Origin of the sequence: Serinicoccus hydrothermalis (genome assembly GCF_001685415.1) — a bacterium.
Taxonomy (GTDB): Bacteria; Actinomycetota; Actinomycetes; order Actinomycetales; family Dermatophilaceae; genus Ornithinicoccus; species Ornithinicoccus hydrothermalis.
On sequence record NZ_CP014989.1, the window covers coordinates 735,811 to 791,724 of the forward strand.

The 55,914-nt window shown below is 72.6% G+C and carries 55 protein-coding genes and 1 pseudogene (2 of these 56 cut by a window edge); 20 read left to right on the plus strand and 36 right to left on the minus strand.

All coding sequences use genetic code 11. The annotated features are described in order from the left end of the window. From SGUI_RS03535 to SGUI_RS03545, 3 genes are all read right to left on the minus strand, one after another. Positions 1-762 carry the 5' portion of a zinc-dependent alcohol dehydrogenase gene (locus SGUI_RS03535; RefSeq protein WP_066636362.1) on the minus strand. The gene continues 420 nt to the left of window position 1, outside the view, so the window shows 762 of its 1,182 coding nt (coding positions 1-762); its start codon is at positions 760-762; the stop codon falls past the left edge of the window. An 86-nt stretch (positions 763-848) separates the two neighbouring features. Next, entirely contained in the window at positions 849-3,482 is a 2,634-nt protein-coding gene (locus SGUI_RS03540; protein ID WP_237141443.1) for a DEAD/DEAH box helicase, read from the minus strand. Further along, positions 3,464-3,850 carry a TY-Chap domain-containing protein gene (locus tag SGUI_RS03545; RefSeq protein WP_066636364.1) on the minus strand — a complete coding sequence of 129 codons (387 nt, stop codon included), beginning with the start codon at positions 3,848-3,850 and terminating at the stop codon, positions 3,464-3,466. Before SGUI_RS03545 ends, SGUI_RS03540 begins: the two co-directional genes overlap by 19 nt. Before the next feature lie 84 nt (positions 3,851-3,934). Between SGUI_RS03545 and SGUI_RS03550 the strand changes: the two genes are divergently transcribed. The 6 genes from SGUI_RS03550 to SGUI_RS03575 are packed head-to-tail and all read left to right on the plus strand — an operon-like array spanning position 3,935 to position 7,899. Continuing rightward, complete coding sequence (locus SGUI_RS03550) at positions 3,935-4,201, plus strand: hypothetical protein (RefSeq protein WP_066636366.1); 267 nt, start codon at positions 3,935-3,937, stop codon at positions 4,199-4,201. After that, complete coding sequence (locus tag SGUI_RS03555; RefSeq protein WP_066636373.1) at positions 4,201-5,559, plus strand: hypothetical protein; 1,359 nt, start codon at positions 4,201-4,203, stop codon at positions 5,557-5,559. The genes SGUI_RS03550 and SGUI_RS03555 overlap by 1 nt, the downstream gene beginning before the upstream one ends. A 4-nt stretch (positions 5,560-5,563) precedes the next feature. Next, positions 5,564-5,932 carry a hypothetical protein gene (locus SGUI_RS03560; RefSeq protein WP_066636375.1) on the plus strand — a complete coding sequence of 123 codons (369 nt, stop codon included), beginning with the start codon at positions 5,564-5,566 and terminating at the stop codon, positions 5,930-5,932. A 5-nt stretch (positions 5,933-5,937) separates the two neighbouring features. Then, a complete protein-coding gene (locus SGUI_RS03565; RefSeq protein WP_157621723.1) occupies positions 5,938-6,387 on the plus strand; it encodes a hypothetical protein in 450 nt (149 codons plus the stop codon). After that, positions 6,384-7,067, plus strand: a complete 684-nt coding sequence (locus tag SGUI_RS03570) for a hypothetical protein (RefSeq protein WP_066636380.1) — start codon at positions 6,384-6,386, stop codon at positions 7,065-7,067. Before SGUI_RS03565 ends, SGUI_RS03570 begins: the two co-directional genes overlap by 4 nt. After that, positions 7,054-7,899: a TrmH family RNA methyltransferase gene (locus tag SGUI_RS03575; RefSeq protein WP_066636383.1), complete on the plus strand. Its 846-nt coding sequence runs from the start codon at positions 7,054-7,056 to the stop codon at positions 7,897-7,899. The genes SGUI_RS03570 and SGUI_RS03575 overlap by 14 nt, the downstream gene beginning before the upstream one ends. A gap of 3 nt (positions 7,900-7,902) precedes the next feature. Here SGUI_RS03575 and SGUI_RS03580 read toward each other — a convergent pair whose 3' ends face one another. The 5 genes from SGUI_RS03580 to SGUI_RS03600 form a co-directional block, all read right to left on the minus strand. Then, on the minus strand, positions 7,903-9,306 hold the full coding sequence (locus SGUI_RS03580; RefSeq protein ID WP_066636386.1) for a short-chain fatty acid transporter: 1,404 nt from the start codon (positions 9,304-9,306) through the stop codon (positions 7,903-7,905). A gap of 68 nt (positions 9,307-9,374) precedes the next feature. Then, on the minus strand, positions 9,375-10,472 hold the full coding sequence (locus tag SGUI_RS03585; RefSeq protein ID WP_066636388.1) for a phosphotransferase family protein: 1,098 nt from the start codon (positions 10,470-10,472) through the stop codon (positions 9,375-9,377). Next, entirely contained in the window at positions 10,469-11,740 is a 1,272-nt protein-coding gene (locus SGUI_RS03590) for an acyl-CoA dehydrogenase family protein (protein WP_066636391.1), read from the minus strand. Before SGUI_RS03590 ends, SGUI_RS03585 begins: the two co-directional genes overlap by 4 nt. Continuing rightward, complete coding sequence (locus tag SGUI_RS03595; RefSeq protein WP_066636393.1) at positions 11,737-12,501, minus strand: SDR family oxidoreductase; 765 nt, start codon at positions 12,499-12,501, stop codon at positions 11,737-11,739. Before SGUI_RS03595 ends, SGUI_RS03590 begins: the two co-directional genes overlap by 4 nt. After that, positions 12,498-14,177: a class I adenylate-forming enzyme family protein gene (locus SGUI_RS03600; protein WP_066636395.1), complete on the minus strand. Its 1,680-nt coding sequence runs from the start codon at positions 14,175-14,177 to the stop codon at positions 12,498-12,500. Before SGUI_RS03600 ends, SGUI_RS03595 begins: the two co-directional genes overlap by 4 nt. A 123-nt stretch (positions 14,178-14,300) precedes the next feature. Between SGUI_RS03600 and SGUI_RS03605 the strand changes: the two genes are divergently transcribed. Then, on the plus strand, positions 14,301-14,918 hold the full coding sequence (locus SGUI_RS03605; protein WP_066636397.1) for a TetR/AcrR family transcriptional regulator: 618 nt from the start codon (positions 14,301-14,303) through the stop codon (positions 14,916-14,918). Positions 14,919-15,079: 161 nt separating this feature from the next. Here the strand turns inward: SGUI_RS03605 and SGUI_RS03610 are convergent, their stop codons facing one another. Genes SGUI_RS03610 through SGUI_RS17310 form a run of 4 tightly spaced genes read right to left on the minus strand, consistent with a single transcriptional unit; the run spans position 15,080 to position 17,555 of the window. Beyond that, positions 15,080-16,348 (minus strand): HNH endonuclease signature motif containing protein, encoded by a 1,269-nt coding sequence (locus tag SGUI_RS03610; RefSeq protein ID WP_066636400.1) that lies wholly within the window; start codon positions 16,346-16,348, stop codon positions 15,080-15,082. 56 nt (positions 16,349-16,404) lie between these two features. Beyond that, entirely contained in the window at positions 16,405-16,998 is a 594-nt protein-coding gene (locus tag SGUI_RS03615) for an SHOCT domain-containing protein (RefSeq protein WP_066636403.1), read from the minus strand. Positions 16,999-17,026: 28 nt separating this feature from the next. Next, positions 17,027-17,368, minus strand: coding sequence for a DUF2200 domain-containing protein (locus SGUI_RS03620; RefSeq protein WP_066636406.1), 342 nt, complete (start codon positions 17,366-17,368; stop codon positions 17,027-17,029). 13 nt (positions 17,369-17,381) lie between these two features. Further along, positions 17,382-17,555, minus strand: coding sequence for a hypothetical protein (locus SGUI_RS17310; RefSeq protein ID WP_157621724.1), 174 nt, complete (start codon positions 17,553-17,555; stop codon positions 17,382-17,384). Positions 17,556-17,641: 86 nt separating this feature from the next. On the opposite strand from SGUI_RS17310, the gene SGUI_RS03625 reads away from it, so the two are divergent. Beyond that, positions 17,642-18,838: a Fic family protein gene (locus SGUI_RS03625; protein ID WP_066636409.1), complete on the plus strand. Its 1,197-nt coding sequence runs from the start codon at positions 17,642-17,644 to the stop codon at positions 18,836-18,838. A gap of 47 nt (positions 18,839-18,885) precedes the next feature. Further along, the gene (locus SGUI_RS03630) at positions 18,886-19,644 is read left to right on the plus strand and encodes a DUF429 domain-containing protein (protein WP_066636413.1); all 759 of its coding nucleotides are present in this window, start codon (positions 18,886-18,888) and stop codon (positions 19,642-19,644) included. 28 nt (positions 19,645-19,672) lie between these two features. On the opposite strand, the gene SGUI_RS03635 is transcribed toward SGUI_RS03630, so the two are convergent. Next, positions 19,673-20,224, minus strand: coding sequence for a hypothetical protein (locus SGUI_RS03635; protein ID WP_066636415.1), 552 nt, complete (start codon positions 20,222-20,224; stop codon positions 19,673-19,675). Between the two features lie 270 nt (positions 20,225-20,494). Here SGUI_RS03635 and SGUI_RS03640 point away from each other — a divergent pair, with 270 nt between their 5' ends. The 5 genes from SGUI_RS03640 (at position 20,495) to SGUI_RS03660 (ending at position 24,206) form a co-directional block, all read left to right on the plus strand. Then, positions 20,495-20,752, plus strand: coding sequence for a hypothetical protein (locus SGUI_RS03640; protein ID WP_157621725.1), 258 nt, complete (start codon positions 20,495-20,497; stop codon positions 20,750-20,752). Beyond that, positions 20,749-21,135, plus strand: a complete 387-nt coding sequence (locus SGUI_RS03645; RefSeq protein WP_066636428.1) for a type II toxin-antitoxin system VapC family toxin — start codon at positions 20,749-20,751, stop codon at positions 21,133-21,135. Before SGUI_RS03640 ends, SGUI_RS03645 begins: the two co-directional genes overlap by 4 nt. Before the next feature lie 19 nt (positions 21,136-21,154). Next, positions 21,155-22,102 (plus strand): Lsr2 family DNA-binding protein, encoded by a 948-nt coding sequence (locus tag SGUI_RS03650; protein WP_066636431.1) that lies wholly within the window; start codon positions 21,155-21,157, stop codon positions 22,100-22,102. A gap of 115 nt (positions 22,103-22,217) precedes the next feature. Further along, positions 22,218-23,606, plus strand: coding sequence for an AI-2E family transporter (locus tag SGUI_RS03655; protein WP_066636432.1), 1,389 nt, complete (start codon positions 22,218-22,220; stop codon positions 23,604-23,606). Between the two features lie 78 nt (positions 23,607-23,684). Then, the gene (locus SGUI_RS03660) at positions 23,685-24,206 is read left to right on the plus strand and encodes a DUF421 domain-containing protein (RefSeq protein WP_066636434.1); all 522 of its coding nucleotides are present in this window, start codon (positions 23,685-23,687) and stop codon (positions 24,204-24,206) included. On the opposite strand, the gene SGUI_RS03665 is transcribed toward SGUI_RS03660, so the two are convergent. Continuing rightward, the gene (locus tag SGUI_RS03665; protein WP_066636437.1) at positions 24,203-25,369 is read right to left on the minus strand and encodes a M14 family zinc carboxypeptidase; all 1,167 of its coding nucleotides are present in this window, start codon (positions 25,367-25,369) and stop codon (positions 24,203-24,205) included. The genes SGUI_RS03660 and SGUI_RS03665 overlap by 4 nt on opposite strands. 255 nt (positions 25,370-25,624) lie before the next feature. Continuing rightward, positions 25,625-25,921: pseudogene (locus tag SGUI_RS03670) on the minus strand (thiamine pyrophosphate-binding protein); the annotation flags it as partial. Between the two features lie 163 nt (positions 25,922-26,084). Here SGUI_RS03670 and SGUI_RS03675 point away from each other — a divergent pair. Then, positions 26,085-28,946, plus strand: coding sequence for an FAD-binding and (Fe-S)-binding domain-containing protein (locus SGUI_RS03675; protein ID WP_066636442.1), 2,862 nt, complete (start codon positions 26,085-26,087; stop codon positions 28,944-28,946). Between the two features lie 15 nt (positions 28,947-28,961). On the opposite strand, the gene SGUI_RS03680 is transcribed toward SGUI_RS03675, so the two are convergent. From SGUI_RS03680 to SGUI_RS03710, 7 genes are all read right to left on the minus strand, one after another. Then, complete coding sequence (locus SGUI_RS03680; protein WP_066636444.1) at positions 28,962-30,614, minus strand: thiamine pyrophosphate-binding protein; 1,653 nt, start codon at positions 30,612-30,614, stop codon at positions 28,962-28,964. A 142-nt stretch (positions 30,615-30,756) separates the two neighbouring features. After that, entirely contained in the window at positions 30,757-31,557 is an 801-nt protein-coding gene (locus tag SGUI_RS03685) for an HpcH/HpaI aldolase family protein (protein WP_066636446.1), read from the minus strand. Next, a complete protein-coding gene (locus SGUI_RS03690) occupies positions 31,542-32,327 on the minus strand; it encodes a 2-keto-4-pentenoate hydratase (RefSeq protein WP_066636448.1) in 786 nt (261 codons plus the stop codon). Before SGUI_RS03690 ends, SGUI_RS03685 begins: the two co-directional genes overlap by 16 nt. 16 nt (positions 32,328-32,343) lie before the next feature. Continuing rightward, positions 32,344-33,534: a 3,4-dihydroxyphenylacetate 2,3-dioxygenase gene (gene hpaD, locus SGUI_RS03695; protein WP_066636454.1), complete on the minus strand. Its 1,191-nt coding sequence runs from the start codon at positions 33,532-33,534 to the stop codon at positions 32,344-32,346. Beyond that, on the minus strand, positions 33,531-35,054 hold the full coding sequence (gene hpaE, locus SGUI_RS03700; protein WP_066636460.1) for a 5-carboxymethyl-2-hydroxymuconate semialdehyde dehydrogenase: 1,524 nt from the start codon (positions 35,052-35,054) through the stop codon (positions 33,531-33,533). The genes hpaD and hpaE overlap by 4 nt, the downstream gene beginning before the upstream one ends. Before the next feature lie 3 nt (positions 35,055-35,057). Then, entirely contained in the window at positions 35,058-35,780 is a 723-nt protein-coding gene (locus SGUI_RS03705) for a GntR family transcriptional regulator (RefSeq protein ID WP_237141444.1), read from the minus strand. After that, the gene (locus tag SGUI_RS03710; RefSeq protein WP_066636463.1) at positions 35,762-37,261 is read right to left on the minus strand and encodes a fumarylacetoacetate hydrolase family protein; all 1,500 of its coding nucleotides are present in this window, start codon (positions 37,259-37,261) and stop codon (positions 35,762-35,764) included. The genes SGUI_RS03705 and SGUI_RS03710 overlap by 19 nt, the downstream gene beginning before the upstream one ends. A 97-nt stretch (positions 37,262-37,358) precedes the next feature. Between SGUI_RS03710 and SGUI_RS03715 the strand changes: the two genes are divergently transcribed. After that, positions 37,359-39,260, plus strand: a complete 1,902-nt coding sequence (locus tag SGUI_RS03715; RefSeq protein ID WP_066636468.1) for an FAD-binding monooxygenase — start codon at positions 37,359-37,361, stop codon at positions 39,258-39,260. Between the two features lie 19 nt (positions 39,261-39,279). On the opposite strand, the gene SGUI_RS03720 is transcribed toward SGUI_RS03715, so the two are convergent. Further along, complete coding sequence (locus tag SGUI_RS03720; RefSeq protein WP_066636476.1) at positions 39,280-39,861, minus strand: TetR/AcrR family transcriptional regulator; 582 nt, start codon at positions 39,859-39,861, stop codon at positions 39,280-39,282. A gap of 26 nt (positions 39,862-39,887) precedes the next feature. Between SGUI_RS03720 and SGUI_RS03725 the strand changes: the two genes are divergently transcribed. Together SGUI_RS03725 and SGUI_RS18215 are read left to right on the plus strand one after the other, a co-directional pair. After that, positions 39,888-40,826 carry an MFS transporter gene (locus SGUI_RS03725; RefSeq protein ID WP_083190473.1) on the plus strand — a complete coding sequence of 313 codons (939 nt, stop codon included), beginning with the start codon at positions 39,888-39,890 and terminating at the stop codon, positions 40,824-40,826. Beyond that, complete coding sequence (locus SGUI_RS18215) at positions 40,817-40,948, plus strand: hypothetical protein (RefSeq protein WP_257784408.1); 132 nt, start codon at positions 40,817-40,819, stop codon at positions 40,946-40,948. Before SGUI_RS03725 ends, SGUI_RS18215 begins: the two co-directional genes overlap by 10 nt. A 28-nt stretch (positions 40,949-40,976) precedes the next feature. On the opposite strand, the gene SGUI_RS03730 is transcribed toward SGUI_RS18215, so the two are convergent. The 7 genes from SGUI_RS03730 to SGUI_RS03760 are packed head-to-tail and all read right to left on the minus strand — an operon-like array spanning position 40,977 to position 48,228. After that, positions 40,977-42,143, minus strand: a complete 1,167-nt coding sequence (locus SGUI_RS03730) for a mandelate racemase/muconate lactonizing enzyme family protein (RefSeq protein ID WP_066636486.1) — start codon at positions 42,141-42,143, stop codon at positions 40,977-40,979. Further along, positions 42,140-43,231 carry a tartrate dehydrogenase gene (locus SGUI_RS03735; RefSeq protein ID WP_083190474.1) on the minus strand — a complete coding sequence of 364 codons (1,092 nt, stop codon included), beginning with the start codon at positions 43,229-43,231 and terminating at the stop codon, positions 42,140-42,142. Before SGUI_RS03735 ends, SGUI_RS03730 begins: the two co-directional genes overlap by 4 nt. Beyond that, entirely contained in the window at positions 43,232-43,672 is a 441-nt protein-coding gene (locus tag SGUI_RS03740; RefSeq protein WP_066636488.1) for a tripartite tricarboxylate transporter TctB family protein, read from the minus strand. Next, on the minus strand, positions 43,669-45,204 hold the full coding sequence (locus SGUI_RS03745) for a tripartite tricarboxylate transporter permease (RefSeq protein ID WP_066636490.1): 1,536 nt from the start codon (positions 45,202-45,204) through the stop codon (positions 43,669-43,671). The genes SGUI_RS03740 and SGUI_RS03745 overlap by 4 nt, the downstream gene beginning before the upstream one ends. Next, positions 45,197-46,171, minus strand: a complete 975-nt coding sequence (locus tag SGUI_RS03750; protein ID WP_066636493.1) for a tripartite tricarboxylate transporter substrate binding protein — start codon at positions 46,169-46,171, stop codon at positions 45,197-45,199. Before SGUI_RS03750 ends, SGUI_RS03745 begins: the two co-directional genes overlap by 8 nt. 29 nt (positions 46,172-46,200) lie before the next feature. Further along, positions 46,201-47,274: a tartrate dehydrogenase gene (locus SGUI_RS03755; RefSeq protein ID WP_418314015.1), complete on the minus strand. Its 1,074-nt coding sequence runs from the start codon at positions 47,272-47,274 to the stop codon at positions 46,201-46,203. Positions 47,275-47,313: 39 nt separating this feature from the next. Further along, entirely contained in the window at positions 47,314-48,228 is a 915-nt protein-coding gene (locus SGUI_RS03760; protein ID WP_066636497.1) for a LysR family transcriptional regulator, read from the minus strand. Positions 48,229-48,385: 157 nt separating this feature from the next. Here SGUI_RS03760 and SGUI_RS03765 point away from each other — a divergent pair, with 157 nt between their 5' ends. Next, positions 48,386-50,392 (plus strand): DUF305 domain-containing protein, encoded by a 2,007-nt coding sequence (locus SGUI_RS03765; protein WP_066636501.1) that lies wholly within the window; start codon positions 48,386-48,388, stop codon positions 50,390-50,392. An 86-nt stretch (positions 50,393-50,478) separates the two neighbouring features. Here SGUI_RS03765 and SGUI_RS03770 read toward each other — a convergent pair whose 3' ends face one another. The 4 genes from SGUI_RS03770 to SGUI_RS03785 are packed head-to-tail and all read right to left on the minus strand — an operon-like array spanning position 50,479 to position 53,158. Continuing rightward, complete coding sequence (locus tag SGUI_RS03770; RefSeq protein ID WP_066642698.1) at positions 50,479-50,802, minus strand: 2-polyprenylphenol hydroxylase; 324 nt, start codon at positions 50,800-50,802, stop codon at positions 50,479-50,481. 10 nt (positions 50,803-50,812) lie between these two features. Continuing rightward, positions 50,813-52,099, minus strand: a complete 1,287-nt coding sequence (locus tag SGUI_RS03775) for a saccharopine dehydrogenase family protein (protein WP_066636503.1) — start codon at positions 52,097-52,099, stop codon at positions 50,813-50,815. Next, a complete protein-coding gene (locus tag SGUI_RS03780) occupies positions 52,096-52,437 on the minus strand; it encodes a hypothetical protein (RefSeq protein ID WP_066636505.1) in 342 nt (113 codons plus the stop codon). Before SGUI_RS03780 ends, SGUI_RS03775 begins: the two co-directional genes overlap by 4 nt. Before the next feature lie 46 nt (positions 52,438-52,483). Then, the gene (locus SGUI_RS03785; RefSeq protein WP_066636508.1) at positions 52,484-53,158 is read right to left on the minus strand and encodes a haloacid dehalogenase type II; all 675 of its coding nucleotides are present in this window, start codon (positions 53,156-53,158) and stop codon (positions 52,484-52,486) included. Between the two features lie 95 nt (positions 53,159-53,253). On the opposite strand from SGUI_RS03785, the gene SGUI_RS03790 reads away from it, so the two are divergent. Beyond that, positions 53,254-53,988 carry a flavodoxin family protein gene (locus SGUI_RS03790; RefSeq protein ID WP_066636511.1) on the plus strand — a complete coding sequence of 245 codons (735 nt, stop codon included), beginning with the start codon at positions 53,254-53,256 and terminating at the stop codon, positions 53,986-53,988. Between the two features lie 27 nt (positions 53,989-54,015). Here the strand turns inward: SGUI_RS03790 and SGUI_RS03795 are convergent, their stop codons facing one another. Beyond that, positions 54,016-55,746: a thiamine pyrophosphate-dependent enzyme gene (locus tag SGUI_RS03795; RefSeq protein ID WP_066636513.1), complete on the minus strand. Its 1,731-nt coding sequence runs from the start codon at positions 55,744-55,746 to the stop codon at positions 54,016-54,018. Then, positions 55,743-55,914 carry the 3' end of an FMN-binding glutamate synthase family protein gene (locus SGUI_RS03800; protein WP_083190476.1) on the minus strand. It continues 1,448 nt past the right edge of the window, so 172 of the gene's 1,620 nt are visible here — the last part of the coding sequence; the start codon falls outside the window, past its right edge — the gene reads right to left on this strand; the stop codon is at positions 55,743-55,745. The genes SGUI_RS03795 and SGUI_RS03800 overlap by 4 nt, the downstream gene beginning before the upstream one ends.

Genomic DNA, 55,914 nt, shown 5'->3' on the forward strand with positions numbered 1-55,914 from the left:
GACCGCATCGAGGACGCCGTCGGCGCCCCGCCCGTCGGTCAGGTCACGGATCGCGTCGCCGACGTTCTTCGTCGAGTCCAGGTCCACGACCTCGGCGCCCCACTCGGCCGCCAGCGCGTTGCGCTCCGGGATCCGGTCGACGCCGATGACCCGCAGGCCACGGTGCCGGGCCGCGCGGACGGCCAGCTGCCCGACCGGGCCCAGACCCATGACGGCGAGGGTGCCGCCCTCCTCGACGTCGGCATACTCGATGCCCTGCCACGCCGTGGGCAGGATGTCGGTGAGGTAGAGCACGCGCTCGTCGGCCAGGGCGGGGTCGACCCGCACCGGCAGGAAGTCGGCGTGCGGCACCCGCACCAGCTCGGCCTGCCCGCCGGGCACCGATCCGTAGAGGTCGGTGTAGCCGAAGAGGCTGGCGCCCGTGCCCTGGTCGACGTTCTGCGTGGTCTCGCACTGGGCGAAGAGGCCGCGCTCGCACATCCAGCACTTCCCGCAGCTGACGTTGAACGGGACGATGACCTTGTCGCCGACCTCCAGCGTGTCGACGGCGCTGCCCACCTGCTCGACGACGCCCATGAACTCGTGCCCGAGGATGTCGCCGGGGTGGAGGTAGGCCGCCAGCACGTTGTAGAGGTGCAGGTCGGAGCCGCAGATCGCGGTCGAGGTGACGCGCACGATCGCGTCGGTCGGGTCCTGCAGGACGGGGTCGGGGACTGACCGGACGGAGACGTCCTGGAGTCCTTGCCATGTGAGTGCTCGCATCCCTCCACGCTAAGAGCGCGCCGAGGCGCTCGCGCGGTGAGCCGACCCGGGGGTGCACAGCCGCGTCCTGGACGGCGACCCGACGCTCAGCCCGGCGCGTCGGTCCCCTCCGGGAAGAGCCGCGCCCGCTCGGCGGCGATGACCTCCCGAGCCAGGTCGGCCTCGCTGAGGTCGTGCGCCTCGGGCGCGCTCTTCGCGGTCTCGCTCACCCGCGCGAAGGCGTCGAACGCCCGGCTCTTGGCCCCCAGCAGCTCGACCAGCCGCTCGTCCACGCTGTCCTCGGTGAGCAGCCGGTGCACCTGCACCGAGTGCAGCTGGCCCATACGCCGGGCGCGCGCGATCGCCTGCCACTCCGTGGTCGGCTTGAGCTGCGGCTCGCAGATCACCACGACCGACGCGGCCTGGATGTTGAGCCCCACCCCGACGGCCTGGATCTGCGCGACGAGCACGGCACCGCCCGGCGCCGCAGAGAAGTCGTCGACCACCTGCTGCCGCTCGGCCGGCGGCACCGACCCGGTCAGCGGCCCGAAGACCAGCCCTGGCAGCGACTCGGCGACCCGCGCCAGCACGTCACGGAAGTAGGAGAAGACGAGCACCCGACGACCGTTGGCCTCCGCCTCCGCCACGAACTCGAGCAGGTGCGCGAGCTTGGCCGACGCCATACCCGACTCGAACGCGGCGCGTCGCATGGCCATGAAGTTCCCCGACCCCACCGCCTCGAGGTATGCCTGCTCGTCCGCCGCGGACAGCTCCAGCCACTCCTCCACCTCGACCAGCTCGGGCAGCTCGACGAGCACGTCCTCGGTGTTGCGGCGCAGGTAGACCGGCGCCACCCGGCGGCGGAACTCCAGCGGTGAGTCGCCCATCCCCTCCAGCAGCTCCGGCTGCAGGTAGCCGATGAGCGTGGTGAAGTCGCCGAGCGAGTTCTCCAGCGGCGTCCCGGTGAGCAGCAGCACCTGCTGGGTGCGGCGCACCAGCGCGCCCACCCGCCGCGAGCGCAGCGCCCGCGGGTTCTTCACGTAGTGCGCCTCGTCCACCACCAGGCCGTCGAGCTCGAAGCCCTCCAGGCCCTCGGCCAGCGCGCCGAGGGTGCCGTAGCTCGTCACCGCCACGCCACCCTCCCGCCGCCACCGCGCCAGCTCCTCCTCCCGCGCGGCGCCGTGCAGCCGGCGCGGCGTCAGGTCGGTCTTGCCGGCGATCTCGCGCACCCAGTTGCTCACCACCGCCGCGGGCGCGACGACGAGGAACCAGCGCCCGCCCTCCGCTGCACGGTGCGCCAGGACCGCGAGCGCCTCGATCGTCTTGCCCAGCCCCATCTCGTCGCCGATGACGACCTTGCGCTGCACGAGCGCGAAGCGGGCGGCGAAGCTCTGGTAGCCACGCAGCGACACCCGCAGCAGGCTGTCGTCGAGGTCCTGCGCCCGCGTCGCCTCGACCACGTCGTCGGGGACGTCGCCGTAGGTGCCGGTCTCCTCCACCAGGCCGAGCTCGGAGAGCAGGGCGAAGTAGAGCGCCGGCCGGTCGGTGAAGTCCTCCCACGGGTCGGCGGCAGCGACGCCGTCGACCGCGGCACGCAGCTCGCGCGCGTGCTCCAGGACCGGCTCGACGATGCCGAGGAGCTCGACGACCGGCGCGTCCCCGACGACGGCGAGGTGCGTCGCGTCCGGCCCCAGCCGCTCGGCGAGCGGCTGCAGCGAGAGCGCGTGGCCGACCACGTCGTCCGCCCTCGCCGCCTGCCGCAGCACCTCCCAGGTATGCAGTCTCACCAGCAGCTCGGTGGCCTGCGGCGTGCGGTCGTCCGGGTCGAGCCGCAGCGTCGTGCTCTCGTGCGCCAGGGCGCGCAGGGTGTGCGCGGCGCCGAGCATCCGCTGCGCCGTCACCGGCCCCACCCCCGGCACCGCGGCCAGATCGGCGTGCTCGACGACCTGCTGCACCGTCCGCACCCCGGCCTCCTCGAGCGCGCCCACCCGGAGCCGCTCCGCAGTCGCCTCGCGCAGCCGGTCGACCGGCATCTGCGCCAGGAGCGCGGCCACCTGGCTGTCCTTGGCGGCCTCGCCGGCCGCCTCCGCACGGTCCCGCGCCTGCGCCGCGCTGCTGATGACACCGGCCAGCGGCGGCACCAGCTCCGCCAGGCCCGCGACGGCCCGCGCGGGCAGCACCTCGCGGTGCGACCCCTCCAGGTCGAGCGCGTCGGTCAGCCCGACGCCCGCGTGCAGCGCCGAGGTGACCGGCAGCGGCAGGACCGGCTCGCGGGTCCGGGCGTCCAGGCGGTCGAGCCAGGACCGCATACCTCCACCCCAGCCGCGCCGCTGCTCCAGCAGCCAGGTGGCTGCCCGCTCGGCCTCCTCCCGGCGACGCCCGAAGAGCACCAGCCGCCGCAGACCGAGCAGCCTCTCGGCCAGGTCGCCGCGCGCCGGCAACTCGGTGTCGAGCCGGTGCAGCAGGCTCTCCCCCGCCGGGTCGACCTCCGGCGCCGAGGCCCAGGCACCGAGGTGACCCAGGAGCACGTCGTCCCCCCGGCTCAGTGGCAGGACTCGCCAGGTGCCCGCACCCAGCGCCCGCACGATGGCCGAGCGGGCCCGCAGCGAGGAGGCCGCCCGGTCGGCGTCCGCCCGGAGCGCAGCACGGTGGCTGCGGACGCGACCGGCGACGGCGGCCAGGTCGCGCCCGGCCTCGATCGCCTCCCGCAGCGGTTCTCCCCTCAGCGGACCCGCTGCCACGTCCACCCTTCGTCCGGTATGCCCGTGCCCAGGGCCTGCAGCGCCGCGACCAGCATGTGGGCGCTCGCCGCGGCGTCCTCCACCCGACCCCAGAAGACGTGGTTCTCGCTGGTCGCGCCGCGCGGCTGCCGGGCGGGGTCGGACCACCCGGCGCGCTGCAGGGCAGCGGTCTGCTCCGGTGAGAGGTCGGCATACGCGGCGGAGACGCACTCGCAGAGTAGGTCGTCACCGAGCCGGGAGACCTGGACGTAGCGCCCGATGGCACCCGGCGGGTCGGGCTCGGCCAGCAGCAGGCTCTCGTGGTCGCCGAGCGCTCCGATCTCGGCGGTCAGCTCCTCGCGCGTGCGGGTCCAGGCGATGTCGTCCATCGCCTCAGCGTGGCACGACTTGGGAGCCGCACGCGGTCCGCCTATCCTGTGAGGTCGACCGAGAGCGAGAGCACGAGGAGAGGGATGTCTGGCTTCGTCGGGGGAGATCCGCAGGAGATGACGGAGGGTTCGCGCGCCCTGCACCGCACGGGCGGGCGGATCGAGGACGCCGGTGGCGCGCTGCGCGACATCAGCGGCTCCAGCGCGGGCCACGAGGGGTTGTCCACGGCGATCCGCCGCCTCGGTGCGGCCGTGGGGACCGCGGTCGAGGACACCGGGACCCAGACCAAGATCGCCGCGGCGCTGGCGGACTCCGCGGCCCAGGACATCGACGCGGCCGGAGGCAGCTGATGGTCGCCGGCTTCAGCTATCCCGACGGTGACCCGGGCGGCCTGGACGGGGTCGCCCGCAGTTTGGGCACCCTCTCCGGCGACCTGACCACGGAGAAGGGCAACGTCAGCTCCGGCGTCGCGACGACGCTGCGGACCTGGGAGGCCACCCGCTCCGGCGACTTCGAGGACGCCGGGCGCGGCATCACGGGCACGCTCGACGGCGCCTCCGGGGTGGTCGACGCGGCCCAGGAACAGGTCAGCGGCTTCGCGCGTCGGCTGCGCAACGCCCGCGAGGACATCGACGAGCTCGAACGGCAGGCGCAGCGCCAGCTGGACCGGATGGACGGCCTCGACTCCGAGGACGACGACTACGACGATACCCGGACCAGCGTGGACACCGAGGTGGCGCGGCTGCGTCGCCAGGCGCAGGAGATCCGCGACGAGGTGGAGCGCGACGCCACCTCGACCGCGGGCGCCCTCGACGCGGGCACCGAGATCCTCGTCCCTGAGGCCGGCACGCTGAGCCCCGACCAGGTCGCCCGCCGGGTCCACGGCTCGACCGGCGTCTCGGGCACGAGCACGCCGCTGGCCGCCGGCACGCTCTCCACCGAGGACGCCTGGGAGGCGCTGTCCGGTGTGTCCGAGCCGGCGGCCTCGCTCGGCGACCAGGCGCTGGAGTCCTGGCTGGGCTTCCGCCCACCCGTCGGCGACGGCTCGGTCTCGATGACGCTCTTCGCGCTCGGACAGGTGCAGTTCGGCACGTCCACGGTGGCGAGCTGGATGGCGGACCAGCGCTACTCCCACTTCCGACCTATCGACGCCGCCGGGCGCACCGTCTCCCCCAGCATGGGCTTCTGGCAGCGCCTCCGGCACGGCGCCGGGCGCTTCCCCACGGCTCGCGGACTGTCCCCCTGGCAGCGGGCGCGCGGTTTCGACCCGCGCGGGCACTTCAGCGCCCGTCCCTGGCACGGCGGTCAGGCCTCCCGCTGGAGCACCGCCGGCAAGTGGTTGGGCCGTGGCGGCACCGTGCTTACCGCGGCGACCTCGGCGTGGAACGAGTGGAACGAGAGCGCCAACTACCCCACCGACGAGCGCGTCGGCCGCACCGTGACGGTGTCCGCCACCACGACCGGAGGTGCGCTGCTGGGTGCCAAGGGCGGCGCCTGGCTCGGCGGTGCCATCGGCACCGCGATCTGCCCCGGGGTGGGCACCGTCATCGGCGCGGGCGTCGGCGCCCTGGTCGGCGGCTTCGTCGGCTCCCAGGCGGGTGCCTGGCTGGGCGACCAGCTCAAGGACGTCGGCGGGGACATCGCCGACGGGGTCGGGGACGCCCTGGACGCCGCGGGGGACTTCGTCGACGACATCACCCCGTGGTGACCCGGTGGACCCCTCGCCGCTGACGGTCTCCGCCCTCGTGCTGGGGCTCCTCCTGCTCGCGCTCGCCGTCTGGGAGCGCGCCGGCCGCGGCGCCCAGGCACGGGCGTGGCTGCGGGCGCCGCGGGAGAGCGGCATACGCAGGGCGATGTTCGTCTTTCCCGGGATCGGCGTGCTGAGCCTGCTCGTGGGGCTGTCGCCGTGGATGGAGGGGACGCCGCTGCTCGGGCTGCTGGCGCTCGTGCTGGCCCCGCTCGGGCTGTGGCTGGTCTTCGGGTGGGGCGCGCTGGCCCTGCCCTACCCCCGGTGGTCGGTGCCGGGCTGGGCACGCGAGACGATCGGGGCACGCTTCGGCAAGGAGAGGTGGACACGGTGAAGGTCATGCACGAGCCCTCGGGCACCAGCTTCGAGGCACCAGACGGGTGGCAGGTCCAGGAGACGGGGCACGACGCGGTCCTCACCGTGGTCGAGCCCAAGCACGGCGAGGACGTCGTGCGCGCCAACCTGGTGCTCACCGTCCTCGACACCGGCGGCCGGTCCTTCCGGGACTGGCAGAACGGCACCGAGGGGCTGTTGCCGGGTGAGCTGCGCGACTACCTCCTCGTCGACCTGCACGCCGTCGAGGTCGACGGCCGGCCGGGCGGGACGCGGCTGGCGCACCACGTCGACGAGCGCGGGCGCGCCCTGGTGATGGAGCAGCGCTTCGCCGAGGCCGGCGGCACCGGCTACACCCTCACCGCGACCGTGGACAGCCTGCGCTACCCGCTCATCGCCGACGACATGTCCGCCTGCTGCGCGAGCCTGCGCCTGCCCGAGGCGGTGGAGCGGTGAGCGTCGAGGTCAGGGACGGGGGGCTGCTCGTGGACACCGCTACCTGGGCCGGCTGGGCCGACGGCGGTGAGGTCCCCCAGGAGGCGCGCGAGCTCATCGAGCAGGTGCCGGGCGGGGAGCAGGGCCTGGATGCCGCACGGGCTCCCCTCGTCGTGGTGCAGATCCAGACCGCGACGCCGGGCGGCGTCTTCACCCACGAGGCGTGGGTCGGGGCCGAGGCGGTCGCCGTGCTCGTCGACCTGGAGGGCACCGACCGCCGGCGCGTGGTCGTGCTCCCGCCGGACCACCTCGGGGCCGCCCTGGCGCGGGTCGTCGGGATCGCGCCGCGCGCGCACGCCCAGGCCGACCGTGAGCCGCGTGAGGTCAGCGCGGAGGCGCTGGAGGCGTGGTTCGACCCGCAGGCGTCGGCCGAGGAGCGGGCCGCCGCCGACCTGGGCGCCGACCGGTCCTGGCGCCTCGTGGCCGCGGCCGTCGGCTCGACGCAGGCCCCGCTCATGCTCGCGGCGCTCGACGGCCGCACCAGCGGGGTCTGGGTGGTCGAGGCGAGCGAGGAGGCGTTGCGCCTGGTCCCCACGACGCCGACGCAGGTATGGCGTGGGCTAACCGGTCTGCTCCCCTCCCTCGTGCCGCAGGCCGACCCGGGCGGCCCAGGCGACACGCCACCTGATGCCGAGGCCTGACGGGCGCGGGGCGCGGCGGATCACGACGCGCAACGCCGCCTTCCAGCAGTGGTCGGCGCTGCTGACCAACCGCACCAAGCGGCACCGCAGCGGGGACTTCCTCGTGCACGGCGTGCGGCCGATCAGCCAGGCGCTCGCCCACGGCTGGTCGGTGCGGGCGCTGCTGCGTCCCGTCGGTGGCCGCCCGTCCTCGTGGGCCGAGCAGGTGTGGGCCGAGGCCGGCGGCGAGCGGCACGAGCTGGCGCCGGAGCTGCTCGCCGAGCTCGCCCAGCGCGACGACGGGACGCCCGAGCTGGTCGCCGTCGTGGGCATACCGCCGGACGACCTCGACCGGGTGCTCGGCGACGGCGCCGGCACCGGGCAGGCGCCGCTGGTGACGGTCTTCGACCGGCCCGGGCAGCCCGGCAACATCGGCACCCTGCAGCGCTCGATCGACGCCTTCGGCGGCACCGGGCTGGTCGTCACCGGCCACGCCGCCGACCCCTACGACCCCAAGGCCGTGCGCGCCTCGACCGGCTCGTGCTTCGCCGTGCCGACGGTCCGGGCGGCCGGACCGGGTCCGGTGCTCGACTGGGTCGCGGACCAGCGCGAGCGCGGGGTGCCGCTGCAGGTGTGGGGCACCGACGAGGACGGGCGGACCGACCTCGCGGCGGTGCCCTGGGAGCAGCCGGTCGTGCTGGTCATCGGCAACGAGACCCGGGGCCTCGCGCAGGGGTGGCGCGAGGCGTGCGACGGGATGATCGGCATACCGATGGTGGGGTCGGCGAGCTCGCTCAACGCCGCGGTCGCCGCCTCGGTCGTGCTGCACGCCGCGCTGCGCGCCCGGGCGTGAGGCTCAGCCGGCGCCCACGATGAGCAGGGTGGCGGCGAAGACGATGCCGGAGAGGACCAGCGTCACCAGGGTGTAGCCGAGGATGTCGCGCACCCGCAGCCCGGCCACCGCGAGCAGCGGCACCGCCCAGAACGGCTGGATCATGTTGGTCCACTGGTCGCCATAGGCGACGGCCATGATGACCACCGACTGGTCCACGCCCAGGCTGTCCGCCGCGGTCGCGAAGAGCGGCGCGGTGAGCGCGAATTGGCCGCCGCCGGAGGGGACGAACATGTTGAGCAGGCCGGCGGCGAGGAAGGTGAAGAAGCCCAGCGTCTGCGCCGAGGAGACCTGCACGAACCACTCGCTGATGATGATCGACAGCCCCGTGGCGCTCATCATGCCGATGATCCCGGCGTAGAGCGGGTACTGCAGCAGCACCTCGCCGACCGTCGAGCCGCCCGCCCGGATGAGCGCCGCGAGCTCGCGCGCGTTGCCGACGAGCAGCAGGATCAGCGCGAGGAAGGTCCAGTTGACGATGTCGAGGTTGAGGACGAAGCCGTTGCGCAGGAAGAAGATGACGAGGTAGGCCGAGAGCAGCACCCCGGCCAGCACCGTCACCCCACGGAAGCCGTCGATGCGGTCGGCGGGCACCGGGGTGGCCGTCTCGGCGGCGGTGTCCGCGCCCTTGGCCGGGTTGCCGCGCTTCGGCGACCTCGCGGCCTTCGTGCCCCCGGAGCCGGAGTCGCCGAAGACCTCGTCCGGGGCGAGCACGATCTCGTCGTGCTGGCGCGGGGCGAGCAGCATCATCGCGCCGACGACCACGACCAGGGTGACGACGACGGCGATGATGTTCCACGAGGAGAACGTGGTCCGGGTGACCTCGACCAGGCCGCCGGGCAGATCGGTGTAGGCGCCGCCCTCGGTGGCGGCGTTGAGCGGCCCGGAGCCGGAGTAGCCCATGTGCCAGACGACGAAGCCGGAGTAGCCCGAGGCCACGAGCAGCGGGTAGTGCAGCTTGGTCCCGCGGTCGCGGAAGACGCGGGCGACCTCGACGGCCATGACCCCGGCGACGATGAGGCCGAGGCCGAAGCTGATGAGCGAGGCGATCCCGCCCATGAGCGCGACGAAGCCGTAGGCCTGCCGCGGCCCGCGCGGGAGGGAGGCGACCCGGACGAGCAGGCGGTGCACCGGCGGCACGTTGGCCAGCGTGTAGCCCAGCAGGAGCACGAGGGCGACCTGGGTCATGAACGCCAGCAGCCCGGTCAGCCCGTCGCCCCACGCGAGGATGACGTCGGCCAGGCCGGTGTCGGTCATCGTCAGCGCCATCGTGCCGACCACGAGGGTCAGCAGGATCGCGAGGGCGAACGAGCCGGGCAGCCAGCGTTCGACGAAGCGGGCCAGCGGGCGGGAGAGGGTCGAGAGCATCGTTGCTCCTCCGTGTGTGTTCTGGTGGTGCGGGTGGTGGTGGGTGGACGGGTCGGGGTGGCTGCGCCTCAGAGCTGGCGCGAGTGCTCCTGGGCCTGGCGCAGCAGCTCGGGGACGCCCTCCTCGAGCATCGGGGCGAAGCGCTGGTCGCCGGGACGCTCCCCCCGCAGCCAGCGGGTGCGGATCGCCTCGCAGAAGACCGCGGCCTTCCACAGCGCCAGCGCGCGGTACCACGGCAGGTGGGAGATGTCGGCGCCGGTGGCGGCGGCATACCGCTGAGCCAGCTCGTCGCGGTCCCACCACCCCTCCTGCACGGTCACCGGGCTGTGGTCCATGACGGTGGCGGGCCAGGCGCCGTGCCGGTCGCTCCAGGTCGCGGTGAGGTAGCCGAGGTCGGCGAGCGGGTCGCCGAGGGTGGCCATCTCCCAGTCGAGGATCGCTACGACCCGGCCCGGGTGGGTCGGGTCGAGCATGAGGTTGCCCAGCCGGAAGTCGCCGTGCACGACCGCGTGCGCGCTGCGCGTCGGGCGGTGCTCGTCGAGCCACGTGGCGAGCGGGTCGAACCCGGGCAGCTCGCGGGTCGACACCTGGGGCCAGAGGTCGGTGAACCGTCGCACCTGCCGCTCGAGGTAGCCCTCGGGCCGGCCGAGCGCGGCCACGTCCTCGGCGGACACGTCGACGGTATGCAGGGAGACCAGCGTGTCGACGACGCCGGCCGACGCGGCGGCCCGCGCGGCGGGGTCGTCGGCGAGCGCGCCGGGCTGGGTGTCGGTGACGACCTCGGCGTCGAGGTGCTCCATGACGTAGAAGGGGACGCCGAGGACGTCGGTGCCCTCCTCCACGGCGAGGATCCGCGGCACCCGTACGTCGTGCGCGCCGAGCACCTGCTGGATGCGGGCCTCGCGCACCATGTCGTGGGTCGAGGGGGGCAGCGGCGGTCGGGGGCCGCGACGCAGGACGAGCCGGCGCTCACCGCGGCGCAGCAGGAAGGTGACGTTGGACTGGCCGTCGCCGATGCGCTCCCAGGAGAGCGGCCCCTCCCCCAGCCCGCGGACGTCGAGCCACGCGGTGACCGGGTCGAGGACCAGCAGCGGCGGGTGCTCCAGCTCTTGCGCCTCCTCGGGCGTGACGACGACGTCGGACCCGTCCGGCGTGCTCGTGCTCACGCGCGCCCACCGCCGTGCTCGGCACCGTCGTCGGTCCCGTCGACGAGGTCCAGCCGCGGTGTGCCCGCCTCGACCTCGCGCCGGCGGTCCGAGCTCGCCCGGCGCGCGATGGCCCACCGGTGGGTCTCGCTGGAGCCGTCGTAGATGCGGAACGGGCGGACCTCGAGGAGGTACTGCACCAGCGGCAGCTCCTCGGAGACGCCATCGCCGCCGCACAGCTGGATGCTGCGGTCGATGACGCGCTGGATGGCCTCGGCGCAGTGCACCTTGGCGACCGACGACATCCGCGAGCCGGCGCGCGGGTCGGACTCGAGCAGCCGGGCGGTGCGGTCGATGATCGCGTCCGAGGTCTCCAGGTCGATGACCGAGTCGGCGACAAGGCCTTGCGCGAGCCCGAGGTCGCGCATCGGCTGCCCGAAGAGCTCGCGGTGCTCGAGCCGGTCCAGGGCGACGTCCAGGGCGCGGCGGGCCAGGCCGAGCCAGCGCATGCAGTGGGTGAGGCGCGCCGGGCCGAGCCGCACCTGGGCATACCGGAAGCCCTCCCCCACCTCGCCGAGCACGGCCGAGGTCGGGACCCGCAGCCCCTCGAGGTGGACGTAGGGGTGGCCGCCGGCGATCGCGCGCTCGGTCGTGCGGATCTGCCGGCCGACGCGCCAGCCGGGGGCGTCGGTGCGGGTGAGGAACATCGTCGCGCCCTCGGGTCGCTCCTGCCCGTCGGGCAGCCGGACGGCGGGGGTGCGCGCCATGACGATCGCGATGTCGGCGTCGTTGGCGCCGCTGATGAACCGCTTGCGCCCCTCGATCACCCAGGTGTCGCCGTCGAGGTATGCCGTCGTCGACAGGGCCGAGGGGTCGGACCCGGCGCCCGGGTGCGGCTCGGTCATCGCGAAGCAGGAGCGGGCCTCGCCGCGGACGAGCGGGGCGAGGAACTCCTGCTGCTGCTCGGGGGTGGCGATGAGGGAGAGCATGTGCATGTTGCCCTCGTCCGGCGCCATGCAGTGCAGGACCGCCGGCCCGATGGGCGAGTAGCCGGCCTCCTGCAGCACCGGCGACCAAGCCGGCAGCGGCAGGCCGAGCCCGCCGAAGTCGGCGCTGGAGACCGGCGCCCACACGCCCGCCTCCTTCGCCAGGGAACGCAGCCGGCTCAGCTCCTGCGGCGCGAGGGCCTCGCCCGTGGGCGGCTCGGCGGGCACGACGACCTCGCGGACGAAGTCGCGCGTGCGCGCCACCACGTCAGCGAGCTCGGGGGTCAGGGCGTCGGGCCTCATGCGCTGCCCCCGGCCACCAGGAGACCGCCGTCGAGGTCGAGCACCTGACCCGTGATCCACGCGGACTGGTCGGTGACGAGGAAGGCGACGGCCTGCGCGACGTCGTCCGGCTCCCCCAGGCGCCCGAGCGGGTAGTCGGCGGCGACCTCCTCCTCGCGGCCCTCGTAGAGCGCCTTGGAGAACTGGGTCTTGATCACCGCGGGGGCCACGGCGTTGACCCGGACCTCCGGCCCGAGCTCGACCGCCAGGGTGCGGGTGAGCTGGTTGACCGCCGCCTTGGAGATGCCGTAGAGGCCGATCCCCTCGCTCGGGACGGCGCCGCTGACGGAGGAGACGTTGACCACGCGCCCCCCGTGGGAGCGGAAGCCGAGGCCCTCGTGGGCGAGGACGAGCTGGACCCAGGCGAGTGTGGAGACGACGTTGACCTCGAAGGTCTTGCGGGCGACGCCGAGGTCGAGCTCGACGAGCGGGCCGTAGGCGGGGTTGATGCCCGCGTTGTTGACGAGGATGTCGAGGCGCCCGTGCTGCTGCGCGATGGTGTCCAGCACCTGCTCGCGGTGCTCGGGGTCGTCGGCCTTGCCGGCGATGCCGCTCGCCCGTTCGCCGATGCCGGCGGCGGCCTCGTCCAGCGCCTCCTGGCCGCGGGCGGTGAGGACGACGCTGGCGCCCAGGTCGTGCAGCTGCTGGGCGACGGCCAGGCCGATCCCCCGGCTGCCGCCGGTCACCAGGGCCACCTGGCCGTCGAGCTCGAGGGTGGTCATGGGGTCTCCTTGGCGTCGGGGTCGATGTCGGTGTCGGTCTTGTCCATGTGCGGGTCGGTGTCGGTGACCGGATCCGTGTCGGCCTCGGGGTCGGCGCCGCTCTCACGGAGCTCGCGCCGACGGATCTTGCCGGTCGGGGTCTTGGGCAGCTCGGGGATGAGGTGGACCTGGCGCGGCACCTTGTATGCCGCCAGCTCGCCCCGCGCGTGCTCGCGCAGCTCCTCGGCGGTGATTGAGGGGACGTCGCCGTCCCCGCCGGTGAGGACGGCATACGCCACCACCGCCTCCCCGCGGTAGTCGTCCGGGACGCCGACGACGGCGCACTCGTGCACGGCCGGGTGGGCGAGCAGGACGTCCTCGACCTCGCGCGGCCACACCTTGTAGCCGGAGGTGTTGATCTGGTCCTTGAGCCGGTCGACGATGTAGACCCAGCCGTCCTCGTCCATCAGCGCGCCGTCGCCGGTGCGCAGGGCGCCCTCGACGAAGGTGTCGGCCGTCGCGTCGGGGTTGTCCCAGTAGCCGGGGACGACGCTGGGGCCGGAGATCTCCAGCTCCCCGGGCTCGCCGGGGGCCAGCGTCGCGCCGTCGGGGGACACGATCCGGACGTCGGTGCCGGGCAGGGGCAGCCCGATCGCCAGGGCGCCGGTGGCGGCGTCGACCGGCGCCTCGACGCCGGGCGGCACCCCGATGCAGGCGGAGCTGGTCTCGGTCATGCCGTAGATGTTGTGGATGTAGTGGCCGTAGGTGTCGCGGAACCGGGTGACCGTGGTCGCAGGGACCGGGGCGCCGCCGGAGAAGAGGTGCCGGACGTGCGGGAAGTCGTCCGAGGAGAGGTCGTCGAGCCGGGCGAGCCCGTTGAAGACGGTGATGGAGCCGGTGGTGGAGGTCACTCCGTCGTGGGCGAAGGCGTGGGCGACGGCCTCCGGGGTGGTCCGGCCGATGAGGACGACGCAGGAGCCGGCGAGGAGCGGGGCCATGAGGGTGATGACGGCGCCGGTGATGTGGAAGATCGGGGCGACGCAGAGCACGCGGTCCTCGGGACCGAGATCCATCCAGGACGCCGTGGCCTGCGCGGCGGCCAGCACGTTGCCGTGCGTGTTCATCGCACCCTTGGGCGGGCCGGTCGTGCCGGAGGTGTAGGTGAGCAGCGCGACGTCGTCGGGGGCCGCATCGGGACTGGCGGTCCCCTCGCTCTCCGCCGTGCCCGCCGCCGACGTCGGGAGGTCCCCGTCGGACCAGATGGCCTCGACCTGGGTGTCCTCGGCCGCTGCTGCGGCGACGTCGGCGAGCTCGGGGTCGATGACGAGAATCCGGGCCCCCGAGTCGGCCAGGAGGTGGTGCAGCTCGCGCCCGTGGTACATCGGGTTGAGCAGCGGCACGATCGCCCCGCAGCGCCAGGCGGCGAGCAGGGTGACGACGGCGGTGGGGACGTTCTGGAGCAGGATGCCCACCCGGTCGCCGGGTCCGATGCCCGCCTCGCGGAGAGCGGCGGCCAGGGCGTCGGCCGCCTCGTCGAGCTCGCGCGCGGACCACACGCGGCCGTCGTGGAGCAGCGCGTCACCGTCCGGGTCCCGCTCGACCCGCGCCCGCCACGCCGAGGTGAGGTCGGGCGCGACGTCGGGCAGCGCCGTCGGCATACCGGGCGGGTAGTGCTGCAGCCACGGTCTGGTCGTCATCGTCCACCTCCGTCGACCGAGCGATCGCTCGGTCGGGTGTACGGTAGCAGCCCCACCCCGCGCGCGGCTGGCACCACCCACCTCGCGCGGGGTGCCTGCCATCGACGAGGACGAGGAGCCCGCGTGACCCCCGGGGACTGGCGCACCTACGAGCAGGACGACCTCTCCGGGATCCTGGAGGCGGCCCTCGGTTGCTTCGTCGCGCAGGGCTACCACGGCACGTCGATCCGCGAGATCGCGACGCGGGCGGGACTCTCGGTGCCGGGGCTCTACCACCACTTCCCCTCCAAGCAGGCGATGCTCGTGGCGGTCATGCAGCACGCGATGGCCGACCTGTGGTGGCGCAGCGAGGCGGCCGCGGCCGGGACCGGCCCGGGGTCGTGGGACCAGCTGGCCGCGCAGGTGGAGTGCCTCGTGCTCTTCCACTGCCGCCGGCAGGACCTGGCCTTCATCGCCTGGAGCGAGATCCGCAGCCTCACCCCTGAGCACCGCAGCGAGCACATCGCCCGGCGGGACCGCCAGCAGCGGGTGCTGGACCGCATCGTCGAGCAGGGCGTGGCCGACGGGACGTTGCGGGCCGCCCGCCCGCGCGAGGCCAGCCGCGCGGTGACGACGCTGTGCACCGCCGTCGCCCAGTGGTACCGCGAGGACGGGCCGCTCACCCCGGAGGAACTCGCGGCGGAGTACGTCGCCCTCGCCGGCGCCATGCTGGGGCACGAGGTCCCGGTCCGACACGTCTGAGGTCGTGCCCAAGGCTGTGGCTGACGCCGCGGCTGAGGTCGTGCCGGACGTCGTGCCTGACGCCGCAGCGAAGGTCGTGGCCGAGGTGGTACCTGAGGTCGTGCCTGAGCAGTTGCCTGCAGGCCGGAGCCCTCGGCCGGTGGGGGCCGAGGTGCGGGGCGTCACCCTCGCAGCTTCCATCGCACACCCGTGGGGTCCACGTCTGCCGTGGCACCTCGCTGGTGGACCCAGGTGTGGTGGCGTGGGCAGAGCAAGGCGTAGTTCGACAGGTCCGACCGGCCACCGTGGGCCCAGTGCACCACGTGGTGCGCGTCGCACCAGGTCGCGGGCACACTGCACCCCGGGAACGTGCACCCCTGGTCGCGGTGGGCCAGCGCCCTTCGTTGACCCGGCGTGACCAGGCGTCGGGCCTGACCCAGGTCCAGGATCTCCCCCTGGCTGCCGAGCACGGCGGGGATGAGGTCGGCCTCGCAGGCCAGTTGCCGCACCTGCCCGGCCGAGAGGAACCCGCCGTGGACCGTGCGCCCCGCATCTGCCCCACTCCCAGCATCAGCACCAGAGTCGTTGGCGGCCTGCCCGAGGGCCTCTTTCAGCGCGTCCAGCGGGACGGTGACCATGACCTGGGCCTTGGGTGTGGTCGGCTGCCCCTGGGTGCCGGCCACACCACGCCGCAGCGTGGTCAGGAACGCGTCGTAGCGCCGCTGGCCCGCGGTCCGCGTGTCGACCTCGCCGGTCGCGTCCTGCTCCTTCCGGCTCGCGGGCGCGGCCAGCGGAGACATGAGGATCGCCCTGATCGTCTCCAGGTCGGTGTCGTCACCGACGGTGAGCACGAAGCGGCGCACCGAGCCGTCCGCGAGGGAGGACTCGTGCAAGTCGCGCAGCTGGTGCCGGCTGCGCTCGTCCTCGTCCTGGTCCCGCTGGGAGGTGCACACCGCGACCAGGCGGCGGCACACCCGCTCCAGGTCCTTCTCGGTGAACCCCTCTTTGGCCGCGGCCCGGGCCAGCAACGCGACAGCCGCGGCGTACTCCTCGGCGGGCACTGCACTGCGCACCCGGTCCAGCGCCCGCACGATGCGCGCCGCCCTCGCCAGGGGGATCCTCCCGTCCTCGACCGCGCTGACCAGCGGCTCGTGCACCGGCCGCTGCCCGGCCTGAGCCACCACCGCCACCTCGATCGCGTCCCGCCGCGACAGCCCCGGCGCGAGCAGGCATACCCAGTCCGGCACCGAGAACCCGGCCTCCACGTGCAACCCACGACCCACGCCCTCACGCACCAGCCTCACCAGGCGCGCCCGCGACGCGGCGATCACCTCCCCCAGCTCCCCCACCGCCCGGGTCAGCTCGGCCTCCTGCAGGCGGGCGGGATCCTCGCCGGGCGTGCCGCCCGACGGATCGTCCGAGCCCCCGAAGGCCCCCGCCAACCTCTTCATACGAACAACTGTACGAGTAGCCACCGACATACCCTGCCGCCACGCGTCGGTGCAGGTCAGCGGCCCAGCAACCGTGCCTTCGCCGCGGCGAACTCGCCGTCCGTGAGCGCCCCGCTGCGGTGCAGACGCGCCACGGACTCGAGCTCGGCGACCAGCGGGTGCCGGCCACCCTCGGGCGGCACGGGTTCGTCCGCGGGCGGCGGCTCCGCGCCGGGCCGACCCAGCGTCGGGATGACCGGCAGCCGCGGCCCATCGCTCCGCGCCCACGCCTCGTCGAGACCGTTGAACGTCTCCGGGGTGTAGTCGAGGGTGCCGAGCCCGACGGGCCCGTCGTCCGTCAGCGCGGTGACCCGACCCATGCTGAAGGTCTTGACTCGCTCGACCTGCAGCTCGGTGACGACGCTGCGCGGCACGTCGTCGACGACCGGGAGCCCGGCGCTCGGGTCGCCCAGGGTCAGCAGCCGCCGGTCGGTGACGACGAGCAGGCTGATGCTGCGGCGGATCCGCCAGCTGACGAAGAAGCCCTGCACCTCCTCGCCCGGCTGCAGCGCGAGCGCGAGGGAGCGACGGGCCGCGCGCAGGGTGCGCTTGCTGACCTTCTTGTCGCGGTATGCCGTGCCCTCGTCCGGCAGCGGCGGGTAATCGCTCACCCTCGCTCCCCTCGCCACGCGTGACCCATCAGGAGCGGAGGACCTTCTCCATCGGCCGACCCTTGGCGAGCTCGTCGACGAGCTTGTCGAGGAAGCGGATCTGCTGCATGAGCGGGTCCTCGACCTCCTGGACCTTGACCCCGCAGACCGACCCGGTGATCTGGTCGACGTTGGGGTTGATCTCCGCGGCGGCGAAGAAGTCCTCGAACGTCGTCCCGTCCTCGAGGTGCTTGGTCAGGGTGGCGTCGTCGAAGCCGGTCAGCCACTCGATGACCTCGCGCACCTCTCCCTCGGTGCGTCCCTTGCGCTCGGCCTTGGTGACGTAGTGCGGGTAGACCGAGGCGATGCTGGAGGTGAAGATGCGGCTCATGGCCCGATCGTAGTCAGCGGGCAGTGTCGCCGTCCGGGTCGTCCTCGGCCGAAGCGTCGTCGGTGCCCGTGTCGTTGGTGTCGGGCGTCTCGGGCACGGCGTCGGCACCACCGTCGGCGGTCTCGCGGTTCAGCGCGCCCGAGCCACCCTCGGAGACGGTGCCGCCCTGGTCGGTGTCGTGAGTCATACCGTCAAATGTATGTCGCCGCGTGCCTCCGGTAATGTCGAACCCTCGTTCTTACCATTCATGACCACAAACGGTAAGATAAGTGCATGGTCGACGCCGGATGGCCGCGCACGGGACTCGAGTCCCTCCCGTGGGGGCCGTCCACGGGAGCGGTCGGGCTGACCCGGCGCGAGCGAGCCGCGGCGGCCAAGGACCGGTATGACGCGGCCCTCGTCCCCGAGATCGCCCACCTCGATCCCCGGTTGTCGCGCGAGGCGGAGGTCGAGTCCGAGGACGCCGTCACCGAGGTGGCGCGCTTCGACGCGCGCATGGGCCACGAGGTCCTGCCCTTCGCCGGCGTCCTTCTCCGCGGAGAGTCGATCGCCTCGTCGGACATCGAGCACATCACCTCTTCCGCGCGCAACATCGCCCTGGCCGAGGCGACGGGCGGGGTCGGGGGCAACGCCGCGCTCGTGGCGCGCAACGTGCACGCGATGGTCCGCGCCATCGACCGGACCACCGGGGTCGATCGCGACGGCATCCTGTCCCTGCACGCCGAGCTCATGGAGGGAGACCCGCGGCACGCGGCCGGCGTCCTGCGGCAGGAGCCGGTGTGGATCGGCGGGTTCGCCTCGACACCCGTCGGCGCCCACTTCGTCGCGCCGCACCACTCGCGGGTGCCGGCGGCGCTGGACGACCTCCTGCGCTTCTCGCGCCGCCCCGACCTGCCGCGAATCAGCCAGCTCGCGATCGCCCACGCCCAGTTCGAGACGATCCACCCCTTCACCGACGGCAACGGACGCGTCGGGCGCGCGCTCATGCACGTCATGCTGCGCGAGAGCGGTCTGGTGCAGCAGGGGCTCGTGCCGATCTCCGCCGGTCTCCTCACGGACACCAGCAGCTATCACCGCGCGCTGGACGCCTACCGCGAAGGTGAGCCCGAGCCCATCGTCCGCCTGTTCACCACGAGCGCGCTGCTCGCCGTGAGCAACGGCACCCGTCTCGTGGAGACGGTGCGGACGATCCGGCTCTCCTGGGACGACCGGCTCCGCGTCCGTCGCGGGGCGAACGCCTGGCGCGTCGCGGACCTGCTGCTCCGCCGGCCGTTGCTGACCGCACGGTTGCTGGAGTCCGAGCTGGGCCTCTCCCCCACGCACGCGCCCCGTGTCATGGCGCCGCTCCTCGATGCCGGCATCGTGCGAGCCGGGCGGCACCACTCCTCGCGCGCCGCCTACTGGTGGTCTCCCGAGCTGACCGACGCGGTGGACGACTTCGCGGTCAGGGCGGGGCGACGGCGGCTCTGACCCCGGCCGGGCAGCCCGCAGGCATACCGCGTGGGACGATACCAGCCATGTTCGTCGGCATCGACCTGGCCTGGAACGACCGGGCGCGCACCGGCCTCGCCGCGGTCGACGACGAGGGTCGGCTCCTCGGCTCGGCGACCTGCCGCTCGGACGAGGAGATCGACGAATGGCTGCGGGCATACCCGAGCCCTGACGTGGTCGCGATCGACGCGCCGCTCATCGTGCACAACCCGACCGGCCAGCGCCCCTGCGAGCGCATGGTCACCTCGGCGTTCGGACGCTTCGACGCGGGCTGCCACGCGAGCAACACGAGCAAGGCGTACATGAACCCGCCGCGCGCGGCCCGACTCGCGCAGCGCCAGGGCTGGGCACCCAACCCCTCTGCGACCGGACCCGGCGTCTGCCTGGAGGTCTACCCCCACCCGGCGATGGTCGGGCTGTTCGGCCTCGGCCGGATCCTCCCCTACAAGGGCAAGCGCGGCCGCAGCCTCGACGTCCGCCGCGCCGCGATGGTCGAGCTGCTCGACCGGATCGAGGGGCTGGGCGATCTCGACCTCAGCGGCAGCGTGCGCTGGCGCGAGATCAGGTATGCCGTCGAGCACGCCACGCGCCCCATGCACCTGGAGCACGTCGAGGACGAGATCGACGCGATCTTCTGCGCCCACCTCGCCCGGGTATGGCGTCACTCGCCGGGTGCGCTGCAGGTCTACGGGGACGTCGAGAGCGGCTACATCGTCGCCCCGCCGGCACCGTCGCACGCGGCGACGCCACGGCCAGGACGCGTGAGTCGAACCTCCGCCGGCTGACGAGAGCGAACGTCGATCTGGACTCGCTTCAGGAACCTTCGGACAGGTCTCGCAGGGTCAGCAGCTGCTTGCGCATCATGAGCAGGTCACCCCACGCCATGACCCACCGACGGGTGGCGTCGAGACGGGTCCCCGACGAGGCGAACCGGAGCACCGCGACAAGTCGGCATCCGCGGTCGGCCGGGGTCACGGCATACGTCACGCGGACGGCGCCGAAGAGCGCCCGACCCGGACGCGAGGTCATGCTGATCGTCACGGAACGGCCCGGCTCGACGGAGTCGACCTCGAAGATGGTCATGACCCGTTGCCCCGGGGCCAGGTCGCCGAGATGCGTGAGCAGGCGGCGGGGCGAGCGGCGCCCGAAGTTGTCGAACCAGTCGTAGGAGTACGGCGCCGCCCGCAGGTTGCCGAGCCACGCGAAGACGGTCCCAGGCTCGGCGCCCACGGAGACGGCACGGACGAGCCGGTCGCCGTGCATGCCCTCGTCGCACGGATACCGCCGGTCGACCTCGTCAGGGGTGGCACCCCACACCGTCGGCAGCCGCGAGAACGGCGCCTGGACGAACGTGCGCCTCACCATGGCTCCACATGTTCGCATGCGCGAGAGCCGGCCAACCGGACATGGTCGCTGGCCGAGGTGGGCAGTGTGCCCACCTGGTACTGGCAGGCGCTCGAGAGTGGGCATGTCGGTCGTCACTGGCACGTTGATCGCACGGGCTCCGCGACGGAGCCGCGAGGGAGGGAACGACATGACACGGACATCAGCCGCAACACTGCCAGTCGAGCGAAGAGCCAGGGGCAAGATGCCGAGCAGCATGCATGCGCATGCAGGAGATGTACGCTCATGACTGTGAGTACGAACCTGCAGATCCGCTCCGTGGACGAGTCTCTGGCTGCGGCGGCGAAGGCCGAGGCCGCACGCCGCCGGTTGAGCCTGTCTGACTACCTCAAGGAACTCATCGAGAAGGACCTCCAGGCGAACAGCATCACTGCCCGGCGGGAACGCCTCTTCGCTGAGATCAGGGCCAATCCCCCCATCGTCGGCCTCACAGCGGAAGACACCGCAGCGGCGGTGGCTCAGGCACGCGAGGAGATGGGGCTCTCGTGATCGTGCTCGACGCCTCCGCCTGGGTGGACATGGTGACCGGACTGGTCCCGCCCTTCGAGCCGGTCGATGACGTCGTGGTGCCACCTCACTTCGACGCCGAGGTCGTGGGTGCTCTTCGCGCCATCGAGCAACGTCGTGCCCTCCCAGCCGATGTCGCCAGACATCTGCTGGAGCACCACCTACGGGCTGGCTTCGCCGTCGAGCACGACCCGGCCGACGTGCGTCGTGCATGGGGCTGGCGCGACAGCATGTCCATCACCGATGCCTGGTATGCCGCCATGGCACTGCGCCACGCAGGCACCTGGGTCACGCGCGATGGGCGCGCGGCACGCACCGCGCGCAGACACGGCGTCCAGGTCCATGTACCAGAGGCACGCGCCTGAAACGGCATACCATGAAGCCGTGCCGGATGACTTCCTCATCGCCCACAACCCTGAGGACGGCTCGCGGCTGCCGTACCTGTTGCGCATCCCCCTCGGGCCGGACGGCGTCGTGCTGAAGGCACGGGAGACCTGGCCGCGGACCGGCAAGGTCTACTGCCACCGCGCCACCGGCTGGCCCGCCGACCCGGACCTGGTCGAGGTCGTGCCCACCCGCTCCTGCGTCCGGCGCGGCGCCAGCATCGACCTCGTCCTCGACCGGGGCCGGGAGAACCGCTCGCAGTTCGTCCTGACCCGAGCCCGCGGCCGCGAGGCGGTCTTCTGGCAGACCGCGCGCACCGCCAAGCAGGCCCGCCCCGCGGTGAGCCTCCCGACGGCGCGCGGCTCGGGCATACCCACCCTCGAGATCGTCGTCGACAGCCACGAGCGGTATGCCTGGTCCTTCGACCACCAGCAGGTCACCACCCGACGCGACGGGCTGCCGGCGGGGGACTACGCGGTCGAGGTCGCCGGCCGGGTGCTCGCGTCGGTCGAGCGCAAGAGCCTCGTCGACCTCGTCTCCACCCTGACCACCGGCAAGATGCGCTACCTGCTCGCCGACCTCTCCTCCCTGCCCACCGCGGCCGTCGTCGTCGAGGACCGCTACTCCGCCGTCTTCAAGCTCGACCGCGTCCGCCCCGCCGTCGTCGCCGACGCGCTCGGCGAGTGCCAGGCCCGCTTCCCCACCGTCCCGATCGTCTTCTGCGAGACCCGGGCCCTCGCCCAGGAGTGGACCTACCGCTTCCTCGCCGCCGCGCTCGCCCACGCCGGCGAGGAGACCCACGTCAAGACCGAGGCCACACCGCTCACCTCCGCGCGTGCCGCCAGCCCCGGCGAGGTGCGCAAGTGGGCGCGCGAGCACGGGTATACCCTCGCCGACCGCGGGCGCATCCCCCGCGAGGTGCGCGAGGCATTCGACGCACGGCGGTAGGACGGCACGCCCGTCCCCGGTGCCGCGGCGCCTATGCTGCGGAGGCGGCTGCACCAGGGGCCGGAGACGCCAGCACAGACCGGCCACGACGGCATCTCGACACGACAGGAGCACCATGCCCAACCACGACCTGCCCGACGAGGCGCGCGCGGTCGCCGCGCTCGGGGTCACCCCCGAAGCGCCCGCGGACCAGCCCGGGCACCGACCTCCGACCGTTCCCGGCGCCTCCACCCGCCCCTCGGGCACGCCCGAGCCGACCACCAACGTCGGCACCGACCGGATGCGGGTCATCGGCGACGGATTCACCTTCGTCACCGCCTGGGCACTCCGCGGCATCATCGTCGCGGGCGCGCTCTGGCTCGCCTGGTGGGTCCTGGACCGTGTCTGGTTCGGCGTCCTCCCGATCCTGCTCGCGCTCATCGTCGCGACCCTGCTCTCCCCCGTGGTCGCCCTCGGCCGACGGATCGGGCTGCACCCCACGCTCGCGACGGTCCTCACCCTCCTGCTGTCCGTGGGTCTGTTGGTGGGCGTCTTCGCCGCCCTCGCCCCGTCGATCACCTCGCAGTCCCGCGAGATCTTCGAGCAGGCCAGAGGCGGGGTCGACGAGGTGCGAGCCTGGATCAGCGGGCCGCCGCTCAACCTCGACAACGCGCAGATCGACGAATACCTGGGCACCGCCATCACCTGGCTGCAGGAGCGCAGCAGCGTGGCCGCCGGTGCAGTCGCCTCCGGCCTGGGCGTCGTCGGCTCCGCCCTGGTGACCCTCGGTCTCATGGTCGTGCTGCTGTTCTTCTTCCTCAAGGACGGGCCGAGCTTCCTGCCCTGGCTGCGACGCACCACCGGCCGCAGCACCGGCCGCCACCTCACCGAGGCGCTCACCCGCATGTGGACGACCCTCGGCGGCTTCATCCGCACCCAGGCGATCGTCAGTGCCGTGGACGCCGTGCTCATCGGCATCGGCCTGCTCATCCTTCAGGTGCCGCTCGCCCTCACCCTGGCCGTGCTCACCTTCTTCGGCGGCTTCATCCCCATCGTGGGCGCGGTCGTCGCGGGCGGCATCGCCGTGCTGGTGGCGCTGGTGACGCAGGGGCTGACCCAGGCGCTGATCGTGTTGGCGATCGTCATCGCGGTGCAGCAGATCGAGGGCAACGTCCTGCAGCCGGCCCTCCAGGGCCGCAGCATGCAGATGCACCCCGGCATCATCCTGCTCGCGGTCGCCGGCGGCAGCACCCTCTTCGGAGTCATCGGCGCCTTCCTGGCCGTCCCCTTCGCCGCCACCTTCGTGGTGCTGCTGCGCTACCTCAGCGAGCAGGTCGACCTGCGCAGCGGTGACATCGACGTCGAGCACGTCGCCTTCGCGACGCCGGAGGGGCGCGTCGCCGGGGCGCGGACGCAGTACCTCGGCGAGGTCGAGCGGTCCGAGCGCGCCGGCTCGCGCGACGACACGGCACCTGCGCAGTCCGCCCGTCCGGGCCTGCTCTCCTGGCTCTTCGGCCGGCACTGACCCCGCCTCGGCGGTCCCGTCCTGCGACGGGGACCGACCGGCATGGCGACGCGGCGGATCGGCTGTCACGCTGGTGCGATGGAGACGCTCCTCGACGCCGCACGCGACATGGTGACCCCCGAGACCGGTTGGAGCGCCGAGCTGTTGCTGCGCACCGTGCTGACGACCGTGGTGATGTTCCTGGCGATCGTGCTGCTGGCGCGCCTGTTCGGCACGCGCACCTTCGCCTCCTTCACCACCTACGACTTCCTCACCAACGTCGCCGCCGGCTCGCTCGTCGCCAGCGCCATCCTCAGCGACCGGATGGTCGAGGCGACCGTCGGTCTCGTCGTCCTCGTGGTGCTGCAGTATGCCGTGTCCGGCGCGGCCGCACGCTCCCGCGCGGCCCGGGACGCGGCGGACAACGACCCGGTGGTGCTCGTGCAGGACGGCCAGGTCCTCGAGCGCCCGATGCGTCGCGCGCGCGTCTCGCACGCCATCCTCGACCAGCACCTCCGGGCCTCGGGCCTCACCCGGGTCGACGAGGTCGGTCTCGCCGTGCTCGAGTCAGGCGGCTCGATCAGCGTCCTGCGTCGTGGCGCGGGCCGAGACCGCCGCTAGGCGGGGATGATCCCGCCCCAGTCGGTGAAGTACTGCAGCACCGGTGTGCCGGGGATCTCGTCGTCCCAGATCTGCGGGTCCACGTCGAAGACCTCGCCGGTCGCCAGCCCGTCCAGCCACGCCGTGAGGCCGAGCACGTTCTGCTTGACCATCTTGCCGCGGGCCTTGTGGCCGATGTTGCCGTCGCGGGTGTTGCCCGAGGTCTCGAAGAACACCGCTGGGTTGCTGTGCCCGGTCGGGTTGAGGCCGTTGTAGTCGAGCCCGAGCATCATCGCCGACACCACGCCGCCGCGGATGTCGATGACCGTGCCGTAGCCCACGTCGTACTTGTCCGTGCTGATGAAGCCGCGGTTGAGCGTCTCCAGCCACACGTGGCCCTGCATCTGCCGGGTGACGACGTCGTACTCCCCGCCCTCGATGCCCGGCAGCGTCGGCCCACCGGGGGCCAGCGAGATGCCGAGGGAGAACGTGATGGCCTCGCCCGTCTCCCGGTCGGTCTTCAGGCCCTGGTGGTGGATGTCGAGGGCATACGCCGGCTTGACCATCGTCCAGTACTCGTACCACGCCAGCGACTCGCGCGCGACGAAGGCGTCCGGCGCCCAGTCCCGGTTGAGGTCGACCAGCTGCTCGTTGCCGTCGGCGTCCAGCCGCGGCGCGTCAGCCTCCCGGTCCCACAGGATCGTCTGCCGGATGTTGCCCTCGGAGCCGTCCGGGTTGTAGCAGGGGATGACGTGGACGGTGAACTCCTCGCGGATCGCCCGCCACTCCTTCGCCCCGCTCGTGGCCAGGCGCTTGAGCACGGTCAGCGAGGAGTCGAGGCCGTAGGGCTCGTTGCCGTGGATCCGGCCCTGCACCCACACCGGCGTGTCCCCGGTGCCGACGGTCGCGACGTACAGCTCGCGCCCCTGCTCGGTGAGGCTCTCGGCGGTCCCGATCTCGGACAGCGTCCGCACCGTCACCGGGTAGCGGCTGCTCCGCTCCAGCTTGCGCAGCTGGTCCACCATGTCGCCGTAGGTGCGGATCGCCGCCAGCGGCGTGTCCTTGCCGGGGTCGGGGAAGTTCGGCGCGGCCGAGGCGACTCCCGGCCCGGCGACCGAGCCGCCGATCGCGACCAGGCTCCCCCATCCGAGCAGCGTACGTCGCGAGATCTGGGCAGGGGACATTTGAACCTCCAGGGGGTCGTCAGGGTGGCCACACGCTAGGGCGGTGATGGTCAAGCCCGGGTATGCCGTCGGTCAAGAGTTGATCAAGACGCGACGTCAAAGGGCCGCCGCCGACCGTCGAAAGCATGCCCCGGCGCGAATTCGACGGTCACCACCGCCGTGTCGACAAGGCGCGACCAGGGAAGTGCTGCCGGGGCGGGACAACGACGGTCACCGGCGCGAAACCACTGAGACGACTGGTCCACCCAGGGCGTCTCAGCTGTCCACCCGGATGATCTCCTCCTGGTAGGGCGCGATGACGTCACCGGAGATGCGGCAGTCGAGCACGAGGAACCGGCGCGACTCCTCCGGCTCGGCGGCCCAGGCCTCGAGCCGGTCCAGGTCCGCCGGCGTCCGCACGACGACTCCCTCGGCCCCGACGCCGCCGGCCAGGGCGGCGAAGTCGGCCTCGGGGATCAGCATCGGTCCGCGCGCCAAGCCCTGCAGCCCGTAGAGGTTGACCTCGGCGCCGTAGGCCGCGTCGTTCCAGACCACGGCCAGGCCGCGGCGGCCGCGACCGGTATGCCCGGCTCGAGGTGCACCTCGTCGACGGCGGGCAGGACGACGTCATGGGGTTCACCCGCGCGCAGGTCATCCACGACTGTCTCGACGCCTACGAGGCGCACCTGGACTTCCTGCGCACCGTGTGAGGCGCCGGGGCCGGTGCCGGTCTAGGATGACGGGCGTGCCGCGGACGACCCTGGAGATCCCCTGGAGCCGGCTCGAGAGCGCGCTTGGCGAGCAGCTGGGAGACGGCGCGGTCAGTCGGCGGCCGATGGACCTGCACGCGCTCGCGCACGACGCGTCGCACTACCTGCTGACGCCCGAGCTGCTCGTCCGCCCCACGTCCGCGAGCCAGGTGGCCGCGGTGATGGCCGCCTGCGACCGCGTGGGCGCGCCCATCACCTTCCGTTCCGGCGGCACCAGCCTCTCCGGGCAGTCCGTCACCGACGCGGTGCTGGTCGACACCCGCCGGCACTTCACCGATGTCGAGGTGCTCGACGGCGGGGCCCGTGTCCGGGTCCAGCCGGGGGTGACGGTGCGTGCGGTGAACGCCCGGCTCGCGCCCTACCACCGCAAGCTCGGGCCGGATCCGGCCAGCGAGGGCGCCTGCACGCTCGGCGGCGTCATCGCCAACAACTCGAGCGGCATGCACTGCGGCACCGAGCTCAACACCTACGCCACGCTCGAGTCGCTGACCTTCGTGCTGCCCTCGGGCACCGTCATCGACTCGGGCGCCCCGGACGCCGAGGCGGAGCTGGCCGCCAGGGAGCCCGAGCTGGTCGCCGGGCTGCTGGCCCTGCGCCGGCAGGTGCTCGCCGACCCGGACTCGGTCGCGACGATCCGGCGGCTGTTCTCGATGAAGAACACCATGGGCTACGGCATCAACGCGCTGCTCGACTACGAGCGGCCGCTCGACATGCTCGTGCACCTCATGGTGGGCAGCGAGGGCACGCTCGGCTTCGTCGCCTCCGCCGTCCTGGCGACCGTGCCCGTCCACCCCGAGGTAGCCACCGGTCTCCTCGTCCTCGACACCATCGCCGAGTCCACCGGCGCAGTCCCCGCGCTGGCCGGGACCGACGTCGCCACCGCCGAGCTGCTCGACGCCGCGTCGCTGCGGGTGGCCCAGCAGGACCCGGCCTGCCCTCCCCAGATCGCCTCCCTCGCCATCGAGGAGCACGCCGCGCTGCTGGTCGAGTGGCAGGGCGACACCCCCGCCGAGCTGGACGCCACGTTGGCGTCGGCGGCCGCCACCCTCGACGGGCTGGCGCTGACCGAGCCTGCCCGGCTCACCCGGGACGCCCGGGAGCGCGCCGCGCTGTGGAGGGTCCGCAAGGGTCTGTTCTCCGCCGTCGCCGAGGCCCGCCCCGCCGGCACCAACGCGCTGCTCGAGGATGTCGTCGTCGGCGTCGACGTGCTCGGGGAGACCTGCGTCGCGCTGACCGAGCTCTTCGACGCACACCGCTACGAGCAGTCGGTCATCTTCGGGCACGCCCGCGACGGCAACGTCCACTTCCTGCTCAACGAGCGCTTCGACGACCCCGATGCGATGCGCCGCTACGCCGCCTTCACCGAGGACATGGTCGACCTGGTGCTGGGCCAGGGCGGCTCGCTCAAGGCCGAGCACGGGACCGGCCGCATCATGGCCCCCTTCGTCCGGCGGCAGTACGGCGACGAGCTCTACGACGTCATGTGGCAGCTCAAGCGGCTCGTCGACCCACGTGGACTGCTCAACCCGGCGGCCGTCCTCTCCGACGAGCCCACGTCATACCTGCAGGACCTCAAGACCGCGCCGCCGGTCGAGGAGGAGGTCGACCGGTGCGTCGAGTGCGGCTACTGCGAGCCGGTCTGCCCGTCCAAGGACCTCACGCTCACCCCGCGCCAGCGGATCGTGGTGCGCCGCGACATCCAGACCGCGCGCGCCGCCGGCGACCACGCGCTCGCCGACTCCCTCGAGCGCGACTACGACTACGACGGCAACCAGACCTGTGCCGTCGACGGGATGTGCCAGAGCGCGTGCCCGGTCCGCATCGACACCGGCGCCCTCACCCGACGGCTGCGCCGGGAGTCCGTCACCCGCACGGCGCAGGCGGCCTGGGCAGGGGCGGCGAGGGCCTGGGGCACGGTCGCGCCCCTGGGAGGGCTGGCGCTGAGTGCGGCCCGCCTGGTGCCCTCCGGCGTCCCGGTGGCTGCCACGCGGGTGGTGCGCGCGGTGGCCGGCGCCGACGCCGTGCCGCTCTACGACGCGCGCCTGCCGCGCGGTGGCCGGCGCCGCCGTGAGCTCGACCCCGCCTCCCCCGCCGCCGTGCTCTTCAGCACCTGCATCGGCGAGATGTTCGGGACCGAGCCGGGCGGCCACCGCGGCGACCTGGGCTCCGGGGCGACCGGCGCACTCGTCGACCTGTGCGTGCGCGCCGACGTCCCGCTGCGCACGCCGGCCGGCATCCGCGACCTGTGCTGCGGCACCCCGTGGAAGTCCAAGGGGCTGGACGACGGGTATGCCGTCATGGCCGACCGGGTCGTCCCGGCCCTGCGGGAGGCCACCGAGGGTGGCCGGCTGCCGGTGGTGGTCGAGGCGTCCTCCTGCGCCGAGGGCCTCGTCGTGATGCTCGCCGAGCGCGCACCGGAGCTGCGGGTGGTGGACGCCGTCGACTTCGTCCGGGACACCGTGCTCCCCCGGCTCGCCGTGCGTCGCACCGACCGCACCGTCGTCGTGCACCCCACCTGCTCCTCCGAGCGGTCCGGCAGCACCGAGGCCCTGGTGGCCCTGGCTCGTGCGGTCTCGACCGACGTGGTGGTGCCGGTGTCCTGGGGCTGCTGTGCCTTCGCCGGGGACCGTGGTCTGCTGCACCCCGAGCTCACCGCCTCGGCCACCGCGGCGGAGGCCGCCGAGGTCGCCCTCGTCGTGACCCGGGACACCTCTCGAAAGCCGGGTTTCGTCTCGTGCAACCGCACCTGCGAGATCGGCATGACCAGGGCCACCGGCCACCCTTACCGGCACGTGCTCGAGCTGCTCGAGGAGGCGAGCCGCCTGTGAGCGACATCCGTGGTGTCAGCTGTTCACCCGGATGATCTCCTCCTGGTAGGGCGCGACGACGTCACGGGACACCCGGCAGTCGAGGACGAGGAACGAGCGCTCGTCGGCCGGCTGCGCCGCCCAGTCGGCGAGCTGGTCGAGGTCCTCCAGGCTCCGCACGACGACACCTCGGGCACCCACACCGGAGGCCAGCGCGGCGAAGTCGACCTCCGGGATGAGCATCGGCGCGAGCGCCAGCCCCTGCAGCCCGTAGAGGTTGACCTCGGCGCCGTAGGCCCCATCGTTCCACACCACGGCCATCCCTGACCCGCCGGCGACGCGCACCGCCGACTCCAGGTCGGCCAGGGCCATGAGCCCGCCGCCGTCCCCGGTGGTGAGCACGACCGTCGCGTCCGGGCGGGCCAGCGCGGCGCCGACCACCGAGGGCCAGCCCAGGCCGATCGACTGGAAGGCGGTGCCCACCATGATCATCCGGTCGGGCGCCGCCACCGGCCAGTACATGTTCGCCCACCCGATGAAGTGCCCACCGTCGGAGACGACGACCCGGTCCTGCGGCAGCAGCTCGCCGATCCGGACGGCGACCGACCGCGGGTCCAGCCGGCCGTCGGGCGCGAGGTCCTCCCCGGGGTGGTAGGCGCGCAGCTCGGCGACGGGGACGGACTCGCGCCAGGCGCCGGGCGCGTGGCCGAGCTCGCCGAGCTGCGCGGTGACCGCCCTGGCCACGATGGCCGCATCACCCTGGACGTAGCCCCCGACGTGAGGGTGGGTGGCCGCCGGCGCGACGTCGACCTGGAAGATGCGGGTGCCGGGCGCCAGCAGCGCTCCGAAGCGCATCGTGAACTGGTTGAGCGAGGCGCCGAAGACGACCGCCACGTCGGCCTCGCGCACGAGCTCCATCGCCCCCTCGGCACCCCAACCGCCGGCCACCCCCAGGTCGTACTCCGCCCGGGGGAAGATGTTGCGCCCCAGCGAGGTGGTGGCGGTCACCGCGCCGGTGGCGTCGGCGAGGTCCCCCAACGTCTCCCCCGCGCCGGCCAGCCACGCCCCACGCCCGGCGAGCAGCAGCGGCCGCTGCGCCCCGGCCAGGGCGGTGGCGATCTCCGTGATGGAGCCGGCGGCGAAGTCGCCGACGGGCTCACGGGGCGCCGGCGTCAGCGGGGCGGGCACCTCGGGCACCGGGCCGGCGTCGAGCTTGGCGACGTCGTAGGGCACTGCGAGCACGGTCGGCACCCGGTAGGTCAGCGCGTGCTCGATCGCGATGACCGTGGTCGCCGCCGCGTCGGTGCGACCGACGGTATACGTCCGCGCCCCCACCGCGGAGGCCAGCGCGATCTGGTCGACGTCCCAGGGGCGGGGGCCGGAGGTCGGGCCGTCGCCGACGACGAGGACGAGCGGCACCTTGGCCTGCACCGCCTCGGCCAGCGCCGTGAGCGTGTTGGTGAAGCCGGCGCCGTAGGTCGAGGTCGCCGCGGCGATCCGCCCGCTGGCACGCTGGTGGGCGTCCGCCGCCACGACTCCCCCGGCCTCGTGGCGGACCGCGGTGAACTGCACGTCGCTCGAGCGCTCGAGGGCGTCGAGGACGTGCGCGTTGCCGTTGCCCATGACCCCGAAGACGTGGTCGACGTGGCGGGCCAGGGTGCGGGCGACGTGGGCGGAGACGCTGGGCATACGAGTTTCCTCTGCTGGAGACATGACGGGATCGAGGCCGTATGTGTCTCCCGCGCCGGGCGCGGCTCCGTGCTCCTTTTTCGAGCACCGGCGCGCAGCGGCACCGGACCCCTCGACTATAGGTGCTGGCGGGGGCGGGCCGTCAGGACCGGTCGGTGTCCTCTCCCCCGGAGCCGATGAAGCGCGCCGCCAGCGCCTCCGACCCGCGGGCGAGCAGCGCCACGTCGGCACCGACCAGGACGAAGGAGGCACCCTGCTCGAGGTAGGCGTCCGCCACGGCGGGGTCGAAGGCGTTGACGCCCACGGGGGTCCCCGCCGCCCGCACCGCGTCGAAGGTCCGGAGCACGGCGGCCCGCACGTCCGGGTGCGTCTGCTGCCCCAGCACGCCCATGGACGCCGCCAGGTCGCTGGGCCCGACGAAGACCCCGTCGACGCCGTCGACCGCCCCGATCTCGGCCGACGCCTCGACGGCGGCCTCGGACTCGATCTGCACGAGCAGCGAGACGTGCTCCTCGGCCTGCTGGAGGTAGCCCTCGACGCGGTTCCACCGCGCCGAGCGGCCGAGGGCCGAGCCCACGCCCCGCCTGCCGCGGGGCGGGTAGCGGACCGCCGCGACGGCGTCGGCGGCCTCCTGCGCGCTGTCGACCATGGGCACGAGGATGGTCTGCGCGCCGAGGTCGAGCACCTGCTTGAGGAGGACCGGGTCGGCGGAGGGGACGCGGACGACCGGCAGGACGGGGTATGCCGCCACCGCCTGCAGCTGCGCGAGCACCGACTCCAGGCCGTTGGGGGCGTGCTCCATGTCGATGAGCAGCCAGTCCAGACCGGAGCCGGCGGCGATCTCGGCGACCAGCGGTGAGCCCGAGCTGAGCCACATGCCGACCATCGGCCGGTCCTTGGAGCCCAGCACGTCGCGGAAGGTCGGCGTCAGACGAAGCGGCACGTGACGGTCCCCATCTCGCGGTAGTCGCAGTGCACGTCGTCCCCGCGGGACACCCACATCGGCCGGGTGAACGACCCGGCCAGGATGATCTCGCCGGCTTCCAGCCGGGCGCCGTGCTGGTGGAACTTGTTGGCCAGCCAGGCCACCCCGGTCGCGGGGTGCCCGAGGACACCGGCGGCCACGCCGGTCTCCTCGACCTCCCCGTTGCGGGACAGCACCCCGGGGACCCAGCGCAGGTCGATCTCGTCCGGGCGCCGGCGCTCGTCACCGAGCACCATCGCACCGTAGGCGGCGTTGTCGCTGATGGTGTCGACGATGGTGCGGCCCTCGAGCTCGATGTGCGAGTTGAGGACCTCCAGCGCCGGGACGGCGTAGTCGATGGCGTCCAGGGTCTGCTCAAGGGTGCAGTCCGGCCCGGACAGCGGCCGAGCCAGCACGAAGGCGAGCTCGACCTCGATGCGGACATTGGAGAAGTGGTCGACCGGGATCTCGGCGCCCGAGGCGTGGACGGTGTCGTCGAACATCACGCCGTAGTCCGGCTCGGTGATCCCTGTGGCCTGCTGCATCGCCTTGGAGGTCAACCCGATCTTGCGGCCCACCAGTCGGCGACCGGCGGCGAGGTTCTGGTCACGCCACACGCCCTGGATGGCGTAGGAGTCCTCGATGGTCGCCTCGGGGTAGCGCGCCGTGATCCGGGGCACCACCGAGTGCGTCCGGTCCGCCTCGGCCAGCTCCTCGGCGATCGTGGCGATCTGCTCGGGTGTCAGCATCCGTGGTCATCCCTCGTCACAGCTGGTGCCCCAGCTTGTACTCGCCCTTCTTCCACTCGGGCATCTCCTCGTCCTCGTCCCGGCGGGTGTAGGAGAAGCCGTCGGCCCCGATGGTCACGCCCATCTCGGAGTCGTCGGTCCGCTCCCGCACCGGCTGCGGGTTGCCGTCGAGGTCGAGCACGAGGGAGGCCTCGGTGTACCAGCTCGGCACCACCGGGTTGCCCCACCAGTCGCGGCGCTGGTTGTCGTGCACGTCCCAGGTGATGACGGGGTTGTCCGGGTCGCCGGTGTAGTAGTCCTGGGTGTAGATCTCGACGCGGTGGCCGTCCGGGTCGCGCAGGTAGAGGTAGAAGGCGTTGGAGACGCCGTGCCGGCCCGGCCCGCGCTCGATGGCGTCCGAGCGGCGCAGCGCGCCGAGCTTGTCGCAGATCGCCAGGATGTTGTGCTTCTCGTGCGTGGAGAAGGCGACGTGGTGCATCCGCGGCCCGTCGCCGCCGGTCATCGCGGTGTCGTGCACGGTCGGCTTGCGCCGCATCCACGCGGCATACACCGTGCCCGCGTCGTCCTGGATGTCCTCGGTGACCCGGAAGCCGAGGTCCTGCATGAACCTCGTGGCCCGCGGGACGTCCGGGGTGACCTGGTTGAAGTGGTCCAGGCGCACCAGGGCGCCCGGGGTGTAGAGGTCGTAGCGCCACGCGAGCCGCTCGACGTGCTCCACGTCGTAGAAGAACTCGTAGGGGAACCCGAGCGGGTCGGTGACCCGCACCGAGTCGCCGATGCCCTTCGTGAAGCCCTCGGCCCGGCGCTCCACCCGGCAGCCGAGCTCGGTGTAGAAGTCGACCGCCCGGTCCAGCTCCTGCGGGCTGCGCACGCGGTAGGAGAAGGCCGCGACCGCGGCGACCGGGCCCTGGCGCAGCACGAGGTTGTGGTGGATGAACTCCTCGATGGAGCGCAGGTAGACGACCTCGTCGTCCTCCTCGGTGACGGTGAGCCCGAGGACGTCGACGTAGAACTCCCGCGAGGCGGCGAGGTCGGTGACGACGATCTCCATGTATGCGCAACGCAGGATGTCCGGCGGTGGCACGGAGGGCGTGGGGATGGGGTCGTCGGTCCGGATCGGCGCCTCCTGGGAGACGTAGTAGCCCGAGGACGTGAGGACCTTGCCGTCGTGGTTGCCGGCGTCGTTGCCGTCGTCGTGCGTGCTCATCGGTCGGCCTTCCCGAAGATGGGGTTGTGGGCCGCGCCGAGGGTGATGTGCACGGCCTGCTGGTCGGTGTAGAAGTCGATCGAACGGTAGCCGCCCTCGTGGCCGAGCCCGGAGGCCTTGACCCCGCCGAAGGGGGTGCGCAGGTCGCGCACGTTGTTGGAGTTGAGCCAGACCATCCCGGCCTCCACCGACTGGGCGAAGGTGTGGGCCCGGCGCAGGTCGTTGGTCCAGATGTAGGCCGCGAGCCCGTACCGCACGCCGTTGGCCAGCTCGAGCGCCTCCTCCTCGGTGTCGAAGGGGGTGATGGCGACGACGGGACCGAAGATCTCCTCCTGGAAGATCCGGGCGTCCGGCGGGACGTCGGCGAAGACGGTCGGGGCCACGAAGTTGCCGGTCTCGAAGCCCTCGGGGCGTCCTCCACCTGCGACCAGGCGACCCTCGGTCCTGCCGATCTCGACGTAGCTCATGACCTTGTCGAAGTGCTCGGGGTGGACCAGTGCACCGACCTCGGTGCGCTCGTCGTGCGGGTAGCCGACGACCACCCGCTCGGCCTGCGCGGCATACCGCTCGACGAACTCGTCGTAGACCTCGCGCTGCACGAGGATCCGGCTGCCGGCGGTGCAGCGCTCGCCGTTGAGCGAGAAGACCCCGAAGACCGTCGCGTTGATCGCGGCCTCGAGGTCGGCGTCGGCGAAGACGACCGCGGGCGACTTGCCGCCGAGCTCCATCGACAGGCCCTTGAGGTAGGGAGCGGCGTTGGCGAAGATGAGCTCGCCGGTGCGGCTCTCCCCGGTGAAGGAGATGAGGGGCACGTCCGGGTGCTTGACCAGCGCGTCGCCGGCCTCCTCCCCCAGCCCGTTGACGAGGTTGAAGACACCTTGCGGCAGCCCGGCCTCCTCGAAGATCCCCGCCCACAGGGAGGCGGACAGGGGCGTGAACTCGGCCGGCTTGAGCACGACCGTGTTGCCGGTGGCGAGCGCCGGACCCAGCTTCCACGACTCGAGCATGAAGGGCGTGTTCCAGGGGGTGATGAGCCCGGCGACACCGATCGGCTTGCGGTTGACGTAGTTGATCTGGCGCCCGGGCACCTTGTAGGTGTCGTCCGCCTGGGCGACGACGAGGTCGGCGAAGAAGCGGAAGTTCTCCGCCGCCCGACGCGCCTGCCCGAGGGCCTGGGTGATGGGCAGACCGGAGTCGAAGGACTCCAGCTCGGCCAGCCGGGCGTCCTGGGACTCGACGAGGTCGGCGATCCTGTGCAGCACCCTGCTGCGCTCGCGGGGCAGCATCCAGGGCCAGGGCCCGTCGGTGAAGGCCCGCCGCGCGGCGGCCACGGCCAGGTCGATGTCGGCCTTCTTCCCCGCGGCGGCGCGCAGGTAGGTCTCGTTGGAGACGGGGTCGAGCACCTCGAAGGTGCCGCCGTCCACGGAGTCGACCAGCTCGCCGTCGATGTAGTGCTGGATGTGCTCGGGCAGGTCGGCGGGCAGGTGCCGCTGCTCCTCGCGGGTGGCCGTGTCGCTCATCGGTCAGTCCTCCTGGGTGCTCGGGTCGGGGTGCGGGGAGGCCAGGGCCTCGGGGTGCTCGTGGACGAGGTAGGCGTCGAGGGTGGCGCAGCGGTGCCGCCGGGCGGCCGCCTCGACCTGGGCCGGGGACGCCCCGCGCTCGAGGAGCTCGAGGATCTCCTCGTGCTCGTGCACCGAATCCTGGGCGCGGCCGGGCACGAAGCTGAAGGTGGAGTCGCGCAGGTGGGCCAGCCGGGACCACTCGGCCTCGACCAGCTCGACCAGCCGCGGGTTGGGGCACCGCCCGAACAGCGTGGCGTGGAACTCCTGGTTGAGCCGGGTGAAGTCGTGCGGGTCGAAGTCGTCGAGGATGCGGATCAGCAGCGCGTTGACGTCCCGCGCCGCGCGGACGTCGCGCGCTGTGAGGTGGGGCGCGGCGAGCGCGGTCGCGGCGCCCTCGAGGATCGCCAGGGTCTCCATGCTGTGGCGGTATCCCGAGTCGTCGACCATCGACACGCGGGCACCGACGTTGCGCTCGAAGGTCACCAGCCCCTCGGCCTCCAGCCGGCGGATGGCCTCGCGCACCGGCACCACGCTCATGTCCAGCTCGCCGGCGATCGAGCCGAGCACCAGGCGGTATCCGGGGGCGAGCTCCTGGCGGGCGATGCCCGCCTTGATCCAGCGGTATGCCTGCTGCGACTTGCTGAGGCCGGCCGCCTCGGCGTCGCTCAGGCCTGTCGCCGCCACGCGTCGTACCTCGCTCTCCACTCGGCGTTCATCGGGAAGAGCCCGTCGACCTTGTGACCCTCGGCCACCCGCTCGGCGATCCAGGCGTCCTCGGCCTCCTTGGCGAGCGCCGCGTCGGCGACCTCCTCCGCCATACCCGGCGGGATGACGACCACCCCGTCGGCGTCGCCGACGATGACGTCCCCCGGCTGCACGGCGGTGCCGCCGCAGGCGATGGTCAGGTCGACGTCCCAGGGGACGTGCCGCCGGCCGAGGACCGCCGGGTGGGCCCCGGCGCTGTAGACGGGGATGCCGACCTCGGCGACGGCGTCGTGGTCGCGCACGCCCCCGTCGGTGACGATGCCGGCGGCTCCCCCCGCGTGGGCGCGGATGGCCAGGATGTCGCCGAGCGTGCCGGAGCCGGTCTCGCCGCGCGCCTCGATGACGATGACCTCACCCTCGCCGACGGCGTCGAAGGCCCGCTTCTGGGCGTTGTAGCCGCCGCCGTGGCTGGCGAAGAGGTCCTCGCGGTGCGGGACGAAGCGCAGCGTGCGGGCGAGCCCGACGAGCTTGGCCCCCGGGTGCATCGGGCGCACCCCGTCGATGGTGACGTTGTCGAGGCCGCGCTGGCGCAGCTGCTGCGACAGCCCGGCGACGGGCACCTGCTCCAGCTTGGCCCGCAGGTCGGGGTCCAGCCCCGGGGTCTTCTCCTGCGCCGGGAGGCCGGCCGCCTCGCGCGACCCCCAGGCCTCGCCCCGCTGGGTGTCGTCGACCGAGGGCAGCGCCCCCAGCTCCGCGTCGAAGGGCTGCTCCCCCTCGACGATCTTCGTGACCAGGCGTCCGCTCGACGGTGCGCCCGGCGCGGACGGTGCGTCGACCTCGACCTCGACCACGTCGCCGGGACCGATGACCGAGGACCCGGCGGGGGTGCCGGTGAGGATCACGTCGCCGCGCTCCAGGGTGAGGTGCTGCGCGAGGTCGGCGACGATCTGGGCGAGGCCGAAGAGCAGGCCCGCCGTCGTGTCCTCCTGGACCAGCTCGCCGTCGACCCACGTCCGCACCCGCAGTGCGTCGGGGTCCACGGACGCGGCGTCGATGAGCTGGGGGCCGACCGGGGTATACCCGTCGCGCCCCTTGGAGCGGACGTTGGAGCCCTTGTCGTTGGCGCGCAGGTCGTAGACCCCGAGGTCGTTGGCGGCCGTGATCCAGCCGACGTGCGACCACGCGTCCTCGGCGCCCACCCGGTGCGCCGGGGTCCCGATGACCAGGGCGATCTCGCCCTCGAAGGCCAGCAGCTCGGTGCCCGCCGGCCGCTCGACGCTCGCGCCGGACGCGGCGACCGAGCTGGACGGCTTGAGGAAGTAGGACGGATGCTCCGGGCGGCGTCCGCGCTGGTCCGCCCGGGAGGTGTAGCTGAGGTGGACGGCGATGATCTTGCCCGGCCGCTCGGGGAGCCCCGAGAAGCGGGGGTCGGCGTCGGGCGTGGCTGCTGGCTCGGTCATCGGGTCCTCTCGCTCGGCGGGTACCGGGATTGTATATGATCGGGGCGTGAGCGGCACCTGACCACCCTCCCGCACGGTCGACGAAGGAGTCACCCCCATGCAGTTCCACCACCACGGCTACGTCTCCGGCGACCCGCGGGTCGAGGACGCGGCGGGCACGGGCGTGGACCGCCCCACCGAGCTCCCCGAGGAGACCGACGTCCTCATCGTCGGCTCCGGTCCGGCGGGGATGCTGCTGGCGGCGCAGCTCTCGCAGTTCCCGCAGCTGACCACCCGCCTCGTGGAGCGGCGCGAGGGCCGCCTCGAGCTCGGGCAGGCCGACGGCATACAACCGCGCAGCGTGGAGACCTTCCAGGCGTTCGGCTTCGCGGAGCGCATCACCGCCGAGGCCTACAACATCGCCTACATGAACTTCTGGGGTCCCGACCCCGACGAGCCCGGCAACATCGTGCGGACCGCGCGGACCGAGGACTACGGCTTCAAGATCAGCGAGTTCCCGCACCTCATCGTCAACCAGGCGCGGGTGCTCGACTACTTCGCCGAGGCCGCCCGCCACGGCCCGGGGCGCATCGTGCCCGACTACGGCATCGAGTTCGTCGGCCTCACCGTCCACGACGAGGGCGAGCACCCGGTGGAGGTGCGCTTGCGGCACGTCGCCGGCGAGCGCGAGGGCGAGGAGGTCACCGTCCGCGCGAAGTACGTCGCTGGGTGCGACGGGGCGCGCAGCCGGGTGCGGGAGGCGATCGGGCGGCGCCACGTCGGCCAGCTCGCCGCGCACGCCTGGGGCGTCATGGACGTGCTGGTCAACACCGACTTCCCGGACTGGCGGACCAAGTGCGCGATCAACGCCGCCGCCGGCAACATCCTGCACATCCCCCGTGAGGGCGGCTACCTCTGCCGGATGTACATCGACCTCGGCGAGTCGCCCGAGGACCCGGACCACGCCATCCGCAAGACCCCGATCGAGGAGATCATCCGCCGGGCCAACGAGATCCTCCACCCCTACACGATCGACGTGCAGGAGGTCGCCTGGCACAGCGTCTACGAGGTCGGGCACCGGGTCACGGACAAGTTCGACGACGTGCCCGAGGGGTCGGACCGCACGCCGCGCGTCTTCCTCACCGGCGACGCCTGCCACACCCACAGCGCCAAGGCCGGCCAGGGCATGAACGTGTCGATGCAGGACGGCTTCAACCTCGGGTGGAAGCTCGGGCACGTCCTCACCGGGCTGAGCCCCGCCTCGCTGCTCTCGACCTACTCCGCGGAGCGGCAGCCGGTGGCGCAGGAGCTCATCGACTTCGACCGGGAGTGGTCCTCGCTCATGGCGCGCAAGCCGGAGGACATCACCGACCCCTCCGAGCTCGCCACCTTCTACCTCGGCACCGCCGAGTTCCCCTCCGGCTTCATGACGCAGTATGCCGCCTCCACCCTGGTCGCGGACGGCGAGCACCAGGGCCTCGCCGAGGGCTTCCCGCTGGGCAAGCGCTTCAAGTCCGTCGAGGTGGTCCGGGTGTGCGACGGCAACGCCGTGCACCTCGGTCACCACGCCCGTGCCGACGGCCGCTGGCGGGTCTACGCCTTCGCCGACGCCCCCGCCGCGGGCGAGCCCTCCGCGCTCGCCGACTGGGCCGACTGGGTGACCTCGCCCGACTCCCCCGTGCGCCGGCATACCCCGGACGGCGCCGACCCCGATGCCGTCTTCGACGTCAAGGTCGTCTACCAGCAGGGCTACGAGGACGTCGAGCTCGCGCAGGTCCCCGAGGTCTTCCGGCCCCGCAGCGGCCCGCTTGGGCTCATGGACTGGGAGAAGGTCTTCGCCGCCGCGCCGAACGCGTGGACCGAGGTCGACATCTTCGACGAGCGCTCCGTCTCGCGCGAGGGCGCCGTCGTCGTGGTCCGGCCGGACCAGTACGTCTCCGCGATCTTCCCGCTCTCCGCCCACGATGAGCTGGCCGCCTACTTCGACGGGCTCATGACCGGCGCGCCCGCGCAGGGCTGACCCCGGGCGCTCCCCTCGCTCAGACCGGGCGTCCCCACCCCAGCGCGGACCGCGCCACCTCGGCGCCCACGCGCGCCGGGTCCTGCGGAGCGCCGCGCAGGAGGCTGGCGAGGACGCCGTTGTAGACGAGCAGGACGGTGTCGACGATCTCCTCGACCCGCTCCGGGTCGGCCTCGGCGGCCAGCTCGCGCAGCCGGGTGACGAGCCCGGCGGTGTCCGCCGCGACCAGGTCGACGGCGGGGTCGGCTTCCTCCCCCGGCGTCGCCGGGCGCTCCGAGGCGGTCGCCAGGAAGGAGCACCACTGGGACGGCGAGGAGCGGTCCCGGTATGCCGTGAGCGCGTCGAAGACGGCGAGCACCCGCTCCTGCGGACCCGGTGCGGCGTCGACGCGCTCCTGCCAGACGGACTGCCAGTCGTCGAGGCGACGCCGCAGCACCTGCGCCAGCAGGCCGTCCTTGCTGCCCATGTGGGCATAGAGGGTGACGACCGAGACCCCGGCCTGCGAGGCCACCCGGTCCACCCCGGTCACCGCGATGCCCTCGGTGAAGAACAACGACTCGGCCGCGTCGAGGATCCGGGTGCGGGTCTGCTCCTTCGCCATGCTCCTAGTGTCACGTTCGTTTCATTATGAAACGAACGTTACAGTTTGCTGCCGCTCCACCGTCGCCGTCGCCGCTGGCCCTGGTGCTGGCCGGCGTGGTGCTCATCGCGGGCACCTACGGCATGGCGCGGTTCGGCGTCGGTCTGCTGCACCCCCAGATGGTCGCCGCCCGGCCCGGTCTGGAGGGGGCGCTGCGACCCGCGGGCACGGCACAGTTCGCGTCCTACTGCCTCGCCGTCCTCGTGGGAGGCCGGTTGGCCGGGACCCGGGCGCGTGAGGTCGCGCTCGCCGCGGGGGTGGTCGCCAGGGTCGGGGCGCTCGGGCTCATGCTCGCGCAGACCCCGGCCGTCTTCACCGCCGCCGCCTTCGTCGCCGGCGCCGGGGCGGGCCTCGCCTCGCCCGCCCTGGTCGCGCTCCTGGACCGCGCCGTGCCCGCGCAGCGCTCCGGCCTGACGCAGACCGCGGTGAACTCCGGGACCGCCGTCGGCCTGGTCGTCGTCGGCACGGTGGTGCTGCTGACCAGCGCCGTGGTGACCCCTTGGGTCCTGGTCGCCCTCGTGTGCGTCGGCTCCGGGTGGATGGTCCGTGCGCTGGCTCCGCCGGTCCCCGACCTTGAGCCCCGGTCCACGCGCGGCGACGGCACCGTCCGCAGCATGACCGCTCCCTGGCTGCTCGCCGCGGCGGCCGGCGCCGTCTCGGCCTACGTCTGGACCTACGGCCCCTCCGTGGTGGTGCGCGACACCGGCCTCGGCACCGACCGGATCGGCTGGCTCTGGGTCGTCGTCGGCGCCGGTGGGCTCATCGGGGTCCTCGCGGCCCGCCTGGTCGACCTCACCAGCCCGCTCAAGGCCTTCCTCGCCTGCTCCGCCCGATCCTGCTCGCCACCACCGTCGTGTCCGCGGCCACCCAGCTGTGGCCCGCCGTGCTGGCCCTGGCCCTCTTCGGCGCCGCCTACATGGCGCTGACGGGGACCCTCATCCTCTGGGGCCGGGTGCTACGGCCGCAGGATGCCGAGCAGGCGACGGCGTGGTTGTTCCTCGCCGTCTCGGTCGGCCAGGCGGTGGGCACCGCCCTCGTCGGCCCGTGACCGCTTGCCTCGCGAGCACCCCTCCAGGTCAGGAGGCCAGCTCGGCGCAGACCTGCGCCAGATCGGACTTCCCCTCGAAGCCGATGCCGGGGAGCTCGGGCATCGTGACGAAGCCGTCCTCGACGGCCACGCCGTCGGGGAAGCCGCCGAAGGGCTGGAACAGGTCGGGGTAGGACTCGTTCCCCCCGAGCCCGAGCCCGGCCGCGATGTTGAGGGACATCTGGTGCCCGCCGTGCGGGATGAACCGCTCCGGCGCCCACCCCAGCGGCGCCAGGGCGTCGAGGGTGCGGAGGTACTCGACCAGCCCGTAGCTGAGGGCGCAGTCGAACTGCAGGTAGTCCTTCGCCGGGTCGAGACCGCCGTAGCGGGCGAGGTTGAGGGCGTCGAGGTGGGAGAAGAGGTTCTCGCCGGTGGCGAGCGGGACCGTGGTGCGCCGCTCGGCGACCTGGCGCAGCCCGTCGTAGTCCAGCGGGTCGGTCGGCTCCTCGTACCAGTGGAGGTCGTACTCCTCCAGGGCGTCGAGGTATGCCGTCGCCTCCTGCGCGTCGAACCGCCCGTTGGCGTCGACCATGAGCCGCTGCCCGGGCCCGAGCACGGACAGGGCCGCCTCGATCCGGCGCCGGTCCTCGACGAGCGGGGCGCCGCCGATCTTCATCTTCACCACGGTGTAGCCACGGTCGAGGTAGCTGCGCAGCTCCTCCTGCAGACCGGCGTCCCCCTTGCCGGGGTGGTAGTAGCCGCCCGCCGCGTAGACGAAGACCCGCCGGTCCGCCGTGCCGCTGCCGTGCCGTTCGGCGATGAGGTCGTAGAGCGGACGCTCTTCCAGCTTGGCGCGCAGGTCCCAGAGGGCCATGTCGAGCACACCGACGGCGACCGAGCGCTCCCCGTGCCCACCGGGCTTCTCGTTGGTCATCATGACGTCCCAGGCACGGTGCGGGTCGATCTGGCCGGTGACGTCGAGCAGGGCCTCGGGGTCGGCCCCGGTGAGGCGTGGCACGAAGCGCTCCCGCATGAGCGACCCCTGGCCGTAGCGCCCGTTGCTGTTGAAGCCGAAGCCCACCAACGGTCGCCCGTCGCGCACCTCGTCGGTGACCACCGCGGCCAGGCTCAGGGTCATCTGGGAGAAGTCGACGACCGCGTTGCGGATCGGGCTGCTGATGGGGAAGGTGTGCTCGCGCACCTCGAGGATCCTCACGCGTCGGCCTCCTGGTCGCGGACGTGCTGGCGGACGGCCTCGGCGACCTCGGTGGTCGTCGCGCTCCCGCCCAGGTCGGGGGTGCGTATGCCGGCGGCCAGGCTGGCCTCGACCGCCGCGACGAGCTCGCCCGCGGCCCGCGGGTGGCCCAGGTGGTCGAGCATCATCGACGCGGCCCAGATCTGGCCGAGCGGGTTGGCGATGCCCTGGCCGGCGATGTCGGGCGCCGATCCGTGCACCGGCTCGAACATCGAGGGGTGCTCGCCCTCGGGGTTGAGGTTGGCGGACGGGGCGATGCCGATGCTGCCGATGATCGCCGCACCGAGGTCGGTGAGGATGTCGCCGAAGAGGTTGGAGGCGACGACGACGTCGAAGCGGCCGGGGTCGAGCACGAAGAGCGCCGACAGCGCGTCGATGTGGTAGTCCCGCACCTCCACGCCCGGGAAGTCCTGGGCGGTCTGGTGCACGACCTCGTCCCAGAACGGCATGGTGTGCACGATCCCGTTGGACTTCGTGGCCGAGGCCAGGGAGCCGGACCGGTCCGCGGCGAGCTGCAGGGCATACCGGGCGGCCCGCTCGACCCCGCGACGGGTGAAGACGGACTCCTGGACCGCGAACTCGTCGGGGGTGCCGCGGTACATCCGCCCGCCGACCTCGGAGTACTCGCCCTCGTTGTTCTCCCGGACCACGAGGAAGTCGATGTCCGTGCCGTCCCGCAGCCGAAGCGGGCACTCGATCCCGGGCATGAGCCGGACCGGGCGCAGGTTGATGTACTGCTTGAACGCGCGGCGGATGGGGATGAGCAGCCCCCAGAGCGAGACGTGGTCCGGCACGCCGGGGAAGCCCACCGCGCCGAGGAGGATCTGGTCGGCCTCGGCGAGCTGGTCCAGCCCGTCCTCGGGCATCATCCGGCCGGTCCTGGTGTAGTGCTCGCAGCTCCAGTCGTGGTGCTGCCAGGCGAACTCCAGGCCGTGCTTCTCCCCCACCGTCTCGAGGATCCCGAGGGTGGGTTCCATCACCTCGGTGCCGATCCCGTCACCGGGGATGACGGCGACCTTGACCTGCTGCGTGGACTGTGCGGATGACACCTACATACCTCCAAGTTGGGGAAGACGGACGTAGAGGACCTGGGTGAAGGCAAGATAGACCAGCAGCACGACCGCTGCGTTCACGGCCGTGTCCAGCAGGACCTGCCGGACGGTGGGACGCCCGGTCCTCATGCTGAGGGAGACGACCGTGCCGCCCACGATGCCCGCCAGGACGAAGCCGAGCCAGGGCAGCGCGACGACCCAGGCCGCCAGCAGCAGGACCGCCCGCCCGAGGTCGGCCCAGGTCAGAGCCTCCTCCTCGTGCTCCTCCGGGTCCTGTCTCGTGCGCCACCCGCTCACGAGGAGCCACACGCTGAGCACCGCGAGCACCACCATGACGGCGTCCGGCAGCAGGTTGGTGTGCGGGAAGCGGTATGCCCGTTGCACCCAGAAGGAGGCCACCAGGGCCAGCAGCAGCACGCCGGTGATGAGGTTCTTCACGAGCGGTCCCCCTCGGACTGCTTGACCATGTCCTCGGTGGCCGCACCCTTGCGGTTCTGCCAGAGGGGCCAGAGGAACCCGACCAGGGTCATGAGGATGAGCACGATGCTGAGCGGTCGGGTGAAGAACGTCAGCCAGGGCATCGCCTGGTCCGTGGAGGTGAGCAGACCCTGCACGAGCCCGCGCTCGGCGATCGGTCCCAGCACCAGGCCGAGCACGATCGGCGCCGCCCCGATGCCGGCCCGGCCGAGGAAGTAGGCCAGCACGCCGAGGACGAGCATGATGACGACGTCGACGACCGAGCTGCGGATGGCGTAGGCACCGACGATGGACATCACCGTGATCGCCGGCGCGAGGTAGCGAGCCGGGAGCCGCACCACCCCACGTTGCAGGGCACGGCCCCCGATGAGTCCCACCGGGGCCATCATGAGTGCGGAGAGCGCGAGGGCGAAGGCGAAGGTGTAGACCAGGTCACCGGACTGGGTGAACAGGTCGGCACCCGGCCGCAGACCCTGGAGCAGCAGCACGCCCAGCACGATCGCGTCCGGCGGGGTCCCGGGGACCCCGAGCGTGAGCGTCGGGATGAAACCGCCACCGACGGTGCCGTTGTTGGCGGACTCCGCCGCCACCACCCCTTCGGCGCTCCCGCGACCGTACTCGTGCCGGGCCTTCGACGTGCGCTTCGCCTCGTTGTAGGCCACGAGGTTGGCGACGCTGCCGCCCGCCCCCGGAAGGATGCCGATGAGCGATCCGATGACCGAGGAGCGCAGCACGTTGACGGGACGCCGGACGAGGTCGAAGGCCATGCGCAGCGGCGAGCGAGACTCCTGGGTGCTGCCCTGCTGGACGTCGTACTCCCGCGTACGTCGCGCGACGAGCTTGATGACCTCCGGGATGGTGAACAGGCCGATGAGAGCCGGCACGAGCGGCACCCCGCCCTGCAGGCTCGGCTCGCCGAAGGTGAAGCGGACGTCCCCGCCGACCGGCGAGATGCCCACCGTGCCGAGAAGGACCCCGAGAGCGCCACCGATGAGTCCCTTGACGACCGAGCCGGTGCTCATGCCGACGATGATCGTGAGCCCGAAGATCGCCACCCAGAAGTACTCCTGCGGCCCGAAGCGCAGCGAGAAGTCCGCCAGCGGAGGGGCGAGGAAGATGAGGAAGACCACCCCCACCAGTCCGCCGACGACGGACCCGACGGTGGCGGCGACGATGGCCTCCTCGCTCCGCCCCTGCTTCGTCATCCGGTAGCCCTCGAAGGCCGTCGCGATGGAGCTGGGCGTGCCAGGGGCGTTGACGAGGATCGCGGTGAACGACCCACCGTAGATCGCTCCCATGTAGAAGGCACCGAGCAGCACCAGACCGGGACCGGGGTCCATGGCGAAGGTGAAGGGCACGAGCAGGGCCAGCCCCATGGTGGCGCTCAGCCCGGGCATGGCGCCGATGGCCATGCCGGCCACCGTGCCGACCAGGACGAGCAGCAGGGTCAGCGGGCTGACCAGTGCGACGAGGCCGGCGAGGGCATCACTCATCGAGCATCCCCAGCGAGCCGAGCAGCTCCTCGTACTCCGCCGTGCGGCTCTCGATCAGCTCGACGGACTCCTGCGGCCCGTAGTTCTCGAGGACGAACGCCTGCTCGCGGAAGTCCTCGACGAGGTCAGGGTCCTCGTTGACGGAGGCGAAGGTCTCCGCGAGGGAGTCGACGATCTCCTGCGGGGTGTCCTCCTGGACGCAGACGCCGCGGTAGGCGCCGTCGGCCATGTCGATCCCCTGCTCCGTGAAGGTGGGGACGTCCAGGCCGTCCATGCGCTCCTCGGACGCGACGGCCAGGGCCTTCACCTGGTCGCCCAGCTGGTCGATCTGCGGCGTGTAGCTCATGAGCGCGTCGACGTGACCACCCAGGAGCGCGGGCACCGCGGCCCCGGTCCCGTCGAAGGGGGTGTAGGAGACCTCGATGCCGGCCGCGTCGGCGAACTGCAGCGTGCCGATGTGGTTGGCGCTGAAGTCTCCGCTGCCACCGACGGACAGGCCGCCCGGGTCCTCCTTGGCCGCCGCCACGAAGTCGTCGACGGTCTCCATCTCGCTGTCGGCCGAGACGAGCAGGGCGTTCGGCGTGCTCTGGAAGAAGTAGACCGGCTTGATCTGCTCGGTCTCGTAGCCGGCGTCGTCGCGCAGCATGGGCTGCAGGATGATGTGGGGGATGTTGCAGCCCATCACCGTATAGCCGTCGGGGCGGGACCGGGTGAGCTCGGACCAGCCGAGCGCGCCACCGGCCCCGGGCTGGTAGGAGATCGAGACGCTCTGGCCCAGCGCCTCCTCCAACGGCTCCTGCTGGAGACGCGCGGTGATGTCGGACTCGCCACCAGGGTCGAAGGGCAGCACGTAGTCGATGCGCTTGGTGGGGTAGTCGGCAGCGGGATCTCCCCCACCTCCGCAGGCCGACAGGGTGAGGGCAAGGGCGGGCAGCACGGCCAGGGCCGTCGTGCGGGTGCGAATCATCGTTGACTCTCCTCCATGGGTGGGTGGGACTACAGGGCTGCGGTCACGGCCTCCACGACGTCACGCGTGGTGGCACCGCCACCGATGTCACGGGTGCGGACGTCGGCGGCGAGGGCCTTGTCGACGGCCTCGCGCAGTCGACCCGCCTCGTCGGGATGTCCGAGGTGGTCGAGCATGAGGGCCGCGGACAGGAAGGTGCCGACGGGGTTGGCGACGCCCTGGCCCGCGATGTCCGGTGCGGATCCGTGGACCGGCTCGAACATGGAGGGGGAACGGCGCTCGGGGTTGAGGTTGGCACTGCTGGCGAGCCCCAGGCTTCCTGCCATCGCACTGCCGAGGTCGGAGAGGATGTCGGCGTGCAGGTTGCTCGCGACGACGACCGACAAGTCCTCCGGACGCAGCACGAACTTGGCGGCCATCGCGTCCACGAGCACCTTCTCGGTCTCGACGTCGGGGTAGTCGGCGGCGACCCGGGCGAAGACGTCGTCCCAGAGCACCATGCCGTACTGCTGGGCGTTGCTCTTGGTCACGCAGGAGACCTTCCGCCGGTCGCGGGTACGCGCCAGGTCGAAGGCGAACCGCATGATGCGTTCGCAGCCCGCCTCGGTGAAGACGGCACTCTGCACCGCCACCTCGCCGGCACCCTCGCGACCGGCGAAGTTCCGCCCGCCGAACCCGGAGTACTCCCCCTCGCTGTTCTCCCGCACCACGACCCAGTCCAGCTCGCGCTCGTGGGCGTCGACGATCGGGGAGGGGACTCCGGGGTGGAAGGTGACCGGACGGACGTTGGCCCACTGGTCCAGGCCCTGGCAGACCGCCAACCGCAGACCCCAGAGGGTGATGTGGTCCGGGACGGTCGGCCACCCGACCGCGCCGAAGAGGATCGCATCCATGGTGCGGAGCTCGTCGAGGCCCTCCTCGGGCATCATCCGGCCGTGCTGCTCGTAGTAGGCCGTCCCCCAGTCGAAGTCGTGCCACTCCAGCTCGAAGGTCGGGTGGCGCTCCTGCAGCGCGGAGAGGACCTGCTTGGTCGCCTCGACGACCTCGGTGCCGACCCCGTCCGCCGGGATCGCTGCGATCTTGTGGAGCTTCGTCATGTCCAGCGACGCTAGGTTCGCCGGGTACCGGCCGTCCAAGACCAGTTATCGATAAGACCCATCCATGACGCTTATATCTCCTGGCCACGGCCCCTTCTCCACCAGGGTCAGGAGTGCCTGGGCCGCCGGGGTCAGCCGCGTCGGCCGATGGATGACGTCCACCTGCAGCTGCATCGGGTCGGCGAGGCGACAGACCCGCGCCCCGGCCTCGCGCGCCAGGGACTCCCAGGCGGAGGAGAGCACCGCGACCCCCACCCCGGCGAGGACCAGCGGCAGGATCGCCGAGCGGTGGGCGGTCTCGACCACGACCGTCATGGTGCTCCCGCCCATGAGCCGGTCGGCCATCTGTCGCATCACGCTCCCGGGAGGGGACACCACGATCCGCTGCCCGTCGAGGTCCCGGGCCGTCAGCGGCCGGTCCCCCGGCAGCGGGGAGTCCTCGGGCACCACGAGCACCATCTCCTGGTGCCCCAGGGTGTGCACCTCGATCCCGGCGGGGTACGGGGTCGCCAGGGCGCCGACCAGACCCATCTCGCACGTCCCGGTCCGCACCAGCTCGATCGCCTCGTCCCGGACGAACGACGCATGCGCGTTGACGATCAGCCTCGGGTGGACCGCGACCAGCCGGCGCATGACGGAGGCGAAGGGCTCCACCCCCTGGGAGGGCATGAGTGCCAGGTCGATCTGCCCCGTGAGCTCCTCCCCCACGGCACGCGTGGCCGCCCGTGCGGCATCGAGCTCCCTCAGCACCTGGCGGGCATGGGGCACCAGTGCGCGCCCGGCGTCGGTCAGCCTCACCCCGCTCGGGACGCGGTGCAGCAGCGGCACGCCGAGATCACGCTCGAGCGCGGCGACCGACTGCGACAGGGCCGGTTGGCTGACGTGCAGCTGGCTCGCGGCCCGTCCGAAACCGCCGTGCGTGACGACCCCGAGGAAGTAGGTCAGCTGTCGTACGTCCATCACCCCTCCTTCCACGGCGCGACGTCGCTTCCACACTCTCCGGTAAAGACACCGTCAAGGTCTGTCCAAGATCTTCCCAAGTTCCTGGTGGACCCCTGAACGCGGGGCTAGCGTCGGGAGCACTTCCCTGTGACCGAACGAACGAAGGTGTTCCCCTATGAAACGTCACGCGGTCTCCACCCGGCGACAGGTGCGGGGGTGGCTCGGTGCCCTCGTCGCCCTGATCATGACGGTCGCCCTGCTGCCCGGCGCGGTCCAGGCCGATCCGGACGACATCCAGATCAGCGACAACATGCGTCACGTGGACAACACGCCGAAGCGGTCCCCGCTGACGTCCACCAACTCCGACATCGCCTTCTGGGGCGACTACGCCTTCCAGGGCAACTACAACGGCTTCACGATCTGGGACATCTCCACGCCGCGGAACCCGCAGATCGTCAGCCAGGTGCTCTGCCCCGGCGGCCAGGGTGACATCTCGGTGACCAACGACGGCTCGCTGCTCTTCTTCTCGGTGGACTACGCGCGCACCAGCGACTCGTGCTCCAGCGAGGCCACCAACAGCGGCGACCCGGACGGCTGGGAGGGCATGCGCGTCTTCGACATCAGCAACCTGCGCAACCCCGACTACGTCGGCGCGGTGGCGACCGAGTGCGGTTCGCACACGCACACCTACGTCCCGGACCCCGAGGGTGAGAACGCCTACCTCTACGTCTCGTCCTACGGCCCGAACGACGCCTTCCCCAACTGCCAGCCCCCGCACGACAGCATCTCGATCGTCGAGGTGCCGCTGGACGACCCGGGTTCGGCCTCGGTCGTCGCGGAGCCGGTCCTCTTCCCGGGCGGCGGTGCCCCGGGCACCAGCGGGTGCCACGACATCACCGTGGCCCCCGAGCGTGAGCTGGCCGCCGGCGCCTGCATGGGCAACGGCATCCTCATGGACATCTCCGACCCGGTGGACCCGCAGGTCATCGACCGGGTGCGGGACCGCAACTTCGCGTTCTGGCACTCGGCGACGTTCAACAACCACGGCACCAAGGTCGTCTTCACCGACGAGCTCGGCGGCGGTGGCGCGGCCACCTGCAACGAAGAGGTCGGCCCGAACCGCGGTGCCAACGCGATCTTCGACATCGCCGGCGCCGGGAGCTCGCGCGACCTGATGTTCCGCAGCTACTACAAGATCCCCCGGCACCAGACCGACAACGAGAACTGCGTGGCCCACAACGGCTCGCTGGTCCCGGTCACCGGCGGGGACGTCATGGTCCAGGCGTGGTACCAGGGTGGTGTCTCGGTCTACGACTTCACCAACTCCTCCGAGCCCGAGGAGATCGGCTACTTCGACCGTGGGGCGCTCTCCGACGAGTTCCTCACCCTCGGTGGCTCGTGGTCCGCGTACTACTACAACGGCTACATCTACTCCAGCGACATCCAGCAGGGTCTGGACGTGCTGCGCATCAACGGCACGCAGGGCGACCGTCGGGTCACCTTCGACGTGCTCAACGCGCAGACGCAGTACCAGTACGCCGAGGGTCGTTCACGCAACGGTATGCCGCGCATGACCGCCCAGGGCGACACCGAGGCCGCTCCGGTCATCGTCCCGGGGTCGCCCGGGGAGAAGTCCCGGACCCTCGAGGCCGGCCAGGCCGACCGCATGATGGCGCAGAGCGACTCGATGGAGACGGCCGAGGCGAACGACGCCGACGAGATGTTCATGCACATGATGGCCCCGCACCACCACCAGGCGGTCCTCATGAGCAGGATGGCTCCGTCGCGCGCCAGCGACCCGCAGGTCAAGGCGCTCGCGGACCGGATCCTCGTCGAGCAGGGCCTGGAGATCGACGCCATGCAGGGCTGGCAGGCCCGCAACGGCCTCCCGGTCACCAACGAGAAGAAGGCCTACCGCGAGATGCTGAAGGACCCGGAGATGGTCGAGATGATGGGCATGGCGACCAAGCAGGAGATGCGCGCCCTGCGCAACTCCGACGGCGCCGACTTCGACGCCCTCTTCCTCGACCTGATGATCCCGCACCACGAGGGCGCGATCGACATGGCCGTGGACGTGAGCGTCAACGGCACGGACTCCTTCGTCCGGCAGTTCGCCTCCGACCTCATGGTCACCCAGGAGGCGCAGATCTACGAGATGGAGCAGCTCCGCCAGGCGGTCTGACCCACCTCACGACGACGCCCGGCGCGCCTGCATCCCGCAGGCACGCCGGGCGCCGGCGAGTCCGGGCCGGGCAGGTATGCCCGTGCTCACCGGTCGAGCCGGTCCAGCTCCTCCAGCGCGTCGCGCCAGCGGCGCCGGCGCTCCTGCGGCGTCTGCTCCCACCAGGGATCACCCCGCTCCCCCAGACCGTGCTTGGCCAGGTCCACCCGTCGGCGGGCCGGTGCCGGGTCCTCGCCGCGGCGTCGGTGCGCCCGCACCGCAGAACGGCCGCGTCCCAGGTGGGACAGCAGCCGGGCGGCGGCCTCCTCGGGGATCTCGGGGTCCGCCCGGCGCCAGCGGCGTCCGTCGACGACCAGCCACCGCACGTCGTCCGTCGACCCGTCGCCCGCGCCTGCGTCGGCGTCGCTCACCCGTCCGCGCTCACCCGTCCGCGCTGCCCCGGCCGGCCGACCCCAGCTCACGGACGTCGAGCGTGAAGCCCTGGGCGCGCAGCGCCTCGACGAGGTCGTCGCCGAGCGCGACCGCGGGGGTGAGCACCCCGCCCCGGCGCCCGCTCTCGCCCCGCGTGGCGAGCAGCACCAGGCCGGACTGCCCGAGCTCGACGGAGGTCGCGGCATACCCCGGGTCGCCCAGGGCGGCGACCGTGGCGGCGTAGCGCCGGCCGGTCTCGGTCGTCGTGATCGTCTCGGTGCGGAAGCGCCCCGCCTCCTGCTGCTCCCGGCTCGGGCCCTCCCCCGGTGAGGGCAGCACCCGGTCCACGAGCGAGCGCAGCCCGGGGACCATCATCGACCCGGCGAGCGCGGCCATCCCGGTCGCGACGAGCCGCGCCCGCACGGCGCCCTGCCAGCCGCGGCCGGTGGAGACGAGCTCGCGGTAGCGGAACCGGGGCCCGTAGGCGCCGTCGAGCAGCGCGTCCGAGCGGCGCACCACGCGCGTGTTGTAGGACGCCATGAGGAAGGGCGCGACCCAGCGCCCGCTGTCCTCCTCGACGAAGGGCCGCATGACGTCGCGCTGCCCGGGCGCGCCGCTCCGGCCGCCGCTCAGCGCGAACGGGTCGGCGACCACGCGCCGCAGCGAGGGATCCTCCCCCATCCGGCGCAGCTGGATCCGGATCGAGTCGACGGTCCCGCCGCTGAAACCGCCCTTGGCCTCGCGGACCCACATCGTGGTGTCGGTCAGCCCACCGGCCCCGTCGGCCTCCGACGCCCGGTGCAGCAGGTGCACCCCCAGGTCGGAGGGCACCGAGTCGAAGCCGCAGGACACGACGACCCGTGCACCCGTCCCCTCGGCCACGGTGTGCGCCTGCTCGATGGCGTCCCGCACGAAGAGCACCTCCCCGGTGAGGTCGGCGTAGTCGCTGCCCGCCTCGGCGCAGGCCCGCACGAGCGGGAGGCCGTGCACCTGGTAGGGGCCGACCGTGCTGACGACCACGCGGGAGCGCTCCGCCAGCGCGCGCAGGCTCGCGTCGTCGGAGGAGTCCGCGACGACCAGCGGCCAGTCCCCCGCCCGGTCCCCCAGCCCGTCGCGGACCGCGCGCAGCCGCTCCTGCGACCGCCCCGCCAGCGCGACCACCGTGCCCTCGGGCGCGGCACCGAGGAGGTGCTCGGCCACGAGCGCGCCGACGAAGCCGGTCGCGCCGAAGACCGCGATGTCGACGTCGCGGCCCTCGTCGGAGGGTCCGCCGGCCGTCCGTTCCGGCTCGGTCACCGGTCGTCCTGCGGGGACGCGTCGTCCGCGTCCCCGCTCTCCTGGCGACGCCCGGCGGGGTGCGCCCGGATCGACTGCTCGATCTCGTGCCAGGCCTCCTCCAGCCCGCGCACCTCCCGGTCCGGGACGAAGACGTCCTCCTCCCCACCCGCGGCGTCCCGGCGCAGGATGTAGAGCCCCGCGGGCCGCGTCTCCCCGTCGACCTCGTGCCGCCAGGGGAGGTAGATCACCGTGGCCTCCTCCCCCTCGATCTCGGTGGTGCGGCTCTCCGGCCGCCGGCCCACCGGCAGCCGGACGACCTCGGCATACTCCGACCCGTTGTCCTGGGACTCGTCCATGCGTCGAGTCTGTCACCGCCGGGTGCCGCCGTCACCCCGGGTGCCCTCAGCCCTCGGCGAGCGCCCGGGCCAGGGCGGGCAGGTCCTCCACGGTGAGGTCGGGGGCACTGAGGTGGCCGGGGTAGCCACCACCGCCACGGGCCACCCAGGCGGTGCCCAGGCCCGCGCGGTGGGCGCCGTGGACGTCCCACGGGTGCACCGCGACCAGCATGGCCCGCTCGGCCGCCACCCCGCAGACGTCCAGCGCGTGCCGGTATGCCTCGGGCGCCGGCTTCCAGCGCGGCGCGTCCTCGACGCTCAGCAGCCGCTCCACCAGGTCCGCGGCGCCGGCACGCTCGAGCAGCCCCTGCGCGACCGCCGTGGAGCCGTTGCTCAGGGTCACCACCCGGAGCCCGGCCTCCCGCAGCGCGCGCAGACCAGGGACCACGTCGTCGTGCAGCGCGAGGTCACCGAAGCCGTCCATGACGTGGTCCACCGCTGCGGGGACGTCCTCGACCGAGCCGGCGAGGAACCCCGGCAGCAGCTCCCGGCCGACCTGCGCGAAGTCGGGGTTGTCGCCGGTGACGGTGAGCGCGAAGCCGTCCCGCAGGAGGGAGGCGAACCACGTCCCGGCCCACTCCTGCGGCACCCCGAGGTCGGCGAACCTGCGGCGCAGCGGCGACATGTCGGACAACGTCTCGTTGACGTCCAGGACCACCAGCTCGGGTCGGTGCGCGGCCACGGCATACCTCGAATTCTCGGGGGGAAGGGTGGGCCTGCACGCTACCGCGCCCCGTGGCACGCTGGTCGTCCCCGACGACGCCCAGGAGGCCACCCATGGACGCACCCCGCTACGACTCGCTCACCGCGCTGCTCGTCAACTGCTCCCTGACCCCGCAGGAGGAGGCCTCGCACACCGGCCGGCTGCTCGATGCGGTCGACCACCTCATGACCGGCGCCGGGGTGACGGTGGACCGGCTGCACGCGGTGAACCACGACATCGCGCCGGGGGTGCAGCCGGACATGCGCGAGCACGGCTGGGACAGCGACGAGTGGCCCGACCTGTGGCCCCGGGTCATGGCCGCCGACATCCTCGTGCTGGGCACGCCGCTGTGGCTGGGCGAGGAGTCCTCGGTGTGCCGCACCGTCATCGAGCGGCTCTACGCCATGTCCGGCGAGCTCAACGACGCCGGCCAGTCGATCTTCTACGGCAAGGTGGGCGGTGCGGTCATCACGGGCAACGAGGACGGCGTCAAGCACGCCTCGATGTCCCTCCTCTTCGCCCTGCAGCACCTCGGGCTGGTGATCCCGCCCCAGGCCGACTGCGGCTGGATCGGGGAGATCGGGCCGGGACCCTCCTACGGCGACCCGCGCGAGGGTCAGGACCCGGTGGGCCTGGACAGCGACTTCACCCGGCAGAACGCCACCATCATGAGCTGGAACCTCATGCACCTCGCGGGGATGCTGCGCTCCGCCGGAGGGCTGCCGACCTACGGCAACGACCGCAACGCGCTGGCCGACGGCGAGCGCTTCGGGTATGCCGCGCCCGGGCCGGTGGCCGACGCAGGCTGAGCCGGGCCCTGGGGTCGGCGGGCGACCTCAGCCGTCCGAGACCAGCGTCTCCTTGATCTTGGCGATCGCGAAGCCCCAGGCCTGGTCCACCGACGGCTTGCCCGGCACCGCGATCTCCTGCGGGTTGGTCACGGCGTCGAGCAGGGCGGGCCCGTCGTGGTCGAGCACCGAGGCGACCGCGGCGTCCACGTCGGCCGGGTTCTCGACCCGCTCCGCGTGCCAGCCCATCGACCGGGCCACGGCGGCCAGGTCCGGGTTGTCCAGCCGGGTGCCGAACTCCACGAGCCCGGCCTGCTCCATCTCCAGCTTGACCATGCCCAGCCGGCCGTTGTTGAACACCACGACCTTGATCGGCAGCTCGTAGGTCACGGCGGTCATGAGGTCGCCGAGCAGCATCGTCAGCCCGCCGTCGCCGCTGAAGGAGATGACCTGCCGACCGGGGTAGAGCGTCTGCGCGCCCAAGGCCTGCGGCATCGCGTTGGCCATCGACCCCAGGTTGTAGGACCCGATGAGCCGCTGCTCGGCGCGGAGGCGGACCAGCCGGGAGAGCCACACCGTCGACATACCGGTGTCGGAGGTGTAGACCGCGTCGGCGGCGGCGTGCGCGTCGACCGCGGCCGCGACCTGCTCGGGCCGGATCTGGTCGTCCGGGTTGTCCACCTTCTTGCGCAGGATGCCGAAGCGCTTGCTGTCGTAGTCGGGGCGCGCGAGCCGCTGCTGACCCTCCAGCCACTCCTCGTAGACCGTCCGGGCCCGGGACAGGTGCTTGCCCGCCTTCTTGCCCTTGGCCTTGACCGCCCCGGACAGCACCTTGGCGGTGGCCGCCGCGTCCCCGACGAGGGCGCAGTCCACCGGCGTGCGCCGGCCGAGGTGGCTCCCGGTGTCGTCCACCTGGACGACCGTGACCCCGGTCGGGTACCAGTCGCGGTAGGGGAAGTCGGTGCCGAGCATGAGGAGCAGGTCGCAGGTCTCCAGCGCCAGCTGGGCACCGGGGTTGCCGATGAGCCCGGACTGACCGACGTCGAAGGGGTTGTCGTGCTCGAGCTGCTCCTTGGCCTTGAGCGTGAGCACCATCGGCGCACGCAGCTTTCGGGCCAGGGCCAGGACCTCCTCCCGTCCGTCCAGCGCCCCGCGGCCGACGAGCATCGTCACCCGCTGCGCCCCGTCGAGCAGCCCGACGGCCTCGTCCACCAGGTCCGGTGCGGGGACGGTGCGCGGCTGCGGGCGGGCGAAGCTGCGCTCCTCGACGTCCTCGGGCAGCTCGAGGTCGCCGATGTCACCCGGGATCGTCAGCACCGAGACGCCGCGAGCGGTCAGCGCCGAGTTCACCGCCTGCTCCAGCAGGAAGGGGAAGTGCTGCGCGTTGGTGACGGTCCGGGTGAAGACGGAGACGTCGGCGAAGAGGACGTCGTTGTCGACCTCCTGGAACATCTCGGTGCCCATCTCGGAGGTGGGCACCTGCCCGCAGATCGCCAGCACCGGCGCGTGCGACTTCTTCGCGTCGTAGAGGCCGTTGAGCAGGTGGATGCTGCCCGGTCCCACGGTGCCCATGCAGACGCCCAGGGTGCCGGACAGCTGGGCCTGGGCCGACGCGGCGAAGGCGCCGGCCTCCTCGTGGCGCACCCCGACCCAGTCGATGCGTCCGCTGCGGCGGATCGCGTCGGTGATGGGGTTGAGCGCGTCACCGACCACCCCCCAGACGGTGCGCACGCCCTGGTCGGCGAGACGGTGGATGAGCAGGTCGGCCACGGTGGTCATGCGATGGTTCCTCCTTGGTGCGGCCGTGCCGCGGTCCCGGTGCTGGTCCCGGCACCGCTGTGCCGGTGGGGTCGGTGCGTCGGCGAGCGGAAGTGCTCGGGGTCGGCGCGCTCGAAGTCGCGGGCCCAGATCTCGTCCTCGCTGCCCTCGAGCAGCTCACCCTCCTCG

Bases quoted from the DNA above. Each gene is read 5' to 3' on its own strand.
- SGUI_RS03545 (WP_066636364.1), bottom strand. From the start codon at position 3,850: ATGGACGACATCGCCTGGACCCGCACGCGCGAGGAGCTGACCGCCGAG.
- SGUI_RS03550 (WP_066636366.1), top strand. From the start codon at position 3,935: ATGTCTGGCTTCGTCGGGGGAGATCCGCAGGAGATGACGGAGGGTTCG.
- SGUI_RS03555 (WP_066636373.1), top strand. From the start codon at position 4,201: ATGGTCGCCGGCTTCAGCTATCCCGACGGTGACCCGGGCGGCCTGGAC.
- SGUI_RS03565 (WP_157621723.1), top strand. From the start codon at position 5,938: ATGCACGAGCCCTCGGGCACCAGCTTCGAGGCACCAGACGGGTGGCAG.
- SGUI_RS03575 (WP_066636383.1), top strand. From the start codon at position 7,054: ATGCCGAGGCCTGACGGGCGCGGGGCGCGGCGGATCACGACGCGCAAC.
- SGUI_RS03580 (WP_066636386.1), bottom strand. From the start codon at position 9,306: ATGCTCTCGACCCTCTCCCGCCCGCTGGCCCGCTTCGTCGAACGCTGG.
- SGUI_RS03590 (WP_066636391.1), bottom strand. From the start codon at position 11,740: ATGAGGCCCGACGCCCTGACCCCCGAGCTCGCTGACGTGGTGGCGCGC.
- SGUI_RS03595 (WP_066636393.1), bottom strand. From the start codon at position 12,501: ATGACCACCCTCGAGCTCGACGGCCAGGTGGCCCTGGTGACCGGCGGC.
- SGUI_RS03600 (WP_066636395.1), bottom strand. From the start codon at position 14,177: ATGACGACCAGACCGTGGCTGCAGCACTACCCGCCCGGTATGCCGACG.
- SGUI_RS03610 (WP_066636400.1), bottom strand. From the start codon at position 16,348: ATGAAGAGGTTGGCGGGGGCCTTCGGGGGCTCGGACGATCCGTCGGGC.
- SGUI_RS03620 (WP_066636406.1), bottom strand. From the start codon at position 17,368: ATGAGCCGCATCTTCACCTCCAGCATCGCCTCGGTCTACCCGCACTAC.
- SGUI_RS17310 (WP_157621724.1), bottom strand. From the start codon at position 17,555: ATGACTCACGACACCGACCAGGGCGGCACCGTCTCCGAGGGTGGCTCG.
- SGUI_RS03625 (WP_066636409.1), top strand. From the start codon at position 17,642: ATGGTCGACGCCGGATGGCCGCGCACGGGACTCGAGTCCCTCCCGTGG.
- SGUI_RS03630 (WP_066636413.1), top strand. From the start codon at position 18,886: ATGTTCGTCGGCATCGACCTGGCCTGGAACGACCGGGCGCGCACCGGC.
- SGUI_RS03635 (WP_066636415.1), bottom strand. From the start codon at position 20,224: ATGGTGAGGCGCACGTTCGTCCAGGCGCCGTTCTCGCGGCTGCCGACG.
- SGUI_RS03655 (WP_066636432.1), top strand. From the start codon at position 22,218: ATGCCCAACCACGACCTGCCCGACGAGGCGCGCGCGGTCGCCGCGCTC.
- SGUI_RS03660 (WP_066636434.1), top strand. From the start codon at position 23,685: ATGGAGACGCTCCTCGACGCCGCACGCGACATGGTGACCCCCGAGACC.
- SGUI_RS03665 (WP_066636437.1), bottom strand. From the start codon at position 25,369: ATGTCCCCTGCCCAGATCTCGCGACGTACGCTGCTCGGATGGGGGAGC.
- SGUI_RS03675 (WP_066636442.1), top strand. From the start codon at position 26,085: ATGACGGGCGTGCCGCGGACGACCCTGGAGATCCCCTGGAGCCGGCTC.
- SGUI_RS03680 (WP_066636444.1), bottom strand. From the start codon at position 30,614: ATGCCCAGCGTCTCCGCCCACGTCGCCCGCACCCTGGCCCGCCACGTC.
- SGUI_RS03690 (WP_066636448.1), bottom strand. From the start codon at position 32,327: ATGCTGACACCCGAGCAGATCGCCACGATCGCCGAGGAGCTGGCCGAG.
- hpaD (WP_066636454.1), bottom strand. From the start codon at position 33,534: ATGAGCACGCACGACGACGGCAACGACGCCGGCAACCACGACGGCAAG.
- hpaE (WP_066636460.1), bottom strand. From the start codon at position 35,054: ATGAGCGACACGGCCACCCGCGAGGAGCAGCGGCACCTGCCCGCCGAC.
- SGUI_RS03710 (WP_066636463.1), bottom strand. From the start codon at position 37,261: ATGACCGAGCCAGCAGCCACGCCCGACGCCGACCCCCGCTTCTCGGGG.
- SGUI_RS03715 (WP_066636468.1), top strand. From the start codon at position 37,359: ATGCAGTTCCACCACCACGGCTACGTCTCCGGCGACCCGCGGGTCGAG.
- SGUI_RS03720 (WP_066636476.1), bottom strand. From the start codon at position 39,861: ATGGCGAAGGAGCAGACCCGCACCCGGATCCTCGACGCGGCCGAGTCG.
- SGUI_RS03725 (WP_083190473.1), top strand. From the start codon at position 39,888: ATGAAACGAACGTTACAGTTTGCTGCCGCTCCACCGTCGCCGTCGCCG.
- SGUI_RS18215 (WP_257784408.1), top strand. From the start codon at position 40,817: ATGGCGCTGACGGGGACCCTCATCCTCTGGGGCCGGGTGCTACGGCCG.
- SGUI_RS03745 (WP_066636490.1), bottom strand. From the start codon at position 45,204: ATGAGTGATGCCCTCGCCGGCCTCGTCGCACTGGTCAGCCCGCTGACC.
- SGUI_RS03750 (WP_066636493.1), bottom strand. From the start codon at position 46,171: ATGATTCGCACCCGCACGACGGCCCTGGCCGTGCTGCCCGCCCTTGCC.
- SGUI_RS03760 (WP_066636497.1), bottom strand. From the start codon at position 48,228: ATGGACGTACGACAGCTGACCTACTTCCTCGGGGTCGTCACGCACGGC.
- SGUI_RS03765 (WP_066636501.1), top strand. From the start codon at position 48,386: ATGAAACGTCACGCGGTCTCCACCCGGCGACAGGTGCGGGGGTGGCTC.
- SGUI_RS03780 (WP_066636505.1), bottom strand. From the start codon at position 52,437: ATGGACGAGTCCCAGGACAACGGGTCGGAGTATGCCGAGGTCGTCCGG.
- SGUI_RS03790 (WP_066636511.1), top strand. From the start codon at position 53,254: ATGGACGCACCCCGCTACGACTCGCTCACCGCGCTGCTCGTCAACTGC.
- SGUI_RS03795 (WP_066636513.1), bottom strand. From the start codon at position 55,746: ATGACCACCGTGGCCGACCTGCTCATCCACCGTCTCGCCGACCAGGGC.